This is a genomic window from Streptomyces tateyamensis, from assembly GCF_003205575.1.
Lineage (GTDB): Bacteria > Actinomycetota > Actinomycetes > Streptomycetales > Streptomycetaceae > Kitasatospora > Kitasatospora tateyamensis.
Genome location: NZ_PYBW01000068.1, coordinates 1 through 57,225 on the forward strand (window position 1 = coordinate 1; position 57,225 = coordinate 57,225).

The 57,225-nt window shown below is 69.2% G+C and carries 42 protein-coding genes and 2 pseudogenes; 17 read left to right on the top strand and 27 right to left on the bottom strand.

Translation table 11 applies throughout. The features are described from left to right. From C7C46_RS37735 to C7C46_RS35115, 3 genes are all read right to left on the bottom strand, one after another. The coding region (locus C7C46_RS37735; RefSeq protein WP_146259135.1) for a transposase at positions 1-156 on the bottom strand (156 nt) is incomplete at its 3' end. A 287-nt stretch (positions 157-443) separates the two neighbouring features. Then, complete coding sequence (locus C7C46_RS34350; RefSeq protein ID WP_181442416.1) at positions 444-776, bottom strand: PCC domain-containing protein; 333 nt, start codon at positions 774-776, stop codon at positions 444-446. Then, positions 767-1,615, bottom strand: a complete 849-nt coding sequence (locus C7C46_RS35115; RefSeq protein ID WP_181442417.1) for a helix-turn-helix domain-containing protein — start codon at positions 1,613-1,615, stop codon at positions 767-769. Before C7C46_RS35115 ends, C7C46_RS34350 begins: the two co-directional genes overlap by 10 nt. A gap of 158 nt (positions 1,616-1,773) precedes the next feature. Here C7C46_RS35115 and C7C46_RS18980 point away from each other — a divergent pair, with 158 nt between their 5' ends. Together C7C46_RS18980 and C7C46_RS18985 are read left to right on the top strand one after the other, a co-directional pair. Beyond that, positions 1,774-1,974 (top strand): hypothetical protein, encoded by a 201-nt coding sequence (locus C7C46_RS18980; protein ID WP_110671054.1) that lies wholly within the window; start codon positions 1,774-1,776, stop codon positions 1,972-1,974. Further along, on the top strand, positions 1,971-2,219 hold the full coding sequence (locus C7C46_RS18985) for a hypothetical protein (RefSeq protein ID WP_110671055.1): 249 nt from the start codon (positions 1,971-1,973) through the stop codon (positions 2,217-2,219). The genes C7C46_RS18980 and C7C46_RS18985 overlap by 4 nt, the downstream gene beginning before the upstream one ends. A gap of 107 nt (positions 2,220-2,326) precedes the next feature. Here C7C46_RS18985 and C7C46_RS18990 read toward each other — a convergent pair whose 3' ends face one another. Beyond that, positions 2,327-2,995 carry a hypothetical protein gene (locus C7C46_RS18990; RefSeq protein ID WP_245984517.1) on the bottom strand — a complete coding sequence of 223 codons (669 nt, stop codon included), beginning with the start codon at positions 2,993-2,995 and terminating at the stop codon, positions 2,327-2,329. 113 nt (positions 2,996-3,108) lie between these two features. Here C7C46_RS18990 and C7C46_RS18995 point away from each other — a divergent pair, with 113 nt between their 5' ends. Then, positions 3,109-4,929, top strand: coding sequence for an NHL domain-containing thioredoxin family protein (locus C7C46_RS18995; RefSeq protein ID WP_110671056.1), 1,821 nt, complete (start codon positions 3,109-3,111; stop codon positions 4,927-4,929). A gap of 54 nt (positions 4,930-4,983) precedes the next feature. Here C7C46_RS18995 and C7C46_RS19000 read toward each other — a convergent pair whose 3' ends face one another. Then, positions 4,984-6,288: a M18 family aminopeptidase gene (locus C7C46_RS19000; protein WP_110671057.1), complete on the bottom strand. Its 1,305-nt coding sequence runs from the start codon at positions 6,286-6,288 to the stop codon at positions 4,984-4,986. Between the two features lie 189 nt (positions 6,289-6,477). Next, entirely contained in the window at positions 6,478-8,307 is a 1,830-nt protein-coding gene (locus C7C46_RS19005; protein ID WP_110671058.1) for an acyl-CoA dehydrogenase, read from the bottom strand. 207 nt (positions 8,308-8,514) lie between these two features. On the opposite strand from C7C46_RS19005, the gene C7C46_RS19010 reads away from it, so the two are divergent. From C7C46_RS19010 to C7C46_RS19025, 4 genes and pseudogenes are all read left to right on the top strand, one after another. Beyond that, positions 8,515-9,054: an SseB family protein gene (locus C7C46_RS19010; protein WP_425470096.1), complete on the top strand. Its 540-nt coding sequence runs from the start codon at positions 8,515-8,517 to the stop codon at positions 9,052-9,054. 147 nt (positions 9,055-9,201) lie between these two features. Next, positions 9,202-9,429, top strand: a pseudogene (locus C7C46_RS19015) (pirin family protein); the annotation flags it as partial. A 93-nt stretch (positions 9,430-9,522) separates the two neighbouring features. Continuing rightward, complete coding sequence (locus tag C7C46_RS19020) at positions 9,523-10,488, top strand: pirin family protein (RefSeq protein WP_110671059.1); 966 nt, start codon at positions 9,523-9,525, stop codon at positions 10,486-10,488. Between the two features lie 146 nt (positions 10,489-10,634). Beyond that, entirely contained in the window at positions 10,635-11,480 is an 846-nt protein-coding gene (locus tag C7C46_RS19025; protein WP_110671060.1) for a PE-PGRS family protein, read from the top strand. On the opposite strand, the gene C7C46_RS19030 is transcribed toward C7C46_RS19025, so the two are convergent. Together C7C46_RS19030 and C7C46_RS19035 are read right to left on the bottom strand one after the other, a co-directional pair. Next, positions 11,410-12,690 carry a hypothetical protein gene (locus C7C46_RS19030; protein WP_245984519.1) on the bottom strand — a complete coding sequence of 427 codons (1,281 nt, stop codon included), beginning with the start codon at positions 12,688-12,690 and terminating at the stop codon, positions 11,410-11,412. The genes C7C46_RS19025 and C7C46_RS19030 overlap by 71 nt on opposite strands. A 447-nt stretch (positions 12,691-13,137) precedes the next feature. Continuing rightward, on the bottom strand, positions 13,138-13,626 hold the full coding sequence (locus tag C7C46_RS19035; protein WP_245984521.1) for a FliH/SctL family protein: 489 nt from the start codon (positions 13,624-13,626) through the stop codon (positions 13,138-13,140). A gap of 198 nt (positions 13,627-13,824) precedes the next feature. Between C7C46_RS19035 and C7C46_RS19040 the strand changes: the two genes are divergently transcribed. The 4 genes from C7C46_RS19040 to C7C46_RS35120 are packed head-to-tail and all read left to right on the top strand — an operon-like array spanning position 13,825 to position 22,599. Continuing rightward, positions 13,825-15,084, top strand: coding sequence for a helix-turn-helix domain-containing protein (locus tag C7C46_RS19040; RefSeq protein WP_110671062.1), 1,260 nt, complete (start codon positions 13,825-13,827; stop codon positions 15,082-15,084). 60 nt (positions 15,085-15,144) lie between these two features. Further along, on the top strand, positions 15,145-16,392 hold the full coding sequence (locus C7C46_RS19045) for a restriction endonuclease-related protein (RefSeq protein ID WP_110671063.1): 1,248 nt from the start codon (positions 15,145-15,147) through the stop codon (positions 16,390-16,392). Then, positions 16,389-19,697, top strand: a complete 3,309-nt coding sequence (locus C7C46_RS19050; RefSeq protein WP_110671064.1) for a hypothetical protein — start codon at positions 16,389-16,391, stop codon at positions 19,695-19,697. The genes C7C46_RS19045 and C7C46_RS19050 overlap by 4 nt, the downstream gene beginning before the upstream one ends. 52 nt (positions 19,698-19,749) lie before the next feature. Beyond that, complete coding sequence (locus tag C7C46_RS35120) at positions 19,750-22,599, top strand: RNaseH domain-containing protein (protein WP_181442418.1); 2,850 nt, start codon at positions 19,750-19,752, stop codon at positions 22,597-22,599. Between the two features lie 64 nt (positions 22,600-22,663). On the opposite strand, the gene C7C46_RS19060 is transcribed toward C7C46_RS35120, so the two are convergent. Continuing rightward, the gene (locus C7C46_RS19060; protein ID WP_220040645.1) at positions 22,664-27,547 is read right to left on the bottom strand and encodes a DEAD/DEAH box helicase; all 4,884 of its coding nucleotides are present in this window, start codon (positions 27,545-27,547) and stop codon (positions 22,664-22,666) included. 228 nt (positions 27,548-27,775) lie between these two features. Then, positions 27,776-28,642, bottom strand: a complete 867-nt coding sequence (locus tag C7C46_RS19065) for a class I SAM-dependent methyltransferase (protein ID WP_220040646.1) — start codon at positions 28,640-28,642, stop codon at positions 27,776-27,778. A gap of 180 nt (positions 28,643-28,822) precedes the next feature. On the opposite strand from C7C46_RS19065, the gene C7C46_RS19070 reads away from it, so the two are divergent. Beyond that, entirely contained in the window at positions 28,823-30,529 is a 1,707-nt protein-coding gene (locus C7C46_RS19070; protein ID WP_110671065.1) for a proline--tRNA ligase, read from the top strand. A gap of 62 nt (positions 30,530-30,591) precedes the next feature. On the opposite strand, the gene tyrS is transcribed toward C7C46_RS19070, so the two are convergent. The 9 genes from tyrS to C7C46_RS19115 form a co-directional block, all read right to left on the bottom strand. After that, complete coding sequence (gene tyrS, locus C7C46_RS19075; RefSeq protein WP_110671066.1) at positions 30,592-31,998, bottom strand: tyrosine--tRNA ligase; 1,407 nt, start codon at positions 31,996-31,998, stop codon at positions 30,592-30,594. A 96-nt stretch (positions 31,999-32,094) separates the two neighbouring features. Continuing rightward, positions 32,095-33,048: a glycosyltransferase family 2 protein gene (locus C7C46_RS19080; protein ID WP_110671067.1), complete on the bottom strand. Its 954-nt coding sequence runs from the start codon at positions 33,046-33,048 to the stop codon at positions 32,095-32,097. Next, entirely contained in the window at positions 33,045-34,175 is a 1,131-nt protein-coding gene (locus C7C46_RS19085) for a hypothetical protein (protein WP_110671068.1), read from the bottom strand. Before C7C46_RS19085 ends, C7C46_RS19080 begins: the two co-directional genes overlap by 4 nt. Next, positions 34,172-34,897, bottom strand: coding sequence for a methyltransferase domain-containing protein (locus tag C7C46_RS19090; RefSeq protein WP_245984522.1), 726 nt, complete (start codon positions 34,895-34,897; stop codon positions 34,172-34,174). The genes C7C46_RS19085 and C7C46_RS19090 overlap by 4 nt, the downstream gene beginning before the upstream one ends. Positions 34,898-34,917: 20 nt before the next feature. Then, positions 34,918-36,000 (bottom strand): nucleotidyl transferase family protein, encoded by a 1,083-nt coding sequence (locus tag C7C46_RS19095; protein WP_110671069.1) that lies wholly within the window; start codon positions 35,998-36,000, stop codon positions 34,918-34,920. Then, positions 35,997-36,923, bottom strand: a complete 927-nt coding sequence (locus C7C46_RS19100) for a radical SAM protein (protein ID WP_110671070.1) — start codon at positions 36,921-36,923, stop codon at positions 35,997-35,999. The genes C7C46_RS19095 and C7C46_RS19100 overlap by 4 nt, the downstream gene beginning before the upstream one ends. After that, positions 36,917-38,041: a hypothetical protein gene (locus C7C46_RS19105; protein ID WP_146259137.1), complete on the bottom strand. Its 1,125-nt coding sequence runs from the start codon at positions 38,039-38,041 to the stop codon at positions 36,917-36,919. Before C7C46_RS19105 ends, C7C46_RS19100 begins: the two co-directional genes overlap by 7 nt. A gap of 54 nt (positions 38,042-38,095) precedes the next feature. Further along, positions 38,096-39,154, bottom strand: a complete 1,059-nt coding sequence (locus tag C7C46_RS19110) for a zinc-dependent alcohol dehydrogenase (RefSeq protein WP_181442419.1) — start codon at positions 39,152-39,154, stop codon at positions 38,096-38,098. After that, a complete protein-coding gene (locus C7C46_RS19115; protein WP_110671072.1) occupies positions 39,151-39,924 on the bottom strand; it encodes an HAD family hydrolase in 774 nt (257 codons plus the stop codon). The genes C7C46_RS19110 and C7C46_RS19115 overlap by 4 nt, the downstream gene beginning before the upstream one ends. Before the next feature lie 392 nt (positions 39,925-40,316). Between C7C46_RS19115 and C7C46_RS19120 the strand changes: the two genes are divergently transcribed. Next, complete coding sequence (locus C7C46_RS19120; RefSeq protein ID WP_245984524.1) at positions 40,317-43,814, top strand: WD40 domain-containing protein; 3,498 nt, start codon at positions 40,317-40,319, stop codon at positions 43,812-43,814. 2 nt (positions 43,815-43,816) lie between these two features. Further along, positions 43,817-44,983, top strand: coding sequence for a damage-control phosphatase ARMT1 family protein (locus C7C46_RS19125; protein WP_110671074.1), 1,167 nt, complete (start codon positions 43,817-43,819; stop codon positions 44,981-44,983). A gap of 88 nt (positions 44,984-45,071) precedes the next feature. Here C7C46_RS19125 and C7C46_RS19130 read toward each other — a convergent pair whose 3' ends face one another. The 6 genes from C7C46_RS19130 to C7C46_RS19155 form a co-directional block, all read right to left on the bottom strand. Next, positions 45,072-45,407 (bottom strand): hypothetical protein, encoded by a 336-nt coding sequence (locus tag C7C46_RS19130; protein WP_110671075.1) that lies wholly within the window; start codon positions 45,405-45,407, stop codon positions 45,072-45,074. A gap of 270 nt (positions 45,408-45,677) precedes the next feature. Continuing rightward, a complete protein-coding gene (locus C7C46_RS37360; RefSeq protein WP_110671076.1) occupies positions 45,678-47,429 on the bottom strand; it encodes a relaxase/mobilization nuclease domain-containing protein in 1,752 nt (583 codons plus the stop codon). Then, positions 47,426-47,998, bottom strand: a complete 573-nt coding sequence (locus C7C46_RS19140; RefSeq protein ID WP_110671077.1) for a plasmid mobilization protein — start codon at positions 47,996-47,998, stop codon at positions 47,426-47,428. The genes C7C46_RS37360 and C7C46_RS19140 overlap by 4 nt, the downstream gene beginning before the upstream one ends. A 461-nt stretch (positions 47,999-48,459) precedes the next feature. Then, positions 48,460-49,395 carry a DUF2637 domain-containing protein gene (locus C7C46_RS19145; protein WP_245984526.1) on the bottom strand — a complete coding sequence of 312 codons (936 nt, stop codon included), beginning with the start codon at positions 49,393-49,395 and terminating at the stop codon, positions 48,460-48,462. Positions 49,396-49,507: 112 nt separating this feature from the next. Continuing rightward, positions 49,508-50,137 (bottom strand): ATP-binding protein, encoded by a 630-nt coding sequence (locus C7C46_RS19150; protein ID WP_110671092.1) that lies wholly within the window; start codon positions 50,135-50,137, stop codon positions 49,508-49,510. Between the two features lie 80 nt (positions 50,138-50,217). After that, positions 50,218-51,264, bottom strand: coding sequence for a hypothetical protein (locus tag C7C46_RS19155; RefSeq protein WP_110671078.1), 1,047 nt, complete (start codon positions 51,262-51,264; stop codon positions 50,218-50,220). Positions 51,265-51,683: 419 nt separating this feature from the next. On the opposite strand from C7C46_RS19155, the gene C7C46_RS19160 reads away from it, so the two are divergent. Together C7C46_RS19160 and C7C46_RS19165 are read left to right on the top strand one after the other, a co-directional pair. Then, positions 51,684-52,178: a helix-turn-helix domain-containing protein gene (locus tag C7C46_RS19160; protein ID WP_245984534.1), complete on the top strand. Its 495-nt coding sequence runs from the start codon at positions 51,684-51,686 to the stop codon at positions 52,176-52,178. A 725-nt stretch (positions 52,179-52,903) separates the two neighbouring features. Further along, the gene (locus C7C46_RS19165; protein WP_146259138.1) at positions 52,904-53,611 is read left to right on the top strand and encodes a recombination directionality factor; all 708 of its coding nucleotides are present in this window, start codon (positions 52,904-52,906) and stop codon (positions 53,609-53,611) included. Between the two features lie 285 nt (positions 53,612-53,896). On the opposite strand, the gene C7C46_RS19170 is transcribed toward C7C46_RS19165, so the two are convergent. After that, on the bottom strand, positions 53,897-54,895 hold the full coding sequence (locus tag C7C46_RS19170; RefSeq protein ID WP_146259139.1) for a DUF8094 domain-containing protein: 999 nt from the start codon (positions 54,893-54,895) through the stop codon (positions 53,897-53,899). Between the two features lie 279 nt (positions 54,896-55,174). Then, the gene (locus tag C7C46_RS19175; protein WP_245984528.1) at positions 55,175-56,917 is read right to left on the bottom strand and encodes a recombinase family protein; all 1,743 of its coding nucleotides are present in this window, start codon (positions 56,915-56,917) and stop codon (positions 55,175-55,177) included. A gap of 35 nt (positions 56,918-56,952) precedes the next feature. On the opposite strand from C7C46_RS19175, the pseudogene C7C46_RS36635 reads away from it, so the two are divergent. Then, positions 56,953-57,225: pseudogene (locus tag C7C46_RS36635) on the top strand (pirin family protein); the annotation flags it as partial.

The window sequence follows — 57,225 nt, forward strand, 5'->3', positions numbered from 1 at the left end:
GCGCTCAGGGACGTCCCGCCGTGGACTCCCGGTCCGGAAACGCCACATCACCGCATCGAGCTGTCGGCGCAGGTCGGGGATCGGCCCACGCTCGCCCAGCGGCAGGAGCGGCTCCACCAACTCCCATTCGGCATCACTCAGATCACCACGCGTCACACCGCAGTTCTACCGGGCCGCGACCGCCCGGCGTCAGCGAACCACTAAACCGTGATCTGAACTCGGAACAGGCCCTAGGGGGCACGGGGGGCGTATGTATCTCTGGTCGCTCACGCAAGGGGGACCCGGCCCCCATGCCCGCGCACGTCGCCGCGAATTAGAGGGTGGGGGGTATCGCCCGCCCTGCCCGCCGCCCCTGCCCGAGCACACCACGGCCCCCTCGCCAGAGCCCAGTGATCGGGGTGGCGACGGGGGCCGTCCCCTGCACAAAGGGTTGTGTGCGACGCTCAAAGCTGTTGGACGTACACATGAAGGCTGTACGGCCCGCCGACCTCTGCCGCGTTCAGGTGGCCCGCCACGGCCTGTCCACCGTCTAGGCCGCACGTCACGTGGATATTCACCACGCCGTCGCGGATCTCGCCGTTCCCGGCCACCTCGGCCAGGCGGCCGGAGGTCAGTACTGCCTCCCTGGGGTTGTCGGCCTTCATGTTCGAGACCGTGAACGACCGTGCCGCGCCGACGACCGAGACGACGGCGGCGTTCGTGATGCCACGTTCATTGGCGATGGCCGTCAGCGCCTCTATCGCGTCGCCCTTGTCACCAAGGATGATCAGCTCCACGGTCGTTCTCCGTTCAGTCCCAAGCCGATGGCCCGCAGGTTCTCCCTGCTGGACTCCGTACGCAGGGCCCCAACGAGCAGGGCCCTGGCAGCCCCTGAGCCGCCCTCGACAGCCTCTCCCAGGAACACCGCCGCACACCAGCGGTTCGATGGGTCGTGGGGGTCGTGGAGCAGCTGACCGAGGCTGCGGATCTCAGCCGGCGGAGCGGCGAGCGCCGTGTACTGCGATGCGTCGGGCCAGGAGAGCCCGAAGGCTCGCCGAGTGAAGCAACGCATGCAGCGCCGACGGGTTTCCTCGTCACGCCCCATGGACTGCTCGGCCCGCTCGACCAGGTCCGATTGGTGGGTCTTGAACAGCGTGCTCTGGGCGTTGCCACGGAGCATCGAGGTGGAGCCGTCGTCCAGCCAGCGGACCAGCCGGCGCTTCGTTCCCTGATCCCGGTCAGCCAGGTTCGCCATCGCGACCGAGAAGTCGTACGGGCCGATGCTGCGGGACAGCCACGATTCGTCCCCTCCCGCCACCGAGGCCAGCATGTCCAGCAGTTCTGCCCTTCGCGGGCCGGGAACGGCAACTCCGTGCGCGGACCGGGCGGTTCGGCGCTGCTCCCGTGTGGCGTGCGCTTCCTTTTCGAGATCAGCCCGGGGGACTCCGAGCGCCAGGGCCAGCAGCCCGACCCAGTACTTCCCCGGGATCACCCGCCCTGTCTCCCAGCGCTTCACCTGGTCACGGCCGGGCGTCCCCTCGGGATTGCCCGACAGCTCGCAGAGCAGGGCGGCGAGTTGCGCTTGGGTGCGCTTCTGCGCCAGCCGGAGATCACGAATCACGTCACCGATCACCACCCGCCCAGGATGCCCCCCAACATGCCCCCGCCTGGCCGAAACGGCGCCGGTAGACCAGTAGTCGAACCGATCGACTGACGCGAAGGAGTCTGCCGTGCAGAGCCACGCGAGGCGGGGCATGTCCGCCTTCCTCGATGAGTGCCGGGTGGTGACCCGAGATGGCGCCTAGCGAGTGCCCCGAGTGCGTCAGCCTCGCCCGTGAGCTGCGAGCGGCCGAGGCCACGTTCCGCCCGAAGGTACCCGGCGGCCGGTACACCCCGGACGGGTCGGCGCTGACGGACGCGCGGGTGAAGATCCGGCAGCACGCCCAGGTGTGCCCAACGGCCCCCGTGCCCGCGAAGATCTCGGGGGCACTGTGAGCGCCCCGGAACGCGACGCCTACATGCCTGCCCACCGGCAGTGTGAGCCCGCCCGGGAGCCGTCCGAGGAGCAAGCCGAGCCGGAGGCCGACGGCCCCGAGTTGGAGCCCGCCGAGTCGGAGACCATGCGCCTGCTGCGGGAGCGGACGCGCGAGCTGAACGAGATGCGGCGCTCCAACCGGCTGCGCGGGTCCGTGTTCACCGGTCCTCCCACTCGCTGGAACTGGGTCCCGGGCAGTTCCTGAACCCCCGTGCCGGGCCGTGGAACGGATACCAGCAGGGCCGAGCCCGTCCATGCGTCGTCCCCGTGGCGTGTGGGCGGGGCTCCTGGCTTCTTCAGAAGCTCTGCCCGTCAACCACGAACCTGATGCACCACACGGTGGCGGATGTACTCGTCCGGATGCGATCGCGCGATCACCACTGCCGTCTCAACGAGGTCGTGCAGTCCTGCCGGGTACGCCGACGGCCACAGCGGAAGCCCCGGAAGGATGCAGCGCCGAACGTCCAAGTGCTCGTTGCTCACGAACTCTCGGAGCGCCGCCTCGTTCCACTCGCGAACCAGAACGGACCCGTCCTCGGCCTCCGGCTGGCCTTGGATATCTGAACCCTCTGCCCTGACTTTGGAGAGCCGAAGCGGCAGGGCCGACCAGTACCACGCTCGCGCAGCGCCCGCCCGCTCCGGGTCGGTGCCCGTCCGCAGGTAGTCGAGCAGCGCGGAGCGGACGCGTCGGTACCCGAACGCATTCAACACCGGCTCGACGAACTGACGGTTGAAGCTCGGGTTCGAGTCGTAGACCGCCGCCGCCATGAGCACCCCGAAGGAAGGCTCGGACAACACCAGCTCCTGGCGGCATGCCTCACGCAGAGCACGGCGCACTCGGTGCCCCCACTCCCACGCATCATCAGCGGCCGAGTCGGAGGCAACATCGAGCCCGAGCGTCTGGACCACATCCGCCAGGCACCGCAGGAACAGCTGTTGCCCGTCCTCCGTGCGCCCCGGCAGCGCCATGAACACCTGCACGGCGCTCTCCGCGCCCCCCGCAGTCGTTTCGTTCCCGTCCACAGCCATCTGCCCCTCCCATGTCACAGATCCACTCGGAATGCTTCCACAGCACGATGGGGTTGGATGAGGACATGTCTTCTCGTGCACGCGTACGCGCCCCCGAGCTGGTCGGCGCAGGCGGATGGATCAACACCGGCGGCAAGGAACTAAGTCTGGCGGACCTCCGAGGTCGCATTTTGGTCCTAGACTTCTGGACCTTCTGCTGCATCAACTGCCTCCACGTGCTCGACGAGTTGCGCGAGCTGGAGGAGAAGCACCGGGACACCGTGGTGATCGTCGGGGTGCACTCGCCGAAGTTCGTGCACGAGGCGGAGCACCAGGCCGTGGTGGACGCGGTGGCGCGGTACGAGGTGGCGCACCCGGTGCTGGACGATCCGAAGCTGGTGACCTGGAAGCAGTACGCGGTGCGTGCCTGGCCGACGCTGGTGGTGATCGACCCCGAGGGGTACGTGGTCGCCCAGCACGCAGGCGAGGGGCACGCGCACGCGATCGCGCGGCTGGTCGAGGAGCTGGAGGCGGAGCACGGCGCCAAGGGCACGCTGCGGCGCGGCGACGGGCCGTACGTGCCGCCGGAGCCGGTGGCCGGGGCGTTGAAGTTCCCCGGCAAGGCGGTGCGGCTGCCCGGCGGCGGGTACCTGGTGGCCGACTCGGGCCACCACTCGCTGGTCGAGTTGGCCGAGGACGGCGAGAGCGTGGTGCGCCGGATCGGCGACGGGGAGCGCGGCCTGATGGACGGCGCTGCGCCCCGGTTCAGCGAGCCGCAGGGCCTGGCCCTGGTCCCGGCCGGCCTGGAGCTCGGCTACGACGTGGTGGTGGCCGACACCGTCAACCACGCGCTGCGCGGGGTGCGCCTGGCCGACGGCGTGGTGACCACGCTGGCCGGCACCGGCCGCCAGTGGTGGCAGGGCTCGCCCACCGCGGGGCCGGCCCGCGAGGTGGACCTCTCCTCCCCCTGGGACGTGGCCTTCTTCGACGGCCGGGTGTGGATCGCGATGGCCGGGGTGCACCAGCTGTGGGCCTTCGACCCGGCCACCGGCACGGTGGGGGTGGCGGCCGGCACCACCAACGAGGGCCTGGTCGACGGCCCGGCGGCCGAGGCCTGGTTCGCCCAGCCGTCCGGGCTCGCCGTCTCCGCGGACGGCGAGAAGCTCTGGGTGGCGGACAGCGAGACCTCGGCGGTCCGCTGGGTTTCACGTGAAACCAAGCACGTGCACACCGCGGTCGGCACCGGCCTGTTCGACTTCGGCCACCGGGACGGCGCGGCCGAGCAGGCGCTGCTCCAACACCCGCTGGGCGTGACGGTGCTGCCGGACGGCTCGGTGGCGATCGCCGACACCTACAACCACGCGCTGCGCCGCTTCGACCCGGCGACCGGCCAGGTCAGCACGCTCGCCACCGACCTGCGCGAGCCCAGCGGCGCGGTGCTGGCCGGCGAGGACATCGTGGTGGTGGAGTCGGCCCGGCACCAGCTGACCAGGCTGCGGCTGCCCGAGGAGGCGGTGGCCGTCGAGTCGGTGGCGCACCGCACCCAGCGCGCCGCCACCGAGGTTGCCCCGGGCGCGCTGCAGCTGGACGTGGTCTTCACCGCGCCCGCCGGCCAGAAGCTGGACGAGCGGTACGGCCCGTCCACCCGGCTGCTGGTCAGCTCGACCCCGCCGGAGCTGCTGCTGGCCGGGGCCGGCCCGGACAGTGCGCTCTCGCGCGAGCTGGTGCTCAACCCGGAGCTGACCGAGGGCGTGCTGCACGTCTCGGCGATGGCCGCCTCCTGCGACGACGACCCGGCGATCGAGTACCCGGCCTGCCACGTGCACCAGCAGGACTGGGGCGTGCCGGTGCGGCTGGTGACCGGCGCGGCCAGCCGGCTGCCGCTGGTGCTGGCGGGGATGGAGTAGTGGCGGGGCGTCAGGGCCGGTACCGGTGCGGCTGGTTCCGGCCCTGACGCGGCATCAGCCCTCCAGGAACGACTTGATCGCCGAGGCCAGCAGGTACGGGTCCTCGGCGCCGCACAGCTCGCGCGCCGAGTGCATGGAGAGCGCGGCGATCCCGCAGTCCACCGTGGTGATGCCGAGCCGGGCCGCGGTGATCGGGCCGATCGTGGTGCCGCAGGGCATCGCGTTGTTGGAGACGAAGGCCTGCCACGGCACCCCGGCCCGCTCGCAGGCGGCGGCGAAGACCGCCCGGCCGACCCCGTCGGTGGCGTACCGGTTGTTGACGTTGACCTTGAGGATCGGGCCGCCGTTGGGCACCGGGTGGTGGCCCGGCTCGTGCCGCTCGGAGTAGTTGGGGTGCACCGCGTGGCCCATGTCGGAGGAGAGGCAGATGGTGCCTGCCAGCGCGCGGGCCCGGTCCTCCTCGCTCCCGCCGCGGCTGTGGACGCTGCGCTCCAGCACCCGGCCGAGCAGCGGCCCCTGGGCGCCGGTGTCCGACTCGCTGCCGGTCTCCTCGTGGTCGAAGGCGGCCAGCACCGGGATGTACGGCAGCTGGTCGCCGCCCTCGGTGACGGCGGCGGCCAGCGCCGCGGTGGCGGCGTGCACCGACAGCAGGTTGTCCAGCCGGGGGCCGGCCAGCAGCTCGCGGTCCCGACCCAGGTAGGACGGCGGCTGGACGTCATGGGTCATCAGATCCCAGCCCAGGACGTCGGCCGCGGCTACGCCGGCCCGCTCGGATACGTAGCCGATCAGGCCCCCCTCGTCCACCGGACCCAGACCCCAGATGGGAGTCAGGTGGCGCTGCTTGTCCAGTTTCAGACCGTCGTTCACCTGTCGGTCCAGGTGGATGGCCAGCTGCGGGACCCGCAGCAGCGGCTCGTCGAGCTGGACCAGCCTGGTCGACCCGTCGCGCAGCACCAGCCGACCGGACAGACCCAGGTCCCGGTCCAGCCAGGTGTTCAGCGGCACCCCGCCGTAGATCTCCACCGCCACCTGGCGCCACCCCGCCGAGCCGGTGTCCGGCACCGGCTTGACCCGCAGGTTCGGCGAGTCGGTGTGGGTGCCGACCACCCGGAACGGGGTGGCGGCCACCGCGCCCGCGGGCACGTACCAGGCGATCAGCGCGCCGCCGCGCACGACGTACTTGCCGCCGGTCGTCCCCTCCCAGGCGTCGGCCTCGGCGACCTGCCGGAAGCCCGCCTTCTCCAGCCGCTCCGCCGCCCCGGCGACCGCGTGGTAGGGCGAAGGGGCGGCCGCCAGATAGGCGATCAGATCGTCGGTGTGGGTCCGGTCGAAGAAGACCGGGCGGTCGGCGGTCGACATGCTGCTCCTGGGTCGAGGGATAGCGGAGAGCCGGTGGGGAAGAGGCCTCCCACCCGAGCATATGCCCGTACACCGACAGGACGGTTACTACTTCGTCTCGCTACCGCTGTACCCGAAAAACACCGTGGGGCCCGCGAACTGCGGGCCCCACGGTGCTGAGGGTGGGTCAGGCGGTCAGGGTCGAGCCGCTCAGAACGCGTCCTCGGCGAGCTCCATGACGTCGAGGTCGATGCCCTCGGCGATCAGGCGCTGGCTGGAGACGGCGGGCAGGATGTTGCGGGCGAAGAACCGGGCGCCGGCCACCTTGCCCTGGTAGAAGGCGAGGTCCTTGCCGGTGGCGCCAGCGTCGATCTTGGCCTGCGCGACGACGGCCTGACGCAGCAGCAGCCAGCCGACCACCACGTCGCCGGAGACCATCAGCAGGCGGGTGGCGTTCAGGCCCACCTTGTACATGTTCTTGACGTCCTGCTCGACCGCGGAGAGGTCGGCCAGCATCTTGCCGACGATCGCCTCCAGGTCGCCGGCCGCGGTGGCCAGGAAGTCGCGCTCGGCGGCCAGCGCCTCGCCGCCCTCGCCGGCCGCGAGGAACTTCTGGATCTGCTCGGAGACCGCGGTCAGCGCCTGGCCGCCGTCCTTGACGATCTTGCGGAAGAAGAAGTCCTGGCCCTGGATCGCAGTGGTGCCCTCGTACAGGGTGTCGATCTTGGCGTCACGGATGTACTGCTCGATCGGGTACTCCTGCAGGTACCCGGAGCCGCCGAAGGTCTGCAGCGACTGGGCCAGCTGCTCGTAGGAGCGCTCCGAGCCGTAGCCCTTGACGATCGGCAGCAGCAGGTCGTTGAGGCGCTCGGCGGCCTCGTCCTTCTCGCCGCGCAGGCGGGCCGCGGTCATGTCGTCCTGCACCGAGGCGGTGTAGAGGACCAGCGCGCGCATGCCCTCGGCGTAGGCCTTCTGGGTCAGCAGCGAGCGGCGCACGTCCGGGTGGTGGGTGATGGTGACCCGCGGCGCGGTCTTGTCCAGGAAGTTGGCGATGTCGGCGCCCTGCACGCGCTCCTTGGCGTACTCCAGCGCGTTCAGGTAGCCGGTGGACAGGGTCGCGATGGCCTTCGTGCCGACCATCATCCGGGCGAACTCGATGATCTTGAACATCTGGCGGATGCCGTCGATCTTCTCGCCGACCAGCCAGCCCTTGGCGGGGTGCTTGGCGCCGAAGGTCATCTCGCAGGTGTTCGAGGCCTTCAGGCCCATCTTGTGCTCGACGTTGGTGGCGTAGACGCCGTTGCGCTCGCCCAGCTCGCCGGTCTCCCAGTCGAAGTCGAACTTCGGCACGATGTAGAGGCCGAGGCCCTTGGTGCCCGGCTTGCCGCCCTCGGGGCGGGCCAGCACCAGGTGGATGATGTTCTCGGACATGTCGTGCTCGCCCGAGGTGATGAAGCGCTTGACGCCCTCGATGTGCCAGGAGCCGTCCTCCTGCTTGATCGCCTTGGTGCGGCCGGCGCCCACGTCGGAGCCCGCGTCGGGCTCGGTGAGGACCATGGTCGCGCCCCACAGGCGGTCGGTCATCCGCTGGGCGACCTTGAGCTGCTCCTCGGTGCCCTCCTCGGCGATGACGCCGGCGAAGGCCGGGCCGGAGGAGTACATCCAGATGGCCGGGTTGGAGCCGAGGATCTGCTCGGCGAAGCCCCAGATCAGCGAGTTCGGGGTGACCTGGCCGCCGATCGACTCCGGGATGCCCAGGCGCCACCACTCGGCGTCCATGAAGGTCTGGTAGCTCTTGCGGAAGCTGGCCGGGACCGGGGCGGTGTTGGTCTCCGGGTCGAAGACCGGCGGGTTGCGGTCGGCGTCCACGAAGGAGGCGGCCAGGTCGTTCTCGGCCAGCCGGGAGATCTCGCTGAGGATGTTCTTCGCGGTCTCGACGTCCATGTCGGCGAACGGACCGGTGCCGTACACCTGGTCGCGACCGAACACCTCGAAGAGGTTGAACTCCACGTCCCGCAGGTTGGACTTGTAGTGACCCATGACCGTTTCTCCGGTTCGTCGCTTCCGGGTTGCGCTTCTCACGCCCCTACCCGCCAGTACACATCATGATGCTACCGGTTAGTAACTTCTTCAAGCCTCTCGGCGTTAATCCCGCGTGAACGTAGTCACGTCCGCACAGCGCCACCCGGGCCGCTCTTGTCCGGATCGGCCGCCGCGCAAGCACTCCGGGCCCGCTAGCCTGTCCGTGTGTACGGCTACGAGCAGCAGAGCGCGAGCGGCTACCCGGGCGACCCCTACCAGCAGGCGGGGCCGCAGGGCATGTACGGGCAGCAGCAACAGGCCTACGGCGCCCAGCCGGGCCCCGGCATGGGCGCGGGCTACGCCGAGCAGCAGCCCGGTGCCGGCCAGTCGCTCTACCCCGAGCCCTCGCCGCCCTCGCTGGCGGACGCGGTGCGCGCCTTCACCACCGGCTCGATGCCGGTGGAGGACTTCCAGGCCATCTTCATCACCTCCAAGGTGCACTGCCCGCGCGGCGACCGCCCGGGCTTCCTGGCCCTGCACAACACTCCCACCCCGGTGATCCCGATGTTCAGCTCGCTCAAGGAGCTGCGCCGGTACGCGGGGAAGGAGTCCAAGTACTTCACCGTCTCCGGCGCCGAGGTGCTGGACCTGCTGCCGACCGGCTACGGCTTCGCGCTGGACATGGAGGGCGAGCACCGGATGGTGTTCGACGCCAGGGCGGTGGAGCAGATGGTGGACTTCACCATGCGCCGGATGTACGGCTGACCCCCAGGTCGGCGTGACCGCCCGCGGCCGCGGGAAGGGATCAGCCCCGCCTGCTCCGCCTATTGTTCAATCTTCAACTTGCTTCTGGTTGAAAGTTGGACTAATCTTGCGTTCGTAGGCCACGACCCCACGATCCAGGAGGCCGACATGCCCGCCGTGACCGTTGAGAACCCGCTGATCCTGCCGCGCATCGCGGCTCCCGCCGAAGGCTCCGAGGCGCGCCCGGTGCTGGCCGTCGCCACCGCGCCCGAGGGCTTCGAGGGCGAGGGCTTCCCGGTCCGCCGGGCCTTCGCCAAGGTCAACCAGAAGTTCCTCGACCCGTTCATCATGATGGACCAGATGGGCGAGGTGGACTACGCGGCCGGCGAGCCGAAAAGCTAGTCCAGTTGGGGGACTAGTCGCAAGAGAGCTCTGACCTGCAGAGACGCAGGACGAACATCGCATTCCAACCCAACTGAGGAGGCCGGCATGCCTGCCGTGACCGTTGAGAACCCGCTGATCCTGCCGCGCATCGCGGCCCCCGCCGAGGGCTCCGTCGCCCGCCCCGTTCTGGCCGTCTCGACTGCCCCCGAGGGGTTCGAGGGTGAAGGCTTCCCCGTCCGCCGCGCCTTCGCCAAGATCAACCAGAAGTACCTCGACCCCTTCATCATGATGGACCAGATGGGCGAGGTGGACTATCAGGCTGGTGAGCCGAAGGGGACTCCCTGGCATCCGCACCGGGGCTTCGAGACTGTCACGTACATCATCGACGGCACCTTCATCCACCAGGACTCGCACGGCGGCGGCGGGGTGATCACCGACGGCGACACCCAGTGGATGACCGCCGGCTCTGGGCTGCTGCACATCGAGACCCCGCCGGAGTCCCTGGTGATGTCCGGCGGCCTCTTCCACGGGCTGCAGCTCTGGGTCAACCTGCCCGCCGCCGACAAGATGATCGCGCCCAAGTACCAGGACATCCGCGGCACCAGCGTCAAGCTGCTGGCCTCCTCGGACGGCGGCGCGCTGGTCCGGCTGATTGCCGGCGACATCGACGGCCACCAGGGCCCCGGTGCCACCCACACCCCAATCACGATGATCCACGTGTCGGTGAACCCGGGCGCCCAGGTCACCCTGCCGTGGCGGGCTGACTTCAACGCGCTGGCCTACGGGCTGGCCGGCAGCGGCTCGGCCAGCGAGGAGCGGCGGCCGTTCCACATGGGCCAGGCCGTGGTCTTCGGCGAGGGCGACTCCCTCACCATCCGCGCGGACGAGCGGCAGGACTCCCGCAGCGCCAACTTCGAGCTGGTGCTGCTCGGCGGCCTTCCGATCCGCGAGCCGGTCGCCCACTACGGCCCGTTCGTGATGAACAGCCACCGCGAGCTCCAGCAGGCCTTGGAGGACTTCCAGGCCGGCCGACTCGGCACCATCCCAGCCGACACCAACCTGGGACGCTGACGGGCACAGCGGCGATGGCCCGGACCGGTAACGGTCCGGGCCATCGCATGTCCGGTTCAGAACGTCGGCAGCCGCGCTGCGGCCCAACCACAACGAACACAGGGAAGTGGTAGCGGCGAGCTACCCTGACCTGGCTCAATAGCAGGATGGAGATCGGCGAGAACTGGGCGTACCGCTCCCAGCCCAAGATGCTCGGCAGTGTGATCCGCCGTGTAGAGATCGTCCGGGTCGGCGGCCCGCGCCGGGCCGCTCAGGTGCACATCAGATTCCTCGAAGGCGAGGACGCCGGCCTGCAGGACTGGGTTGCCCCTGCCTCCCTGGTCGCGCTGTGGGACGACGTCGCAGTCTTCCAGAGCGACGATGCTGCTGAACTGGCGCTGGTCGAGGCATCCCGGCACGTGCGGAAGACTGCCGAGTTCGAGACCGCCCGAATGGTTCTCGGCTTCGTCCGTCCCAAGAGCCATCTACGGCTGCGCACGACTGCGGCCGATGCCGGCGTGCTGGAGCTCACGGCTCTCGATGCCACCGCTGACCGACTCGGGCTCGATGCAGCTGAGCTGCGTGCCGACCCGATGGTCCATGAGAACCGCACCGGCCTGATCCTGGCGGGTTGGCCGGTCACCGAGCGAATCGCCCGGCGAGCCGCAGAGGTCCTGGCCGAGGAGATCCTCCCGGAGGTCGAGCGCCGGCAGGAGGCTCTCGACCAGGAACGTACTCAGCCCTCATGGCAGTCGTGGAACCGTCGTCGCGACGAACGGAAGCTGCAGGCGGAGGACGAGCTGCTGCGGACCGTTCGCGAGTGGTGCGGTCAGGAGCGGGTGGAGCGGTTCGACGAGTTGCTCGCGCTGCGGGCCGAGGTCGAGCGGCTCGGCACGATCGTCGAACGGGCGCTGAAGGCGCTGCGCGACCGGGGGCACGGCGTCATCGCCTCCACCATTGAGCGCGACCTTGGGGTCCGTATCTCCAGCCTTGGCCCTGAGGTGCGGCGCTGACGTCGCGCCACGGGTCGGTCTGCTGCCGCGGCTGGACGGGCTCGGCGGGCGGTGCCTCCTTCTCCGGCCGATGCGGGCTCCACCCGTTGAGGAACGGCCGGAGCGCGTCGGCCGTAGGCTCGGTCTCGAAGGCTTCGACACCGAGACCGCTTCCGAGCGCCGTCGGGTCGATCCTGTCCGCCTCCGCTCTGCCCCAAGCGGCCCACTCGCGGAACCTCCGCACCTCGCCCTCGTTGCCGGTCCGGCTTGCGGCTTCGTCCAGTGCCGCACAGAATTCCCGGATTTCCCGCGCCCCCTGCCACCGTTCCAGCGCCGACCCGAACCTCTCAAGGCGTGATGCCTCGACGGCCTTGGCGCCAGCCGCAGCGACTGCAGCCTCCCAGTCCCGCTGCTTGCGTGCCTTCTCCTCGGCCGCCAAGCGCTGCCGCTCGGCCTCCGCCCTCTCCCGCTCCTCCCGCAGCCGACGTTGCTCGGCTTCGCGCTCCAGCTGGAGGCGCTCCTGTTCCTCGGCGCGCGCCTTCAGCTTCCGGAAGAGCGAGCTGATCTGCTCCTCCACCGACCGCTTCGGAGTGTCGGCGCAGTCGGTCTTCCAACCACCGCCGTATCCGTAACCACCCTGGGGCGACTCGACGACCTGGAGGTCGAGTTCACCGGACGGCTCGGACCGGTAAGCAGGAGTCACCCTCTGCCAGTCGTACGTCTTGCGCCGTCCCGTGGCCTGGGGCACGTACTTGACGTGCTTCTGCCGCTCCTTGAAGCTCAACTCCCATGTTCTGCCGTGGACGGAGAGGAGCGGCCGCGGCTGCTTCCGCTTCTTCAAGATCGCCACGTCACCATGGCGCGACAGCGCCTCCTGCGCGATGAGACGGACGATCAACAGCACGCGAGGGAGTACCTCCTCGGAGACCTCGAAGGCGCTGTGATCGGCTTCCAGTGCTGCGACCACAGCGTCCACGTCCGTGATGACCCGGCTGCGTTGCAGTCGAATCCGGTTCCACTCGGTCTCATCCAGGCCGTTGTCGCGGAGCAGGCCAAGGTAGAAGTCGCCCTTCTCCCGGCCGCTGTACTTCAGCTGGTAGCCCTCGGGTGCACACGTGCGCGCCGCGTCGAACGCGCGGCGCAACCTCGCCCGTTCATCCGGCGACGGATCGGGGATCGTCAGGAAGCGCCCCGCCTGCTGGACTCGCTCGATCAGTGCCGGACCGCTCACGGTCCTGGACTCCTTCGGCTGCTGCCGAATCGCTGGTGCTCGGGTGCCGGCCTTGTCGCCCAGCTGGTCTACGGGCCTGCTCTGTGGTACCGGGTCGGCAGGGGAACGGGCCACGGTCTTTGGCTTCGGGGCCGGGCGGTCCGGGTGATGCCCATGCTCCAGGTAGAAGCGGCCAGCATCGGTGATCTCAGCCCGCCATTTCACCCCCACAGCCTTCGGCATGCTGATGAGTCCGCGCTCCTTCAGAGCGCGGGCGCTATGGGCGAGTTCAGACTCGCCCGAGGTGACCGGGCTCCCGTCCCCGCCGATGCGAGTCAGAAGCGAGAGCTGACGCTCATTGAGTGGCGACCAACGAAGCATGCTGCCGTCGTACCCCACCAGAACGAGCTGAGACAAGCGGCGTCGGACCGAACCTCACGTCATGCGCGCAGGACTCGGACCGCTTGCCTACGCCTGGTCGGCCACCGGCGCGCGGCCAATGATCACCGAGAGGTCGCCTCGGTACGTCGTGCCCAACGCGGTAACCACTCCGATCGTCGGGCCTGGTCCGTCCTTCAAGCGGCTCACGTAGTTCTCCGGAATCCGTACGCGGTCTCCGACCTCGAGTGGCTCGCCTCCACGCCAGCGATACGCGTATCGGCCGACCTGCACGACCTGATCGCCATCCAAGTCGTAGATCCGGGTCGCATCGTCGAGTTGCTGCTCCAACTCCTTAACCCGCCGTTCCAGCCACTCGATCTTGAGCTTAGCTGAGGCGGCTCCGGACTTGCTGCCTTGCTCGTAGCCTTCGCGCCATCCTCGTTGATGCGCTTCTGCCACCGCACGATCTTCGGCGGTCGCGTGCGTACCGCACGCCCTGTCGGAGCCGAATATTCGGTTCCGACAGGGCGTGCCAGCGCGAGTCGGCCGACCACAGGTCTGCTCATCGTTGCTCATTGCACTGCCCCTCTCGAGCTGTGTGTACGGCCGCACAGCAGTTGGATCTGTGCTACCACCGCATCCGAGGGTAACCATTGAGGGCGAGTGGCCAACAGCGCATTCGCATCGGCCCTTTCCGGCCTCGCTGACAGACCTGACTGCCCATCACTCGGACGCAGTCTTGCGATGAAGTCTTCATTCGACTTCTATTGATCTATGCCCCTGCCGCTGCGTCCGATCGACCCAGCACGATTGCTAGCCCGACGTGTCGAGATGGGGCTAAGCCGTGCTGCGCTGGCCAAACGGGCTGGGGTATCCCCTCGGATGATCTTCTTCTACGAGGAGGGCTGTCATACGCCGACACCGGCGCGCTTGGAGCAGCTCGCCGCGGCCCTCAGCTGTCAGGTGGATGACCTGACCGGGGCTCAGCGCGGACAGGAGACCCTGATCGATCTGAGGTATGCCGCTGGGCTGACGCTGGAACGGGTCGCCGAGCTTCTGCGGGCGTCGGTGGCAGGCCGTGAATTGTCTGTCTCGGCGCCCAAGATCTCTTCACTGGAGAAGGGGCTGCAGGTCCAGGGGCGGCACTGGCAGGACCCCGAGGTGACCGGGCGGCTTCTTGCACCCCTGGCGAAGGCGTACGGAGTCCCGGTGCGGATGGTCCTGGACGCTTGGATGCGCACGAGACCCGACGAGCCGGCTCCAACCTTGGCCACCAACCGGAAGCAGGAGCCTTCACGGGCGGCCTTGGCAACGTGGGAGTCGCTGAATGAACGCCAGCAGGTATACCTGGGCGAGATCATGCGGGACGACCGCATGACGGAAACCGAGATGTGGATGCGCCGGGTCCAGCGGCTGCCTGTGTCGAAGGCGGCCGAGTGGCGAAAGTTGCCGCTGACGCTCAAGGCGCCGCCTTCTCTTGTCGGGTACACCCGGTTGCAGGAAAGGCTACGCCAGCATGGTGTGCACGACCCGGGGGCCGGGCAGACGGTGCACGCGCTGGAGCGGCGAGGTCTGCTGGTGGTCACTGAGGATTCGGTCGAGCACCCTGCTACCGGAGAGGTCGGCCGGGTACTGGTGGAGATCACCCGACGAGGCCGTGCGGCTGCGCGAGCGGGGCTTGGCGAACCGAGGGAGCCGGACCCTGCGGCCCATCTGCTGTCGGAGTGGCTCTGGGGGGTCCTGGCGCGTGTCGCAGCCGCAGAGCCTGCCGGGCTGGAGGACGACCAGTTGGCCGGCCGCTCACTGTTCTTCATCGGTGTGGGCTATCGAGGCAAGGCCGGAGGACAACCGAGCCGCGGCCTGGTGGACTCGGTGCCCGTTATGGCCCTCGGTGGAACGCATGTCGCTGAGTACCGCTGGCGGCTGACCCAGCTCGGTCGGCGTCACGTGGTGGAGTACCTCAATGTCTACCGGGAGCTCTATCCGCGCGTCGATACCACAGGGCTCGACATGTTTGCGAACGAGATGCCGTAAGTGAGCCCTATTTCTTCTCGGGTGGCGTGTTTGTCATAGGCGCCCCGTACGCTCCGGACCGTGACGAGTCCCATGGACGAAGGTGCGCAGGCGCTCGACGACGACCGGGTCCGCTACCTGGTGACCCGCGCTGCGCTGCGCGCTGCGAAGGCGATGACCGCGCCGGGCCTGGAACCTCAGCAGCGCCTGACCACCTTGATGGAGTGCCACGGCATGCTGCACGCGGCACGCGGCCCGGGTAGGCCCCTTGCCTTCGGAGAGTTCAGACGTGCGCTCAGAGGGGACCTGGCGGTCCTGCTGCCCGAGGGCGTCAGGCCACTGGACCTGGGCGGGATGCTGGTCGTCGACCAGGACGGACAGGTCACCGAGGACGCCTTCGACCTCGATCTTGAGCAGCAGATGCTGCTGCACACGCTGCGCAAGCTCGACACGTTCGCCGGTGTCGTCAGCGACCGGGACCTCCAGTCGGAGATCGACCAGGAGACGGCCTTCACGCTGCTGCGCAAGCAGGGTGAGCAAGCCGTGTACGAGGCCGGTCGCAAGGATCTGATCCGTTACCCCGCAGGACCCGTCGACCAACTATGCGAGCTGCGGCTGCCACCGTTGGTCGCAGACTTCTATCGGGAGATTCCCTTCGACTCCGTCTATCGGGGTTGGTGGTTCCCGTGCCCCGTCTGCAGATGGCCGATGCGGGTCGTCGTCCGGAAGAACGCGGGAACCTCCATAGGAGCCGCGCGCTGCTGGCACACACCCCACGTGGACATGGGGGCCTCCTACCTCTTCCGGCTGCCGGCAGACGGCAGTGCACCAGAGTTACTGCCGGAGCCCGCACCGCCTCGTCCAGAAGGTCGTGAGGCGGTCCTCTATCCGGATCTCGGAGAAGTCCCGCAGGCTCTGCCCGCAGAGGGCCACAAGGCCATCACCCGAGGCATCTGGCGCTACACGACTGTTCCCGGTCTGCCCGAACTGGCCTTGTACGACCGGCTGACGGAGCGCGGGCTGAGGGTCTCGCTGTGGCCGGGCTTGGATGCCTACGACCTGCTGATCGAGGTCGGCCCGAAACGGGGCAAGAAGACGACGTTCAAGGTCGACGTCAAGGACTACACCTCGGCCACAGTCCTGGGGAGCCTCGTCCATGCCCAGGAGGGTGACCGGGGCGGCGCCGATTGGCTGGTGGTGCCGGACTACCGGGCCCGCCAGGTCCCCCTGCTGTCGGGGGTGTGTGCGAAGTACGGGGACATGCAGGTCGCGACCGCCTCCGAGTTCGGCGAGTTGGTCTGCGAGAAGGCTGGGGTGAGCTGGACATGAGTGACCTGCCCATCGAGGAAACCGCGGTATGCGCCGCGCTGGCTCTCGCCAGCCGCTACTTCCCGTTGGCGGTCGACGGCGACTCTCGGACCGCCGCTCCCTTCGCCGAGGCAGCGTTCCTGCTCTCGGGTACGTACCAGGCGTGGGACCGCTGGAAGATGCTGCCTCATGAGGAGAAGCAGCGGATCGCCATGGTCTGCTCCATCGCGCCGGGTGAACTCGCCAACGTTCGGAAGTTCTCGGTAGCAGCGCGTTCCCTGCTGGTGGGGCTGAACGGGGAAGCTCCAGGGGACGCATCGGTCATGGCCCCCTTCGAGACTGTGGGCGACAACCCCTTCACGGCCGATGCCGCGTTCCCACGTCTCGGAGGTGATCCGCTCGGCTATGTCGACCGCTTGACTGCCCGTTTCCGGCGCCCGAGCGCACGGCCGAGACCTCCGGAGTTCGCCGGCCCCGGCACGTGGTTCACCGGGGAGATCTTCGTCAAGGACGTGGGCCAGATCCACGGGCGCCTGACGATCCCCACCTACCCCCAGTTCGCCGAAGCGCTCAGCCACGACAGCCTCCCCCACGTCTCGACCGTCCCGTACCTGGCCGACCTCCGTATCCCCACGTCCGAACTGCTCGACCTCGCCGAGCAGATCGACCAGCGCTACCCCGAAGGCAAGCGCTACCTGCGTCACACCCTCGGGCAGCTCTTCGACGCGCTGCAGACCACGGACACCATGTCCCCCGCCGAAGCCCTCGCGCTGACCGCTGGCGGGATGGAGATCTTCAACGCGCCGACCGGCACCGGCAAGAGCGTGATGGTCCGCGTGATGGCCGCCTGGTTCGCCGCCCGCAACCTGCGCGTCACGATCGTCCTGCCGGACATTAAGGCGTGCCTTGCCATGACCTGGAACGTGCGCGAGGACCTGGTCCACCTTCACCGGTCCAAGGTCATCGAACACGAGGCCACGTGCGCACACTTGATGTCGTCGTCCGGCATGCACGACCGTGCACTCAAGCTCGCCTCTCTGATCAACGAGGACCCGGACGCGCCCGGCGAGTGGGGCCAACGCGCCGAACGCGACGTCGATCCCCTGGCATACGGATGCGCCCTGAAGACGTTCCTGGAAGCCACCGGGGACTATCCGCCTGGGCGCGAGCCGTGCCTGTCGCTGCACCGGCAGGGTGTCGGGGCTGCGGCCTGCCCCTGGATCCCGACCTGCGGCAGGTACGCTCCCGTGTACGAGGCGGCGGACGCCAACGTCGTCATCATGAACCACTACGTGTTCATGCAAGGCAACCTACGGATCGGCGTCAACCTCGACGGTCGGCCCGTACGCGGCATGACCGCAGCCGAGTTCGCACTGCGGACCTGCCACGCTGTTCTCATCGACGAGGTCGACCAGTTCCAGTCCCGGGCCGTCGACAAGTGCGCGAGCGAGATCATCCTTCACTCCCGCCGGCACTGGTCGGCCGCGCCGCAGGAGATGGACACCGACGCCAAGCGGCTACGCATCGACGACGAGCACAACCTATTGCCCGCTGTCAGCCACGTCCGTCTCATGGCCGAGTTCCTCCTGCTCAGCATCTGCAAGAACGCGCTCAGCCTGCACGCCACAGAGGACGACCGGGCCCAGGAGCGCATCCCCGACCAGACCAGTACCCGCTGGCACCTGGCACGCGGGCGTGACCGTACCCTCCTCCGGCTTCTGTGGTCGCCAACAGAGACGGGCGACGGTGCAGACATCCCGGCTGAACTCTTCCATCAGCTCAACGCCCTCATGCCTAACCGCTATCAGCGCCGCGATCCGCTCAGCCGACAGGCGAGTCTGCTCGACGCCGACTGGCATGACGTCAGGGAGGCGCTCAGCGCGCTGGTGGCGCCTCGCGGCGAGCACCTGCTGGACGCCGTCAAGATCGAACTTCACGGCCTGCTCGAGCCCAGCGTCAAGGACCCGCACAGGCGAGCTCAGGCGGTCAACCTGCTCGTCACCCGGACCGCGATGATCGAGTTGGACGAGGCGTTGTCCGCCCTCCAGGAGAAGGCCCACGACTACCGATCCTCCGGTCTGCGTTCAGCCCAGAAGATCGTGGAGAACCTGCAGGCCACTGCCGTCTCCGCCGTTCTCCCGCTCGGCATGCTGGGGCAAGCTATCACCGGCTACCGAGTCACCGGACTCGACGACAAGGAGAAGAACGCGGCCCTGGTCGCCCAGACCATCGCCGGTGACCCACACACCTTCACCGCCGAGCTGGGTGGGATCGTGTCCCTCATCCTGGCAGGCGTCGAACGGCCGGTGATGGGGCTGTCGGCCACCGCCTACTTCCCCCAGGCGGTTCGAGAGCACCTCCACGCCCCGGTGCGCTGGTGGATGACCGACGCCCAGGCCAAGTCCATCCGGGCCAGGAAGCACCGCATCGACTACGGCGAAGGCCACCCCCTGTTCGGCGAACCGATCAAGGTCTCCGGCACCCACCCCAGCCGCAAGAAGGACGCGCTTATCGAGCTCGGCGGCAACCTGTACGACCAGTACATCCACCGCGAACTCGAACGGACCGCCGCCAAGGACCCGGATCGGGCACACGTCCTGGTCGTCGCCAACTCCTACCAGCAGTGCGCGTGGCTCGCCCGCGGCATCGCTCGGGCCGGGCAGTACGACGGCGGACTGTGCCTGGCCGTCCGCGCGGAGAACCGGCACGGTGCCGACCCCGAACTGCCCAGGGAGACCGTGGCCGTACGCCTGACCGCTGAGGAGTTCGAGGACTTCCCCAACCACGGCAAAATCCTCGTTGTACCGCTGTCGCTCATCGCCCGCGGGCTCAACATCGTCAAGGGCACCCGCTCAGCAGTCCGATCCGTCTACCTGTGCGTGCGCCCCCTCGCGCTGCTCAACGAACCCGCCGAGATGTACGGCAGCATCAACGCCGCCGGACTGCGGGCTCTGCCGGCCGGCGGCGCCCCCGACCCGTCGCAGGCCCTGGCCGGCGCCCGCGAGGCGGCATGGGACCGCCTGGCGCTCCTCCTGCGAACCGCCCCACAGTTCACGGCGATGCACAAGTCCCTCCAGGAGGAAGTCGTCGCTGGCATGATCGTCGACCTCATCCAGCTCGCCGGTCGCGCCCGTCGCGGCGGCACTGAAGCCGTGCTGCACATGGTCGACTACGCCTTCCACGAGGACACCTGGAGCGCCGACCTGGAGACCGTCCTCCGGCGTATCCACTCCCAGTGGCCACCCGACGTGCGACGACGCATGAATGACCTGTACGGAGAGGCACTCAACGCCTTCCTCTCCTACGCCGGCATTGAACCCCACTGACCCTGGGCACCCGGGCAACTGACGAGACTCACAAGAGAGAAGAAGAGACCACGTGACCGAGCAGGACCCCGCACCGGGCGACCAGGACCGCGCACCCGGCAAGTACCTCAACGCCCTTGCCTTCCGCTGCACCCCCGAGCTGGTCGGCAACGCCGTTGTCTACGTGCGGCACTTCGACGAAGCGACCTGGAAGCTCTGGGACGACTTCGACCACCTGTGCAAGAAGAAGTTCAACAACGATTCGGCCCAGGCCCCCTACTCCATCGCCACCACCGTCCTGAGCATGATGAGCGGCGGCTACGTCTACTTCGACCCGGACCGCCGCGCCCCGTTCCTCGCCTCACTCCACCCGGTCGACAGCAAGCTGCTCCGCCGCGTCTTCACCCTCACCTACTATCTGGCCCTCGGTCAGGACGTCAGCACGATCGACATCACCGCAGCACCCGAACTGGCCAAGCGGATCGCCGACACCCCGGAGAGCTCGCACCTGCTGGCCGAGTACCTCCAGCCCACCGGCAACACCCAACCCAGTGCTCCCAACTGGCTCTTCAGCACGGTCGCCTGGGAGCTATCCCGCCGCTTCGCCGCTGAGCCCTGGGCACTCTCCGACAGTAAGTCCATCCAACTTCGGGCGGACACCACAGGCGGCCTGGTCGCCTTCGACGAGCCCTGGCAGAACGAACAGGGAGGCCGCTTCGCCCTCTCCCGGACCGCGCTGAAGCTGAAGACCCTGCCCAACGTCGCCAACCCCGTGCTGCTGCTAAGTTCCCGGGTGACCCGCATCTCCTCCTCCCTGGTCTTCTCCACCACCGCCCTCGCGGAACAGCCCGGCCCGGACCACCCGCTGCTGGAGGTCAAGCTCAACGGCCGCGGTGGCGCCCGCACCATCAACCGCCTCGCTCTCCAGGCCCTCGGCCGACTGGAGATGGACTACTCGATCCTGCGCACCATCGACGAACGTTCGAAGCGGGAGCAGAAGCTCCTCGCCGATGCGAAGGAAAAGAAGGAAGTAGCCCGCTTCCCGCGCGAGCACCCCGGGAAGGTCTGGCCCATCCTCCCGAAGAACTTCTCCTTCCCCATCGGCACAGGCACCGGCATGCACCACCTTCGGCTCCTGCATCAGCACTTCACCAACGTCTTCGCCGACCAGGCCGAGCCCTTGGAGATGCGCGAGGTGCGGATGAGCCTGCCGCACCGACCCACCGACCCGGAGAACATCTCCAAGCAGGAGTACGAGCGCCGCAAGGCGGAGCGCGAGCAGCATCCGGATCCGAAGACCCTCGGCCCGATCCGCCAGCGGGGCAGCCTCTTCCCCACGCCGGAGTCCATCTTTGCCTCCGTCGACGCTGGCGGCTTCAAGAAGCTGCGTATCGTCTGTCTGTGGTACCGGAACGAAACCCGGCTGCGGATGCTCGACACCTTCTGCAAGACCTTCGGCCTCGCGCCAGAGGGCCTCGACCCGCACGACGGCGACGAGCTCAGCCTGTACGGAGATCAGATCACCGCCGTGTTCCATCAGGCCGGCGACTTTCTCGAACCTGGGCCCGCCGGCGCCCGCAAGGAGGCGCTGGCGGCCACCGGTGCCGCGCTTCGGTCCCAGGACGGGGTGCTTGTCAGTGCCTGGTGCGAGACCGAGATCCCCGCAGCCGCCCATACCAACGGCGGTGATGAGACGAGCCCCGACGACCTCGACGCCAAGCCCCAGACCAGGAAGATCCTCGCTGATCTCGGAGTCCCGACCCAGTACCTCCGAGGCAAGGACGAGAAGGGTGTCATCAAGCCCAAGGCGAAGGACCACCCCGCCGAGATGGCCCTCCTCGACCTCTATCGCTCGCTCGGCGTCATCGACGACCGCATCGCCAATGCCCTTCAGCCCGAGAAGGCGGGCTATCCGGTCGACCGCATCGCCCACGTCGGCATCCACGTAAGGCAGCAGAACAGGCGCAAGGGAGAGTTCGGCCAGCCCAAGGTGGTCATCACCGCCTCGGCCCTCGTGCCCCCAGAGGTTGCCGGTGGCACCTGGACGATGCTCGGTTGGAGCTCCACCCGGCCTGTGTGGCAGCCCTATCGCCTGGCACAGCCGGCCTTCCACGCCAGCGCCTACCCCGAGGGCACCGGCGACAAGAAGACCTACCGGCAGCGCTGGGACGACGCGGCCGAGACCGTCGAGCGCGCTCTCGCCGACCTGGCCGAGGAACTGGACGGCACCCCGTACGTCGTCACCGTGGACGAGCTTGCCTCCCGACGGATGTGGGACGGGCTGCAAAACATGCGTCTCGGCAGCTCTCCCGAGAAGCGCAACAGCCGCTACTGGCTTCCCGGCAGCACCCTGAGCCGTGACGAGCGGCCCCAGGCCGTCATCCGTATCAACATCAGCGACGAGGAGGTGCCGCAACCGGTCAGCACGACCCGGATTGCCAAGGCCAAGGGCGGCGACCCTGTGGAACAGGACACCGCGACCACGCTCTATCAGGTCACCACGGACTTCGGCACCCCGGTGTGGATCTTCTGCAACGTGCCACGCGCCTTCGATGGGGACGGCGCAGGCCGGCTGGGATCCAAGTACACCCGATGGGACGCGAAGCCCTCCGTCTTCTCCGACAAGAAGGAGGAGCGACGCAAGGGTGAGATGCCCCAGAACTGGTACTCCATGACGGCCAACGAGATCTACCCGCTCGCGTGCGCCGAGGGCGTCTCCGAGGAGGCTCTCGCCATCACCACGGCGAAGCTCTCCCACCAGGCCCAGTTCTGGGACGGACGCTCCCGCTTCCCCCTCCCCCTGCACGCCGCGAAGCAGATGGACCTCGACCACCCGCAGTACCGGCGCACTGCCGCGCCAGAAGAGAAGCCGATCGAGGAACCCGGCGCCGACAACGCATCGGCTGAGGAAGCTGAGGCGTAGGACCAGGTGCAGTGAGCTGTTGGGGGCGGTTTCGCGAAGTCCTGCGATACCGCCCCCACAGCGGCTACTCCAAGATGTCCAGCGGCGGAAGCGCGTCGACGATCTTCATCGTCTCCAGGCTGACCGTGACGATCCGCCTGAGCAGGTCGATGATGTAACGGGGGTCGTCGGACCAGTCGTTGGGGTCGCTGATAATGCCGCTGGCCTTGTCCGCCTTGAGCTGGTAGCGGTCGATGATCCACTCGATTGCCGAACGCGAACCGAGCCGGTAACGGTATGCCTCCACCGGGATATTGGTGAGGGTCACGCGCCTGTTGTAGACGATCGTCGACCGGTCGGGCTCGCCCTTAACCTTCGGAATCTTCATCTTCTCGACCCGATACAGCTCACGCGGATCGGTGTCGGAAGCCCCTGAATCCGTCTCCACGATGCCCGCGTATGGCTTCGCCTTCTCGTAGTCGAGGTGCAGCTCCGCAAGTTTGCGGCCGGCCTCGGCAAACCCTCGGAAGTCGCTCACCTTCGGAATGCGGGGAAGCGACTTCTTGAGGTCAGCAGCAAATCGCTCGCGGTACTCCGGAGAGTGAAGCAGACCGTAGGCGTAGTAAAAGATGTCGCCCTTGCCGATCCCCGCGTCACCGTAGACCTTCCGGTAGTCGCGCAGCGCCGCGTCGGTGATGTTGTCGATGCGCTCGTATGCCTCTCCACCGTCACCGAAGTCGAAGCCACCTTCTGTTGTCAGCTCGCGGTAGCTGTAGCGCGGGAAGAAGTATCCCCCCTTGCCGAAGACATCCAGATTCGGAACGTGCCCCACCATGAGCACCGCAGGTTCGGTGGTCGCGTGAACGCCGTTGCTGTAGAAGCCGAAGTTCTCGTGCTCCGCAGTCGGGAACAGCCTAGGCAGCTGGTACGTCATGTCGTTCAGCCGCGAGTCGAAATACAACTTCTGCTTGGTGAAGGGACGGTAGGAGGACGTGACGATCCGCTCCCTCCCAAAGGTGTAGGTCTCACCCTTCGCAAGCCGCGTCTTGTCCGCCCGGTTCCAGCTGATCTTCTGCGGGTCGGTATCGATCCACTGTTCAGCGTCCTTCGCCGCCGGAGCCACGAGGCCGTTGGCCTTGCAGTGCTCCTTGAATCCTTCCACCTGCTCGTTGTAGAAGTCGATCATCGACTTCATGGTGTCCTGGAGCTTCCCCTCCGAGAAGTTGTAGACCCACGAGTCGCGTGCCGAGTTGAGACCGCTGGAGTAGAGCGCGAACACAGCCTGCTCGCGAAGGGCCTTGTCTTTGTCCCCGATCGCCTGGAACGTCGCGTACCGGCCGTCGCGCTGGTTGATCCAGTCGCCTTCAGCGCTGGGAACGATCCGCTTCCATGGGACGGTGTCGAGGCTCTGGGAACCGATGATCCGGAGCTTGTCCTCACGGCTGAGGTAATCGCCAATGTCCCGGTAGTACAGGGCGCAGCCGTCGCCCGTGCCAGCGTCCTTGCCGCCCTTGACCAAGATCAGGACAGCGACGGTGTTCCGGCTGCCTGAGCCGAAGATCTTGCCGCCTTCCTGACGAGACTGCTCGCCTGCGGTCCGCTGATTACCCCGCAGGTTATAGCAGTAGATCGCGTCGAACTCGTCCACCAGCGACTTGCGCAGGCCATCCGCGCTGGTGCCGTCGATGTAGCCACCGTTGGACACGAACGCGACCACGCCCTCGTCCTTGATCCGGTCCGAGGCCCACCGGATGGCGCGGATGTAGGAGTCATACAGCTTGTTCTTGTTGCCGACCTCCGACCTGGCCACGTAGGTCTCGGCGATGCGGCCGTCCAGAGCCTCGTACTTCTGATTCTGGTTGTTGTCGTTGACGCTGTCCTGCCCCACCGAATAGGGCGGATTTCCGACGACCACCGTGATCTTCTGCGTCTGTTGCTTCTTCGCCCGCTCGCTGTTGCCCTCCAGCACATCCATGCCGTCGAGCTTCGTCGTGCCCTCGGACAGCTGGAAGGTGTCCGTGAGAACGATGCCCTCGAAGGGCCGGTAGTCGCCCCCGGTGAGGTCGTGGAACGCCGCCTCGATGTTGACAGCTGCGATGTAGTACGCGAGAAGTACGATCTCGTTGGCGTGCAGCTCGCTCGTGTACTTGCGCAGCAGGTCTTCCGGCTTGATGAGTCCGGACTGGAGGAGCCGAACGGGGAAGGTCCCGGTGCCGGCGAACGGGTCGACGATCTGCACGCCCTCGTCGGACAGAGACGTGCCGAAGTGCTTGGCGAGGGCTTCTTCGGTCGAGCGCAGGATGAAGTCGACGACCTCGACCGGGGTGTAGACGATGCCAAGCGCATCAGCGGTCTTCGGAAGAGCGGTCTTAAAGAACTTGTCGTACAGCTCGACGATGACGTGCTGGCGGCCCTCGTGGTTGTCGATGTCCGCGACCCGCAGCTTCACCGACTCGTAGAAGCCCTCCAGCGCCTTGGTCTCGGCATCCATGCCCTGGTCGTCGAGGATGTCGAGGATCCGCTGCATAGCCTTGGACACCGGATTGTTTTCGGCGAAGCCGTAGTCCTTGAACAGGGCATCAAAGACCGGCTTGGTCACCATGTGCTGGGAGAGCATGTCGATGGCGTCGGACTCAGTGACGCCAGGGTTTATGTTCCGCTGGAGCTCACCGAGGAACTCATCGAAGGCGGCCCGCTTCTCGGGCAGTTCCACCGCGACCTTGATCCGGGTGATGTGTCGCTCCGCGATCTCGGCGACGTCCTTGGCCCACTGCTCCAGGTACCGGCGCTCGCCGACCTTCTGGACGATGCGCGCGTAGATGGCCTCGCGCCAGTCGCTGACGGAGAACAGGGCGTCCTGGACGTGCTGGGCGCTCTGGGCCTCCTTGCCCTTCACCTCCGCGGTGCCGTCGCCGTCCTGGCCGCCGATCGACTCGTCCTCCGGGCCGATCCAACCAATGCCGATCTTGTTGTCCGGCTTCGTCTTGTTGAGGTCGATCTTGTTGACCATCGCGTTGAAGCGGTCGTCGTGGGCGCGCAGGGCCTGGAGCACCTGCCAGACAACCTTGAAGCGGTCATTGCCGGCCAGGGCCTTCTCCGGCGAGGTGCCCGCCGGGACGGCGACCGGCAGGATGATGTACCCGTAGTTCTTGCCCTCCGCCCGGCGCATTACTCGGCCGACCGACTGCACCACGTCCACGACCGAGTTGCGCGGGTGCAGGAACAGAACAGCATCGAGGCTGGGGACGTCCACGCCCTCAGAGAGGCAGCGGGCGTTGGACAGGATGCGGGCGTTGTTGGGGCCCGGGTCCTGCTTGAGCCAGTCCAGCTTCTGGTTTCGCTTGAGGGTGTTGAAGGTGCCGTCGACGTGGTCGACCTCGCAGCTCAGCACCTCGTCATCGGCACCGTCGTACGCGTTAACGACCTCGTTGAAGCGGTCCTTGATCGTCTGCGAGTCCGCGATGGACCGGGCGAAGGCCACGGCCCGCTTCATCGGCGCCTCACCCTCGGTGAAGCCCGTGCCGTCAGCGAAGGTGCCGGCACGCTTGGCCAGCGCGTTCCAGCACCCGATGATCTTAGCGGCATCGTCGATACCCAGCTCGGAGGAGCCGCCCGCTAGGCCCTCCTGGATGGTCCTGGCCACCATGGTCTCGTCCACGGCGAGGATAAGGACCTTGTAGTCCGTGAGCAGCCCCTGCTCCACCGCTTGGCCGAAGCCGAGGCGATGGAACTCCGGGCCGAACTTCGACTCGTCGTCCATCGAGGTCAGAACGGCGTCTGCGTTCTTCGCGTCGGCCTTGGTGTCCTCGTTGTAGATGCGCGGCGTGGCCGTCATGTAGAGGCGGCGATCGGCGCGGATGTACTCGCCGTCGTGGACCTTGACGAAGTTGGACTCGTTGGTGCCCGCCAGCTGCACGCCCGTCGTGCGGTGAGCCTCGTCGCACAGCACCAGATCGAAGCGGGGCAGGCCGGCCTTCTGCGCCTGGTTGATGGTGGGGATCGACTGGTAGGTGGAGAAGACGACGGTGAGACGGGCCTCACCCTTCGCGCCGGCCATCTGCTTGATGAGCGTGGGGGCGTCGGTGGTCGCGGGCAGGGCCAGGTCATGCGTTGCCATGTCCTGGTTGTCACCGTGGAAGCCCTGATTCTGCCTTGCAGCGCTCTGCTGCTTGCCGACCTTCACATCGGAGCAGACGGCAAAGGCCCTCATCGGTGTCTCAGTCTCGGCGCTCCACTCCCGCAGGGTCTGCGACAGCAGGGCGATGGACGGCACCAGGAAGAGGACGGTGGTGTGTTCGCCCTCACCCCGCCCGGCGCGCTCTGCGGCCAACCGCTCCACGGTCTTTAGGCCGGTGAAGGTCTTCCCGGTGCCGCAGGCCATGATCAGCTTGCCGCGCTCGCGCGACGCGAAGCCCTCGAAGACCGCGTCGATGGCCTCCCGCTGGTGCGGGAGCGGGGTCTTCTTGCGGCGAAGGCTCGTCGTGACCCGTTCCCCGGAAACCGTCGGTAGGTGCCACTCAACCGGACTGCCCGCAATATCGGCCAGCCCTATCCGGGTCACGGGAATCTGCTGGCCGCCGAGAGCCTCCTCGGCGTGCGGGCCCCACTTTTCCGTGGTGGAAATGATCATCCGACGGGTGAAGCCGCCCTTGCCGGAGGCGGTGAAGAACGAGTCGATGTCGGCCTTCTGCACCGTGTGGTCCGGCTCGTAGAACTTGCACTGGATGGCGCAGTACCCGCCGGTCTCACGATCCTGGGCCACCAAGTCGATGCCCACGTCACGCTTGTCGTCCGCCGCCTCCGGCCAGTCCGACCACATCCACACCTGAGTGAACTGTTCGTTCCACTGAGGGTCCGTGCTCAGGTACTCGACCATGAGCTCCTCGAATCGGGTACCGCGGTCGCGGTTGCCGTCGGAGGTCTCGCGGATCATCTTGAGGACGTCGTGCACCGTCGTGGTCGTGCCCACAGGACTTCGCTTCCCATCGCAGCCAGCGGCGCGCAGGCCGCGCCGAGAATTCCCGTACCAGAACCTCCAGAGCTTACTGGTTCGCACCGGCAGCACACCGAGGCTCCGCAAGATCACCGCATTTGCCGCGTCGGCTCAGGCCGGGGTCACATCGGTGGATCTCGCGCTCGATAACGGACCCGACCTCTGACCAAGGCGCAACCAGCTGCGAGGTGAGGGAAGCGCCATTCAGATCTGGCTACCTCGACGGGCAGAGAAGAGGATGTGGGTGCCGCCGTCGCGGGCGCCGAGATTGGCGCAGGCGGTGGCCTCATAGGCGAGGAACCGCTCCCAGAGAGCTGCGGATCGTTCGATTTCGGCTAGGACGCTCGGCTCCTCAAGACTGGCCCAGTTGCTGGCTGATCCCGCGAGGATCTCGCCGCCACACTCGGTGACGAGGGCGGTGAGCTGTTCCCAGGTGAACATGCGGCAGACGTGGGTCGCGTCAGGGACGTGGCGTAGGTCGCCGGTACGGATCACGGCGTCGGCGACGTCGATGCCGTGGCGGATCGCGACCTGGGTGGCACCGGCGAGGCGGGCCCGCCAGCTCCCCCACAGGGACATCACCGAGGCGACCACAATGCCGCCGGGCTTCAGGATCCGGAGGAGGCCGGTGAGCGCCTGGTGCTCCTGGTCGAAGGCGTAGGAGAGGGGGCCGCCGTATGCGAGGACGAGGTCGAACGCGGCGTCGGGGAGGCGGGTGGTGTCGCGGATGTCTAGGGTATGGCGGACTTCGACTGCGTGTTCGGCCCCCGCGCCGGACACGTTGGCTTCGTTGAGGCGGAGCTGGACGGGCGAGATGTCGGTGACCACCACGCGTGCACCGTGTTCGGCGAGCACCATGGTGAATCGCCCGGGGCCGGCCCCGATCTCAAGCACGCGCTGCCCTTCACGCAGATAGGGCTCCAGGAAGCGTCGGTGGATCTCGAAGGAGACCCTGCCGGCGACGTCCTTGGTGAGCCGGTCCTCTTCACCCTCGCCGAGGGCGTCGTAGTAGCGGCGGATGGCCTCGACGGACCGATCGCTGCTGGGCAGGTCGGCTGTGTTGCTGGCCATCTGCCTCCGTTCGGGCTGTCGCGTGTCGAGGTGCGTTCGTGACTGCCCTCCCACCTGGGCTTCTCAAAATGGGGTGATTCGGGCAGGGCTCCGCCACTAGGATCCGTGGCCCGTCGTGATGTCGGCGCGAGCGCCGCCGCGACACTCCGCAGCTTCACCGAGAGGACGGTCTCCGGTCCTATGCGTTGGTCCCAGCTGTACGTGCCCACTCTCCGGGAGGACCCGGCGGACGCGGATGCGGTGAGTCACCGCCTGCTGGTGAGAGGAGGGTTCGTCCGGCAGCTCATGGCCGGCCACTACTCCCTGCTGCCGCTGGCCGTGCGCGTCCGCGCCAAGATCGTGGACGTCATCCGCGAGGAGATGACCGCGATCGGCGCGCAGGAGTTCGTCCTGCCGGCCATGCACCCGGCGGAGGTCTGGCAGAGGACTGGTCGCTGGGAGGTGATGGGTGAGGAGATGTTCCGGCTCAAGGACCGCAAGGGCGCGGACATGGCCCTCGGCATGACCCACGAGGAGATCTTCACCGTCCTGTCCCAGGAGTTGCGCTCGTACCGGGACCTGCCACAGCTCTGGTACCAGTTCCAGACCAAGTTCCGCGACGAGGCGCGGCCCAAGAGCGGCCTGCTGCGGGTGCGCGAGTTCACCATGAAGGACTCGTACAGCTTCGACGCGGCCGACGAGGGCCTGGACCACTCGTTCGACCTGCACCGGGGCGCGTACGAGCGGATCTTCGAGCGGCTCGGTCTGCCGGCCATTGCGGTGCAGGCGTCCAGCGGGAGCATGGGCGGCAGCGCGTCGGTGGAGTTCATGAGCCCCTCCGACGCCGGCGAGGACCTGGTGGTCCGCTGCCTCGGCTGCGGCTACGCCGCCAACACCGAGAAGGCCACCTCCGCCCTGGCCGCCGTGACGGACGGCCCCGGCCTGGACATGCCCGAGCGGTTCGACACCCCCGACGCCCGCACGATCGACGAGCTGGCGCGCCTGCACTGCGTCCCGGCCGAACGGCAGATCAAGACGCTGGTGTACGTGGTCGACGACCAGCTGACCCTGGTCCTGCTGCGCGGCGACCACAGCCTGGTCGAGCAGAAGCTCATCGACACCCTGGCCGCCACCGCCGTGCGGCCGGCGACCGCCGAGGAGATCCAGGCCGCGCTGGGCGCCTCGCCCGGCAGCCTCGGGGCGGTCGGCGTCACCGGCCTGCCGATCCTCGCGGACGAGGCCCTGCGCGGGCGCACCGACATGACCACCGGCGCCAACACCGACGGCGTCCACCTGCGGGGCCTGTCGGTGGAGAGGGACATCGCGGTGCAGCGGTGGGCGGACCTGCGCGAGGTCGTCTCCGGCGAGCCCTGCCCCGCCTGCGGCGAGCCCCTGGAAGTGGTGGTCACCATCGAGGTCGGCCACATCTTCAAGCTCGGCCGCAAGTACACCGAGACCCTCGGCGTCACCGTGCTCGGCCCCGACGGCGACCGGGTCGTCCCGACCATGGGCAGCTACGGCATCGGCGTCGAGCGGGCGATGGCGTCGATCGTGGAGACGCACCACGACGAGAAGGGCATCGTCTGGCCGGTCTCTGTGGCACCGTTCGAAGTCGCGGTGGTGGCCCTGGGGGTCACCGACGCGACGGTGGCCGAGGCCGCCGAAGACCTGTACCGGCAGCTGCGGGCCGAACGGGTGGACGTGCTGCTGGACGACCGCAACGAGCGGCCCGGGGTGAAGTTCAGTGACGTCGAGCTGGTCGGCATCCCGTACCGGATCACGGTCGGCGCCCGCGGCCTCGCCGAGGGGACCGTCGAGGTCACCACCCGGGCCACCGGCGAGACGCAACTGGTGCCGGTAGCCCAGGCGGTGGAGCACGTCCGCAAGCTGCTGACTGCCGCCGCCTGAAGCTCGACTCGACAGTGTGTGGGGTGGTGGGGCCGGTTAGGCCCCACCACCCCACACACTGGTCAGACGTCGATACGGGCGATCTTCCGGCCTGCCTTGAGGTAGAAGGTCGCCTCGCCGGTGAGTTCGGCTTCGCCGACGAGCGCGGACAGCGCCTGCTGGGTGCTGCCCTCGTCGAGCTGGGTGGTGTGCTGCTCGCCGTCGACGCCCTCGGCGATCAAGCGAAGGCCGTTCTGAGCAGCGACTCGGCGGGCGGCCGAGTTGCTGGCGGCGAAGCCCAGGACCTGAGTCAGCAGGGTGACCAGCGGGGTCTCGGCGTGCTCCTGGAACGAGACGGCCGGGAGGTTCTGCGCCTCGCCGAAGGTCCGCTTGGAGAAGCGGGCGGTGAACTCGGCACGGGCGGCCTCGGCAGCCTTCAGGCCGTGCAGGGCTGCGGTGACCTCGCCGGCCAGGATGCGCTTGACGGCCATGGGGTGCGCGGTGCCGTCCGCTACCCGGCCAGTGACGGTCGTGATCTCCTCGTCGGTCCACTCGGTGAGCTGCTTGAGGTAGGGCTCGATGAGGTGGTCCGGGATGGACATCACACGGCCGAAGATCTCGTCCGGGGAGGACGAGAGCCCGACGTAGTTGCCCTTGGACTTGCTCATCTTGGCGCCGGTGCCGTCGGTGCCCTCGATGAGCGGGGTGGTGATGATGATCTCGGGGGTCTGCTCGCGGATCTCCATGACCTTGCGGCACATCTGGAGGTTCAGGAGCTGGTCCACGCCGCCGAGTTCGACGTCCGCGGTGATGGCCACGGAGTCCAGGGCCATCACGACGGAGTACACGAACTCGGCGACTGACAGGCCGTCACCCGCAGCGAGGCGGTTGCGGAAGTCGTCGCGCTGGAGCGTCATCGAGACCGGGACATGGGCCAGGATGCCCACCAACTCGGGCAGGCTGACCTTGTTCAGCCACTCGCCGTTGAAGCGCAGGTCCGCACGCGTGAAGTCGATGAACGGAGTGACCTGCTGCTGGTAGCCGCTGAGGTTGTGGGCGATGTCGGCGTCGGTCAGCGGCGGCCGTTCCGAGGAACGGCCGGACGGGTCACCGATCTTGGCCGTGACGTCACCGATGATGAAGACGACGTGGTGCCCCATGCGCTGGAACCGAGACGCGATGATGATCGGCACCGAGTGGCCCAGGTGCACGTCCGGGGACGTCGGGTCGATCCCGTACTTGACCACGAGCGACCGCCCCTCCGCCTGGGCAGCGGTGATCTTCTCCGCGAGCCCGGATGCGGACGGGATGACGTTGATCGCACGGCCCTCGACCAGCGCAGCCTGCTCGGCCGGCGAGAGGTCGGACAGGTCCAGCGAGCGGCGGCGATAGGTCTCTTCCAAGAGCCGGGCGACCGTATAGTCCGCGGCCAGGTCCGACCCCTTGAGGATCTCCATGGCGCGGACTACGGACTCGCTGAGACGGCTCATGGCGTCGTTACGCTCCTGGATCTGTTGGCTGGCGTGGCCAGCGGGCATGGGAGAAGCACGTGATTTTAGCACCGGCGTATCCGGAATCGCATTCATTTAGTTACCGTGCGCCTCGGTGGCGATATGGAGAACCGCCGAGGCCGGAGCGGTAGTTGAGGTCGGCGGCGGCGGGGCGAGTGGGCGGTCACGGGCGACGCTCCAGAGACTGCGTAGCCATGCCGAGAGCGGTGCCCGGCTGCGGAGGGAGTGGTGAAGCATCGCAACGAGCGGGCGCAGGGTGCGGAGGCGCTGGCCCTGCTGAAGGTGGGCTTCCACGCGGTGCCCGGCGGCGCGGGCGCGGTAGCGGCGGGAGATGCGGCGCAGTGCGGCGGCGGTGGCCCAGGTGGGTGGGCTGGCCGTCAGGGCGATGAGGCGGTCGGCGAGGTCCACGCAGACGTCGGCGCGGTAGTGCTGGGAGGAGCCGTTGAGGGTCCGGTCGGTCATGCTCGCCGGGTGGAGCCGGTAGTTCACCAGCGGCTCGGTGAGGGTGTGCCCGTGGCCGGCCTCGCGCAGCGCGTGGAAGTGGATCTCGTTCGTCACGGGGAGGAGGCTGCGAGCGGCGTCACGGTGGACGAGGAGGGTGCTGGTGTTGCCGCCGGGGTGGGGCTCGGGCAGCAGGGGGCGGCCGTCGACGCCGACGACGGTCTCCCAGTGGTCGATCAGGAGGCGGTCGGGGGCTATGGCGTCGGCGCAGGTGCGGAGTTTGGCGGGGTGGAACCAGTCGTCGGCGTCGAGTGGGGCGATCCAGTCGCCCTCGGCGAGGAGCACGGCGTCGGTGAGGGTCTGGGCGAACCCTCGTTGGGGGCGGCGCACGATGCGGACGTGGTCCTGGTGGCGGCGGCAGATCTCGGGGGTGTCGTCGGTGGAGCCGTCGTCGATGACGAGGATCTCGTGGAGGGTGTAGTTACCGGGCTCCTGCTCCAGGCAACTGGTGATGGCACGGTCGAGGTAGCGGCCGTAGTTGTGGCAGAGGATCACGCAGGAGATCCGGGGCAGCGGGGCGTTCGTCATCGGTGACCGCCTTCGTAGAGCGCGAGGTGGGCGGTGACGATGTCCTTGTGCTCCTGGGCGCGGTAGTCGAGGAAGTCGTGGTCGAGGCGGCGCGGGGTGCCGGCCGTGCGGGCTGTCGCGGACTCCAGGGCGGTCAGGAAGCGTTCGCCGAAGAGGTTGGGGTGGCCGGTGGTCCAGTCGAACCATTCGGGTTCGGGGACGGCCTGGTCGTGCCGCTGGTGGAGGTGGTGTTGTTCGGGGAGATGGCCGACGCGGGCACAGACCGGGGTGAGGCCGAGGTCGAAGGCGAGTTCCAGCTGGCCGGAGTGGGTGCCCCAGAGGTAGGGGAGCAGTAGCAGGTCGCTGGCGAGCGCGGCGTCAAGGACGTCGGCGTCGGTGGGGTATGGGCGCATCGTGATCCGGATGCGGGGGTCGTGGCGGGCGGTGTCCAGGATCACGGGGAGCGAGTTGGGGGTGGCGCGGGTGAAGTCGGCGGGGCTGGCGGCGCGCAGGAGAAGGTGCAGGGTGTGGGCGGGGTCGCTGGTGGCAAGTGACCAGTTGACGACGGGTGAGATCTGGTCGCGGTTGGCGCGGGTGGCCCCGTAGAGGAGGGTGCGGACGCCGGTGCCGGAGAGGCGTTCGCGGTGGCGGAGGGTGTCGGGCGGTACGACGTAACCGTGCGGGATGACCGTGGCGGGAGGCTCGGTGCCCAGCAGGGCGGCGAGGTCGGCGCGAGAGCCTTCGGTGAGGCAGATCCAGGGGACGTCGGCGGCGAGGAGCAGGCGCAGGCGCGTGATGAAGGCGTCGGCCCCGTCGCTGTCGCCGCCGAACATGGGGCGGGTGTCGTGGGCGGTGAAGACCACGCGGACGCCGGCGGTGGCGCAGGCGTCGAGGAGGCGCTCCAGGACGGCGGGGGTTTCGAGGTCGATGTGGTGGAGGTGGAGGACGTCGAGCCAGTCCAGCGGGGTGTGGTCGAGGATCCAGGAAGCGGTGACGTCGGCGGGGACGACGAGGCCGGGGCGGATCTCGGTGGGCTCGGGGGCGGTGTTCAGGGCGCGGATGCCGGAGCCGTCGAGCTTGCGGGCGTAGGGGGTGCGAGCGGGCAGGTGGACGACCCGAAGGCCGGAGGTCGGGGAAGCGATGGTCATCGGCGGACCTCGGGCAGGCCGACGGTGACGAGCTGGGTGGACAGGCCGTGGGAGGCGTCGTCGCTCCGGGTGACGCCGGCGTAGTGGATCTCGAAGCCGCGGGCGCGCAGGAGGGCCTGGAACTCGTCGCCGGCCCATTCGCGGACGTGGCTGGGATTGCGGGGCGGCCCGGGGGCGTCGTAGCCACTGCGGAACTCGCGGGCGGGGGTGGAGAACACGGCGACGGAGGCGCCGTCCGACAGGAGGTTCCGGGTGAGCGCAAGGAGCGGGAGCGGGTCGAGGAGGTGTTCGATGACGTCGGAGCAGACGACGACGGAGCGTCGCAGGAGATCGGGAGCGAGGGGGAGATATTCGGTCTTCTCCAGATCGGCGTCGATCCACTGGCCGAAGGCGTGGTTCTCGCGGCACCAGGTGAGGTTGTCGCCGAAGTCGACGCCGATGTACATCCAGTCGGGGCGTTCGGAGGCCAGGGCGGCGAGCTTGCCGGCGCGGCCACAGCCGAGGTCGATGAGGGTGTCGAGACCGGAGTGCTCGGCGAGGGTGGCGGCGTACGGGTAGACGTCGGGCTGCCAGGTGACGTCGTCGTCGGTGGTGTCGGTGAAGTACTCCACGGTGGTCCGGTGTCGGTAGCCGGCCCGGATGTGGTGGGTGGTGGCGTCTCCGAGGGGCTGATGGGAGAGGACGGGGTACGGCGCCGGGGGCAGCGCGGGAGTCGTAGGCACAATGAACTCCTTCGGTCGTGTCACAGCTGGGGCCAGAGCGAGAAGATGCCGACCAGGCGCTCGGTGAGCTCTTCGCGGAGTTCGCGCCAGCGGTGGCCGCCGGTGCGGCGTGCTTCGGCGGCCAGGTCGTAGGCGTGGCCGCCGGTCTCGGGCAGGCAGGCGAACATCTGGAGCAGAGCGGAGGTGTCGTCGTCCGGCCCGGAGTCGGTGTCGGCTGCGAGCAGGGCGCGGATGTCGTCGGCCGGCATGGCGGCGGTGATGCCGGAGCCGGGGATGCTCTTGCTCATCTTGGGCAGGCCGCCGAAGCCGGGGATCATCTTGGTGTAGATGCCGGAGAGGCGGTCGGCGGCGGGCAGACCCCAGCGTTCGGCTCCACGCCGGGCGAGTGCCACGTACTTGTGCTCGTCGACGCCGAGGGAGACCAGGACGTGGCGGTCCTGGGCGAGCAGGTGGACGAAGTCGGCGGCCATGAGGAGGGTGGCCTGCTTCATGCCGTAGGTGAGGTGGTCGAAGACACCGTGGTTGCGGTAGAGGCCGGAGAGGTCCTCCTCGGCCCAGGTGAAGTCGGCATCGTCCAGGTGGCGGGAGAGCAGGAAGGCCGTGGCCAGGACGTCGGCGTTGCCCTCCTGGCGACGCAGGACTCCGCGCTGCTCGTCGAAGCCGAGTCGGCGGACGAACTCCTCGTACTGGTCGGCCAGTCGGCGGACCTCGGCCAGCGGGGTGCGGCGGGCGTTGTAGGAGTCGAGGTCGCCGAGCACGATCTGGACGTGCAGGCCGTGCTGCTGGAGCGTGACGGCGCGCAGGAGCTGGAAGACGGTGCCGGCGTGCGGCGGGCCGCCGAGGCCGACGCCGGTGGTCACGGTGGCGGGCTTGCCGTCGGCGACGGCGGTTGCGAAGTCCCGGGCTCCGGTGTGGCACATCCACTTGGTGCGCAGGTCGTTCGGGCTCAGGTCGGCGAGCGGGAAGTCGATGGCGCCGAGGGCGGATTCGGCGTCGGCCTCCGGGGTGGCGCTGCCGCTGGCGGCAGCGGTGCTCTCGGGAGCGATGCGCTCGTAGTTGTGGCGGGCGATGACGTCGTCGTAGTACGCGGAGTCGAACTTCACGGCGTGGTCACTTCCTTCTCCGAGGAGGTCGCGGTGGAGGTGTTGGTGGAGCGCGATGCGAAGGCCCGGCGGACGAGGGGCTCGAAGCCGTCGGTGAGGAGGTTGCCGAGGACGGTGTTGCGGGGCGCGGCGACGCTGCCGAGATCGGCGGTGACAGTGCCGTCGGCCAGGACCCAGACCCGGAAGGGATAGGGGTCCTCCGCAGCGCGGGTCGGCTGGTCGTACACCTGGATGCCGGTGCCGGACAGCAGGTCGCGGACGTGTGCGACCGCCTCGGTGAACGCCTCGCGGTCGTAGGCGTAGAGGTCGGCCTTGCGGGAGTTCGCGCGGCCGATCGGGCGGTACTGGGAGATCAGCCAGTACTCGACCGGAGTGCGGGCGGCCAGACCGGTGATGATCTCGGCGAGGCTGGGGAGGGCGGCCAGCGAAACGGCGGTGGTGAAGGTGTTGAAGGCGAGGCGCCGCCGGTCAGCCGCGAGCAGGGCGGTGTTGGCCCGGAAGGTGGTGAAGTAGCCGTCGCCGCGGAACCAGTCGGCGCTCTGCTCGTCGGGGCCGTCCACGGCCAGGGAGTAGAGGGTGACGTGGTCGCGTAGTCCGGCGTAGCGGTCGGCGAGCAGCAGGCCGTTGGTGTGCAGGTTGGTCTCGAAGCCGGCGGCCTGGGCGTGCTGGAGCGCGGGCTCCAGGTGGTTGTCGTACGGCATGACGGGGTCGCCGCCGGTGAAGACGATCCTCCGCGCCTCCGACTCGGCACGGACGCGGTCGATGACGCGGCGGACGGTGGCCTCGTCGGTGTGCACCCGGTTGCGTTCGCGGTAGCAGAAGCGGCACACACCTGGGGAGCCGGTTGTCTTCGGCAGGTCCCAGGCGTTGCAGTCGGTGTTGAGGACCAGGTGCACGATGGCGAGTTCTTCGTGGGTCAGCATGCGGTCGTCTCCCTGTCGGAGGCCGGACGGTGGTCCGAGGGCAGTCGTAAGAGGGCGTCGACCGTGCGTGGGGCACCGCTCGTGAGGAACACGAAACGGCGAAGGGTGTCCAGGGCGGCGCCGTCGTCCAGGACGGCGAGTGCGGTGGCCAGCCCTGCCGGCAAGGTAGGGACGGCGCCGGCGGTCACCATCAGCACGGCCGCGTTCAGGGCGACGGTGCGACGGGCCACAGCCGGGGCGCGGCCGGCGAGGAGATGCACGATGGCGGCGACGTTGGCGCGCGGATCGGCGCGCTGTGCCAGGGCGCCGAGGCCACCGACCGGGCCCACGACACCGCTGGCCTCGCCGATGGCGCGTGCGAAATCCAGGTCTTCCTGGCCAGCGGTCAGGCGGCAGACGCGGACGGTACCGCCGGGAATCAGCTCGTCGACCTGACTGCCGGGCACGGGGGAGGAGTTGACCACGGTGACGTCACCGAGGCCGAGTCGGTGCAGCAGTCGCGCGGACACCTGGACGGCCGGGTGGGACAGGCCGTAGACGAAGCCGTGGCAGGCCACCGGGCTCAGCAGGGCGGGGAAGCCCAAGCTCAGGGCGTGCACGGCCTGGAATCGGCGGCCGTAGCGTTGGTCGAACTCCGGCACCCGGTGCTCGATGGAGAAGAACCCGAAGCCGCACTCCCCCGCGATGTCCACCATGGCTTGTGGCGAGAGATGCTCGCACCGCGCACCCACCACGTCCATGAAGTCCCGGGAACCGGTCTTGGAGGAGGCGCTGCGCGAACCGAGCTTTGCGATGTGCGCGCCGCCCGCCGCGGCGACCAGCGCGGCGGCCGAGCTGATGTTGATCGTCTTGTACGTCTTCTTCCCGCTGCCGGTGTAGCCGACCAGCCGCATCCCCGACGGCGGCATCAGGGGCTCCCACGCGCTGTGGTCGAGCGTGCGGGCGGCCCGGATCGCGGCTTCCACCTCGGCCGAGCGCGGTCCGCGCAGGAGCAGGGCGGTCAGCACGCTGCCGAGCATCACGTCACGGGGCGGGCCGGCGGGCAGCCCGAGCAGGTGCAGCAGACCGTTGTGGACCTCAGCCGGGGAGATGTCTTCGGGTGAGTTGACCAGGTGCACGAGGTCGGGGATCGGGACGGGGGGCGAGTGCATTGCGGAACTCCTAGGGCGAAGTCAGCTACGGGAAGTGAGCAGTACTTTCAGCGGTCGGCGCGCAACGTCGGGGCGGAGCGCGTTCAGGGCGTCGGGCAGCCAGGCGAGCGGGTAGCGGGTGGAGATGAGGGCCGTGGCCCATGCGCTGCCCGCGTCCTGGTCGAGCAGTTGGAGCGCATCCCGGAAGTCGTCGCGGTCGTTCGCGCGGCAGTAGGAGTACGAGCCCCGGACGGTGAGTGAGCGTCGGAACACCTCGCGCACCGGGGTGGGCAGCTGCACCTGCGGGGCGTAGGCGTTCTGGACGAGGACCGTGCCGCCGTCCCGTACCGCCTCGAGCGCCTGGAGCAGCGGCGCGGGCGAGTGCCCAGAAGCCGCGTCGACCACCGCGTCGCACGCGCCTGCGGGGAGACCTGGAGTCGGGCAGACGGTGACGGAGGTGCCCGCCAGCAGGGCCCGGAGGCGCGCTTCATGCTCCGGCCTGCGAGTGGTGAGGAGGACGTCCCATCCGGCTTGGGCCGCAACGACTGCGGTGCAGATGCCCAGGGTGCCGGCACCGATGACCCCGAGGCGGCTCGTGCCACTGGAGGGTGGTGCTTGCAGGCCGCACCGCACGCCGTGCAGGGCGACCGCCACCGGGTCGGCGAGGACGAACACAACCGGATCAGGTGCTCCAGCGGGCAGCGGCACGGCGTTCCGCACGGGAACGCGAACGGACTCGGCCAGGCCGCCGGGCAGGTCCCAGCCGATGCGCCGCAGGCTGGGGCACAGGTGGATGCGGCCCAGGACGCACTCGGCACATGCATCGCACCCGACCAGCGGATTGACCGCGACCCAGTTCCCGGTGGTGTCGTCGATGCCGACGACCTCGTGGCCGGGCACCCACCCTTCGGGGATCGGTCCGCCCCAGGAGTCCGAGCAGAGCTTGCTGGTGTCGCTCCCGCACAGTGCCGAGAAGCGCACCCGGACGTCCGTCGTCCCTGCGTCTGCCGGCAGTGCGGCGCGGCGCACAGGTGCGAGGCGTAGCGGACCGTCCGCCTCCCCGGGCTGGGCTTCCCAGACGAGCGTGCCAACGCCGGTCACCGGACTTCCTGCCGGTTCGAGTCCGTGACGCCCAACCAGGTCGGCAGGGTCTCGACGGACCGGAGCGTGACGCCCGGCCAGGGCTGTCCCTGGTCGCCGAATGCCAGCGTGTCCGTGCCGCCCCGCCGTTCCACCCGCACCGCCCGCATTCCGCAGCGCAGGGCCCCGAGCAGTTCGTTGCCGCCACCGTCGCCGCAGTACAGCACCGAATCCGCAGAGCTCCCGAGGCGCTCGGCGACCCGCGTGTACAGGTGCCGGGTGGGCTTTACTGCGCCCTCGCGGCAGCTGAACAGCGCCACGTCGAACTGTTCGGAGAGTTCGGAGTGGTGCCACGCTTCGGCGATGTCGGGGGCCGCGTCACTCAGCAGCGCCAGCCGGATGCCGGCCCGCCGCAGCGTGTGGAGGCTCTCCAGCACTGACGGCTCGGCACGCAACCGTCGGGGCGCCAGCTGTCGGAGTACCGACTCCACCTGGGGGACGTACTCAGCCGGTGCCCCGCACTGTTCGGCGAGATGCGCGGCGATCTCGGTGGGCGTGCTCAGGGTGCCGTCGTGCCGAGCCTGCCAACTGCCGCCGAGCACTTGGTCGGCGATGTGGTCCGGCACGTGCAGTTCGGCGGCGATCCTCCGCGCGGCATGGCTGCGCTCGCGATCGTCCGGGGCCGGAACCAGAGTTCCGAAGAGGTCCAGGATCACGGCGGTGGGCCGCCATCCGGCAGGCGTCGCAGCGACGATCGGGCTCTGTTCCGGGCGGGTCAGGGTGCTGTCCATCAGTTCCCTTCCGTCACCGGCGACGGCGATGGGCCGAGGCCGGTGATCGAATTACCAAGTGGGGGCTTCTCCAACGGCTCTGCCGGCCGAAGCCCGGAGGTTGAGGAGCTATTGAAAGCCTGCCCGCCGGAGCCCGTTCCGGTGTAGGTCCGCGCGTCGCACCGCCGTGGAACCGGCACCGAACCGAGTCGGGCGGCACCGGAGTGCGAGTCGATCACCACTCGTCGCGGCTGTGGTACTCGTGCTGAACCCGTGCTGAACCATTGGCCGTACGACTCGGGACGCCTCGGAATAGGCTGCTAGCGTCGTCAGTACCGATTGCGGGGGGTCGAGTGGGCACGGTGCAGCGTTGGTCAGGTCGTGAGGCCAAGGCTCTCCGTGAGGCATTACGGATGACCGTCCGCGGCTTCGCAGCCCACCTCGGTGTCAGCGATCGGACGGTCTCCAAGTGGGAGGCCGGCGGGGAGCACCTGTTCCCCGTGACCGACTCGCAGGCACTGCTCGACACAGTCCTCGACCGGGCGGACCCCGACGCTGTGGACCGCTTCCGACAGCTCCTCGACGGGCACGTCCGTCATCGAGCGACCACTGCGGGAAGTTACGTCCTAGCGCCACCTCCGGAGCCCGGCTTGGTACACAGATCCGAAGACTTCGACAGCGTCATCTCCCTGCTGGCCGAGGCGAACGCATCCGGCAGGAGCCCCGTACTGGCGGTGTGCGGACCCGGCGGCTTCGGCAAGACGACCCTGGTCACTCAGGTGTGCGAGGACCCCGGCGTCCGGGAGACGTTCCCCGAGATCCTCTGGGTGGAGACGGGAGAAGGCTGCACCGCCGCCCGCGTCGTGGAGCTGATCTCCGATCTATGCGTGCACGTCGACGGAACCCGCCCCGCACTCACCGACCCCGAGCAGGCCGGCTTCCACCTGGCCCGCGTGCTGCAGGACAGGCGGGTGCTGCTCGTCATCGACAACGTCTGGTCAGCGGCGGATCTGGCCCCGTTTCTCTTTGGCGCTCCGTCCTGCACCCGCCTCGTGACCACGAGGAACATCCGCACCTGCCCGTCGACGGCGCAGGTTCTGCGGCTCGGCCCGATGTCGGCTCCGGAGATCAGCGAGCTGCTGACCCGATCCGTCTCCCGCTTGACCCGGCCGGCCGCCGACCGGCTGGCGGCCCTGTGCGGTGGGTGGCCGCTACTGGCCACCGTGGTCGGCTCCAACGTCTCCTCCGACCTGGACGCCGGAGCCTCGGCCGAACGGGCCGTCTCCGAGGCCAGGCAGGCACTGCACGCCCACGGACCGCAGGCGTTCGACGTCTGGGACGCGGACCAGCGTTCCAACGCGATCGGCCACGCCATCACCGCCAGTCTGCGTAGTCTCGACGAGGGCGTGAGGATCACCGGGGGTTCGTCGCTGCGCGAGCGCTACCTCTCGCTGGCGGTCTTCCCCGCCACGCTGCCGGTGCCCTTGAGCGTGCTCACCCACTGGTGGGGTACGACCCACGGCTGGTCGGCCAGCGCCGTCCGCCAGTTCTGCCGGATCCTGGCCGACCGCTCGCTGATCAGCGCGTATCTGGCCGACCGGGACGCGGTGGTCCTGCACGACGTGTTCCGCTCCTACCTGAAGCACATGGTGGGCAGTCAGTGGGAAGCCCTGCACGCCTCGTTGATCGATTCCTACCGCGATGCCGGTGCGGCGGACTGGTCGCAGCTGCCGGCGGCCCACCCTTACATGTGGCAGCAACTGCCGTACCACCTGCACGAGGCCGGACTCGATGACGAGCTGGTGGACCTGCTGTCGTCCACCTCGTACGTCGCGCGCAAGGCGGCCACGATCGGCAGCCAGTCCCTGGCGGCCGACGCCATTGTCCTCGGGGCCGTCGAACCCTTCCGGGCCGACTCCCATCCCCGGCACCGGGACTGGCACCGGGCGGGCACGCTGACCGGAGCCGGATACCTGCTGCACGGGCTCCGGACGCCGCAGGACATGGCATCGACGCTGACCCTCGCCCTCGTGCGGGCGGGCGACCTGCCGTCCGGCAGCACCACGGAGACCGCCGATGCAGGCGGCTTCCAGGCATCCTGGGCCCGGGCCGCCGCAGTGGGGCACGGCCACGTGGGCGCTGTCGTCTCGGTCGCGACCGCTGCGGGCCTCATCGTCTCCGGCGGCGAGGACGGCGCTGTCCGGGTTTGGGACCTCGCCTCGCGCACCCTGGTCCACGCCTTCCACGCCCACACCGGCTGGGTGTTCGCCACCGCCCTGACGCATGACGGCGCGCTGCTGGCCTCGGCGGGCGAGGACGGCCTGATCCGCCTCTGGAGCCCCCGCACTGGAAGAGCTCTCGGAGTCCTCGCCGGTCACGATCGCCGGGTCCGCTGCCTCAGCTTCACCCCGGACGGCCGGTACCTCCTGTCGGCGGCCGAAGACGGGAACGTGCGGGTCTGGAACGTCGAGGAACTGAGCCTCAGTCACTCGATGGCGACCTGCGGAACGCCGCTGTGGACGGTCTCCGTCGACGCCGCTGCGCGGGTCGTGGCCGCAGCGGGTGAGGACGAGTTCGTTCGCCTCTACGACCTGGCGACCGGCGCGCTCCTCGACGAGAAGGCGGGTCACCGGGACTGGGTCCGGTCGGTGGCCTTCTCCCGCACCGGCGGGCTCCTCGCCTCGGGCTCGGGTGACCGCTCCGTGGTCCTCTGGGACACCAGCGGCGGCAGGCTCAACCAGGTCCGGCGGGTGGACGGCCTTCCCGCGCGTGTCCGCTCGGTGGTCCTCGACGGCCAGTCGGACCTCCTCCTCGCCGCCACCGAGGACGCCGTCATCCGGGCATTCGACGCCGGCGGCCCGGTCGGCGAGGTGCGGATGCCGCCGGGCGTCGACTGGGTCCGGGCACTGGCCTGCGCGGCCGACGGAACGGTCGTCGCCGGCTGCGAGGACGGCGCCCTGCGGCTGTGGACGAAGTCGGAACCCGACGGGCTCCACACCGTGGCCGAAGGCTCGAACACGGTCTGGTCCACCCACATCACGTCCGACGGTGGCCTCGGCGCCGTCGGCCACGGTGACGGCCACGTCGAACTCCTGGACCTGCCCACCGCCGCGTTGCACCGAGAACTGCTGGGCAGCGCGGGCCGGGTGTGGTCGGTGGCCACCGGTGGCAGGTACGTCGCGGCGGCCTGCGGGGACGGCTCCGTCCACGTCTGGTCCCTCGACGACGAGAGCTGGGCACTGCGGCTCAACGGCGACGTCACCCGGAGCTGGAGCGTCGCGGTGGCCCGGTCCGGCACCCGGCTCGCCGCCAGCACCGGTGACGGGCACATCCGGTGCTGGGACCTCCCCTCCGGAGCGCTTGTGTGGGAGCAGCAGGCCCATGCCGGCCGCGTGCGGTCGCTGGCGTTCGATGCCGAGGGGCACCTGCTCGCGGCCAGCGGCGGCGACGGCTCCGTACACCTCTGGGACTCGCGCACGGGCCGCCACCTCAGCCGGTTCGTGAACCCCGGAGGGTGGGCGCGGTCGATCGCTGTCGATGCCACGGGCGCCCACCTCGCGGTGGGCTCCGGCACCGGGGAGATCCACGTCCGCGACGTCCGGACCGGCCAGTTCACCGCACACCTGTCCGGACACGTCGGCCGGGTCCTCATGATGGCCTTCGGCGACGATCCCGACCGGCTGCTGTCGGCCGCCGCTGACGGAACTGTGCGGGCCTGGTCGCTCGGCCGCCAGCACCAGCTCGCCGAGGTACGTGTCGACGCGACGCTGAACTGCGCCGCCGCCGACCCCGGTACGGGTCGCGTGCTCGTCGGGAGCGCGGCCGGCCCGGCGTCGCTGCAGCTCCATCACGGGCAGACCGTGGATCATGTGGCGGAACCCGCCGACAGCCGAGGAGAAGGACGAATCTGAGCATGCCCAGCGCACCCGTGATCCTGAGCGGCACCCCCGGCTCGTTCGCCCGGGACGTCTTCCACGAGCGGCACCCGAAGCTCGTCCAGCAGGTGCTCGACGCACTGCCGTACGGGCCAGGCGAGCGAGCCGCGATCGAGGAGCTCCTCGCCGAGAGCATCGACGGCGTGCTGCAGCCGCTCAGCATCAGCGCCCACGATCACCAGCAGTGGCTGCAGTGGGGTGAGAGCCTGTTCGGACGGCCGTGGGGCGATGTGCCGTTCCTGTGGGCCGAGAGCTACTTCTACCGCAGGCTGCTCGAAGCCACCGGCTACTTCCGGCCCGGGGTTTGGCAGGGCATCGACCCATTCGCACCGTTCAAGGACGCCGAACTCGCCGGCCCGGCCGTCGACGCCGAGCTGGCGGCCCTCGGCGACCTGCCCTCGGACTTCACCGACAAGCGGGCCGCCGCGCTTCTCTCCTCGGCGCTCTGGGGCAACCGCGCCGACCTGAGCTTCCAGATCACGGCGGAGGCCGGAGGGTCGATCGCGTCCGACCTGGTGGCCGACGACAGCGAGTCGCTCTGGGCCGAGCTGGAGCGGGCCGAATGCGGGCGTGTCTGCATCATCGCGGACAACGCCGGCCGGGAGCTCCTGCCGGACCTGGTGCTGGTCGACCACCTCCTGGCTTCCGGCCTGGCGGCGCAGGTCGTCGTGTACGTGAAGCCGCAGCCGTACTACGTGTCGGACGCGACGATGGCCGATGTCCTCGCCACCGTCGAGCGCCTGCGCACCGCCACCACTGCGGCTGCCGCGACGATCGGCGAACGGCTGTGGCGAGCGATGAACAGCGGCGCGCTCGTGATCCGCACGCACCCGTTCTTCTGCGCGCCGCTGCCGTTCCACGACATGCCCGCCGACCTCCGGTCCGAGTTCGTCGGCGCAGCGATGACGATCCTCAAGGGCGACCTCAACTACCGGCGGCTGGTGGGCGATCAGCTGTGGCCGCCCACCACTGGGTTCGCCGAGGTGGCCAGCCACTTCCCCTCAGCCGTCACGGCCCTGCGGACGCTGAAGTCGGACGTGATCGTCGGCGTGGATGCTGCCGTCGTCGCTCAGCTCGACAGCGCCGGGACGGCGTGGCGTACCAACGGCCGCCACGCCGTCATCCAGGTCGACCTCCGCCGGTAGTCGAAGCGCCGCCCGTCTGCCGCGCTGTCCTCGCTCGTCTGGGCCCGACAACCGTCGGAGGTGAACAGTGGCGGGTGCGGCGTGAACCTCAGTCCAGGTTCCAGGTCGTTCCGGCGAGGAGACCGTCGAAGGCGAGGGCTCTCATGGCGGTGTCGAAGTCGTCCCACTCGTGCTCGGGTTCGGTGTAGTGCTCGTCGAAGTCGGCGCGGGTGAGGTCGGGCTCGCGCCATTCGTGGGCGCAGCGGCAGCGGACGAAGATCTGGTCGTGGACGGCGAGGAGGAGCCAGTCGCGGCGGGCGCCGCAGCCGGTGCAGGTGATGGTGATGCCGCGCGGGTTGAGCTCGGCGGGGTATGGGACGGCGCGGATGACGGCACGCGCGGGTTCGGGGGCGGGGTTGTAGAAGTCGTGGTCGTAGTCGGTCATACGGTCCCTTCGGGTTGGCAGCGGGGCAGCAAGGGACCATACGACGTACGCTGCCGGAATGGATCCCTCCCAGCGCGAAGGACATCGAATCGACACCGTCACCTTGCTGCAGGGTAGTTGTGGCGCTCCGGCCACGCCGGATTCCTCGCGGCGGTCCGCTTCGTTGGCTGGTCCTGCCTTCGCCAGCGGCTGGCGGGTGACGTCCGTGCTGGGCGGGATTGGGGGGGTGGTGGGCGGGTGCGGAGGCTCCGTACCCGCCCACCTGGGTGGTCAGCGCGTTCGGCGCACCTGGTCGGGGGCGACCGGCGTCGGCGGTGTGATGACCGGGGTAGCCGGTGTGCCGGTGGTGCGGCTGGTCGTGCGGGCGCGGGCTGCCCTGGTGCGCAGTTCGTCGGGGGTGGCGGCCGACGCGGGGGCGGGGAGGTTGGCGTCGCGGCGGATGCGCCAGGTGAGGACGGCGGCGGGTGAGTCGGCGGTGGCGAGTTCGCGGCGCCCGGCGGCGTTGGTGAGCAGGGTGGTCGGGTTGTGGCCGGCGGCCTCGGCCTGGGCGAGGGTGGCGGCGAGGGCTGCCCAGTTCTCCTCGGCGAGGAGGCGGGTGGCCTGGTCGGCGGGCAGGGTGCGGCGGACGGCGTCGGCCTGCCGGTCGTGGTCGGGCTTGGGGAGGAGTCGGCCTTCGAGGGTGAGGTGGGCGATCGGCTTGGCCGCGTGCCGGGTGTAGGCGGCGCGCAGGTGGTCGGCCGCCGTGCGGGCGGCATCGGCCTGGTGGCGGTGGCCTTGGGCGGCGTGCCACTTGGCGATCACGATGGCGAGCAGGACGAGGCTGGTCAGGGCCGTGGCGGCGGCCGTGCCGTCCTCGCCCCGGCCGGTGGCGGGCCCGGCGTGGAGGAGTTCGCGGGCGGCGGAGCGCATCGCGCGCAGGTCGGCGCCGGCGGCGCGGATATGGGCGGTGCGGGTGTACTCCAGGGCCCGTGCGGCCTGGTGGAGTTCCTTCCTGCTGAGGGTCGGGCTGGTGGCGGCGAGCGTGTCGAGGACTTCGAGGCCGCCTCGGATCACCGCCTCCGCGCGGGCGGTGTCCTGGTCGTCGTCGAAGGCCGGGTAGGTGCGTTCGATGGTGGTGCTGGCCCGGTGGCGGCCGTCCGCGGGCCAGGTGCGGGGGTCGGGCGTGGGGAAGGCGGGTTCGTCGACGCCGAGGGCGAAGCGTGCCTGGATCTTCGGCTGGGTGAGGTCGGAGGCGAGCTTGCTGCCGGAGAACCAGATCGGTCCGCTCTCGTCGCCGGTGGGGAGGGCGAACTTGTAGCCGGTCACGTCGCCGGAGGGCGCGCGGCGCACGGCGAGGAGCACGCCCTTGGCAGCGAGCCGGGCGGTGAACTCCTCCTCGTCCGCGGCCCCGGCCAGGGCCTGGCGTACGGCGGTGCGCAGGCGGTCGCGGTCGGTGCCTTCCCGGCCGAGGCGCTGGGCCTTGCGCAGTTCGGAGCCCTTGGCGCGCTTGGGGATCGCGTCCCGGTACTCGCGGGTGCGGGTGTCGGAGAGGTCCTTGAGCTTGTACTCGCGTTCGATCTTGGTGAGTTCGGCTTCGACGCGGTACTGGTCGCCGCGCAGGCGGGCCTGGGTGAGGTCGGCCCGCACGACGGTGGCGAGGATGTGGATGTGGTTGTCGGCGTGGCGCACGGCAACCCACCGGCAGGCGTCCTCGTCGCCGTCCGGGGCAATGCCGGCGGCGGCAATGACACGGCGGGCGATGGCGGCCCAGTCCTCGTCGCCGAGGATGCGGTCGTCCGGGTCGGCGCGGATCATGCGGTGGTAGACGTGCTTGTCGATCTTCCTTCCGTACTGGACGACGTGGAGGTCGAGGGCGTCCCTGAGCTGTTCGAGGGTGGCGGACGGGTGTCGGCCAGGATCGGGGACGAAGCCGTCCCAGGAAGCGACAAGGTGAGGGTCGGTGTGCTCGTTCGCCTTGCCGGGACCGAACAAGTAGCGGAGCGCGCCGAGGGTGTCCTTGCCGCGGACGGCCTTGCTGATCAACCGCGCTTCGCCTTCGCCAGCCCCGACGCGGCGGAGTCGACTCGGTCGAGGAGCCGCAGTCCCGCCTCGAAGGCACGGTGGACGGCGGTCGCGGCGTCCTGGACCGCAGCAGGCTGAAGGTCGATGCCGGAGTTGTAGTCGCGGCCGAGCTGGTTGAGGTTGCTCATCGCGCCGGCGTGCTGGCGGCGGGTCGCCCTGAGTTCGTCGACCGCCGCATCCAGGCTCGCGTCCCGTCCGCCGAGGCCGAAACCATCCTCGGAGAAAACCTTGCGCGCGAGGTAGTGCGCCACGGACAGTTTCGCGGCCTTCGCCCGGCTCTCGATATCTGCCTTCTCTTCGGGGGTGACACGAAGGGAGACCTTCGTGTGCTTCGGGTTCTCGTCGTCACGGCGGCGACGCTTGGGCTTACTGCGCGCGTCGGCACGATCGGTGTGGGCGGGCGGTGCGGCGGGCGGCAGCTCGTCGGCGGCGGCGGACGCGGCGACGAGGTGGGTCGGCTTCTCCTGGAGTGCCGCGCCCTCGCGGTGCTCCTGCGGTGTTGCCGCGCGCGCCCTCGCGCTCGGCAACACCGCCTCGCCCGTGCCCTCCTGGGCGGGGGCGTCCGCGTCCGGGCCCCGATCAGGGGGCCGGACGCACTCGCTTGCTCCGCTGTTGTCGTGGGAGTGGTCAACTCCGTTGCGGTCTTGGGAGCTTACAGGCTTCCCGAGCAGGCTGTGCAGGGTTCGTCGGACGGGGTTCACGCGTGTCGTTCCTCGATGGCGGCTGGCGATTCGGGCTGGTGGATGTGCGGGTGGACAGTGTCCGGGAGGTTGTCGGTTTGGCTGTGCCGGAATTCGCAGGTATGGGGGATGTGTCAGGCGCGGCCTTCCCGGGACCGAACGCCGCAGGGGACTGGTGTCCGCGGTTCGAGTCGAGTCCGGCCGGGTGCAGTGACCGGGCGGCGGTGGCCTTCTGCCGAGTGCGGCTGTGGGTCGGCAGAAGTCGGTGTCCGGCTGACCGACCGGGCCGGTCAGCTGGACACCAGGGCCGGTCAGTCGGCCTCGGGGTGAGGAGAGTTCTGTTCGTCGGCTTGCTCCTCGCGGAGCTTTCGCATCAGCTCGGTGAGGCGGGTACTGCCGAGCGGAAGGCCGGCGTCGCGCACGGCCTGTTCGACGATCGCGCGGGTGAGACGGCCCTCGGCGGCGACCGCCGCGCGGCCGACCTCCAGCAGTCGCTCCATCGGCGCGCCCGGCGGACGCCCGATCGGCTTGTTCTCCGCCTCGGCGGCTTCGGCCTGGCGGGCAGGGTCATCGACCGGTTGGCCGTCGGCTTCTGCCGGTTCGGGGTCGGGCAGCGCGTCGCGCCACTCGGTGGGCAGAAGTCCGGCGGCAGACATGAGCGCCAGGAGCGCGTTCTCGTCGCTGCGGTCCTGCGCTCGTTCCGGCCGGAGCTCCGGTTCAGGGGCGGCGGTCACCGGGTCAGCAGAAGTCCCGGTGCGCGGAAGGGCGTTCTGCTCAGGGGGAGCGGTCGCGGTGTCGTGGCCGTGGCGGGCGATCAGGATGTAGAGGTGGACGGCACCGCCGAGGGCGAGCGGGGCAAGGGTGGACAGGGCGCCGACGACGGTGTCGGTGAGCTTCAGCCCGCTGCCGGTGGTAGGCAGTTGGTTGAGGCGGACGGCGTGCAGGGCGTTGGCCCAGACGCTGGTGGCGGTCGCTCCGGCGAAGAGCGTCCAGGCGTAGGCGCGGGCGGGCCAGCGGGCCTCGCGCAGGACGAGCAGGGCTCGCACGCCGTAGGCGATGAAGCCGTCGATGATGATCGGGAACAGGTAGGTGAGCGGGCCGCGGACGTGGGTCGCGGCGGCCATCTGCCGCAGGGCGTCGTAGGACAGGACGAATCCGAGGACGCCGAGCAGGGTGACGGCGAGGCGGTCCCAGAGGGTGACCCGGACGGTCGGAGTGTGGGCAGGGGGTATCGCGATGATGGTCAAGGGTGGTGCTCCAGGGGTGGCCTCGCCGCATGCGGGTATGGCGAAGCGGCGAGGCGGTGGTGGGGTGAAGTTCGGGGAGGTCGGCGCACCGGCCAGGGCGCACCGGCGCCGGTCAGGCGGCGCGTAGCCTGCGGCGGTCGGTGCCGGTGAGGATGGCGCGTTCGCACATCTCCGCCAGGCGGGAGGCGGTGCGGTCGCCGAGGGCGTTCTTGATGTCGCCGGGCGCCAGGTTGGTGGTGAAGATCGTCGGGAGCAGGTGCTCGTAGCGGTGGTCGACCAGCCGCAGGGTGAGCTCCTCGGTCCACTCGGACGCCTTGGCGGCGCCGAGGTCGTCGAGGACCAGCAGCGAGCAGGTCATCAGCTCGCGCATCTCCCGCTCGGTGTCGGTGCCCTGGCGGGGTCGCTGGGAGGCGTACAGCTCGGTGGCGGTGAGCTTGTTCCAGCGCAGACGCACACCGGCCTTCAGCAGGCTGCGGATCGCCCCGTACGCCTGGTGGGTCTTGCCCGAGCCGGTGGGTCCGGCGATCAGGAGCGAGGGCCCTTGGGCGATGCCCGGGGTGCCGCCGGGGCCGGGTCGGCAGGCCAGGGTGACCTGCTGGACCCAGGTGGTGACCTCCGGGTGGTCGGCTTCGGCGAGGCGGTAGCGCGGCGGGATGCGGCGGTCGGCGAGCTCCAGCGCCGTGGAGGGCTGGTCGGTGTCGGGCAGCGGCCGGTCGGGGTCGATGCCCTTGGCGGCCAGCATCCGCTCCAGGCGCAGGACGGCGCCGGAGGCCGTCTGCGGGTCGCGACGCTCGTCCGTGCGGCGGGGGTTGGGCAGGCTGGTCACAGGTCCCCCTCGTAGTAGTCGCGGGCGTCGGTGGGGTTGGCGAAGGGCCGGTACGGTGCACGGGCGGCTCCGTGCCCGGCGCGGGAGGACGCGGCGGGCTGGGCGTTGATCGCCTCGTGGACCATGCTCGGCAGCACGCTCGGGCTCATCGGCTTCGCCGCATACAGCTGCAGCCCGGCGCGGATGTCGTCGTCGCTGGTGCCGCCGTCGAGCAGGTCCTTGATGACCTTGCCGAGGTGCCCCCGCACGTTGGCCGGGACCGGCTTCGGGCAGCCGGCGACGTACTCGGCCACCAGGTCGCCCGCGTTCACCGAGGGCTTGCCGGTGGGCGCGGCGACCAGGACCGGGCCGTCCCGGTCAGGTGCTGCCGACGAGGGTGCCGGGGTGGGCGCGGCGAAGCCGCCCCCTTTAGGGGTAGATCCATGGTCCAAGGTCCATGGTCCAGGCACGACGTTCTCCGGAGCCCTCCGGAGAGACTCCGGAGAAGCCGTCTGACCTGCACTTTCACTCGGAGCTGCCGCATTGGGCACCGGCAGGGCTGCTACGGGGGTGGGATCGGGGTCGGCGGAGAAGGGCCGCTGGGCGGGGACCGTCTCCGCGAGGGCCGCGAGCGGTTCCGGAAGGCTCCGGAAGTTCTCCGGAGCCGGCCGCGCACAGCCCTTGCCCTTCGCCTTGCACTTGCCGCACCAGCCCGCGGGCTCGTGGACGGGGCAGGCGGGCAGGCGCGAAGGGGTCGGGTGGGAGATCTTCTGGTGCTCGTGCCACTTGGTGACATGGAGGTACTGGCGCCCGTCGCAGCCGGTGTACCGGCAGATAAGGCCGGTCTCGGCGAGCTGACGCAGCTCATCCTCGGTGTCGAGTGCCGTGTGCTCGGGCCGCAGCGACCACAGGGCGCCGTTGAGGACCGCCGCGTTGTCGCGGTGGCGTCCCTCGTCGTCGGCCTGGGTGAGCAGGCAGACGAACGTGCGCTCGGCGGTCAGCGACACCGAGGCGAGGTCTTCCGAGACGGGGTACTCGGGCTTGATGGTGCGGATGCGCGCCATGGCCTACCACCCCGCCTTCGGGGCAAACGGGCGTGAGGCAGGTGCGCCGTAAGGGCGCGACGCCGTACGCTGGAGCACGTTGGTCCTTCCCCGGTGCGTATGGGCTGCAACCCTGCACCGTGGTCGATCGTCGTGGATGGGCGGTTTTGGACCTTTCAGGCCCTCGGTGTTGGTAGCACCGGGGGCCTTCGGCCTTTTCGGGGCGAGCGGCAGGCAGCCTCCCGCAATGCGGTTCGGCTTGACAATCCTTTCACCGTGCATCATCATGGCACCCCGGCGGCCGTTATGCAAGTCGCCTCGGAAATGGATGCGAGGTGAATCGAGTGCCTGAGCAGGACAAGGCAGCGGAGGGCTCCTCCGACGAGCCGGTGAAGGAGGAGCCGGGAGGCAGTGCGACTGGCGAGGCCACCGTCGCCGGCTTGAGCGAGGAGAACGCCGCCGAACGGGTCCGGCTGGAGCGCGAGCGCCGCGGCTGGAGCACCGGCGAGCTGGCCAAGCGAATGACCGAGGCCGGCTACCCGATCAACCAGTCCTCGGTCTGGCGCATCGAGAGCGGCGAACCGCGGCGGCGGATCAACCTCAACGAGGCGATCGGCTTCGCCAAGGTCTTCGACCTGTCCTTGGAAGACTTCCTCGGCCCGTCGACCTCTCCCGAAGAGAAGATCATGCAGGAACTCGCCGAACACGTGGTCCAGGGCTACCGCCTGGCCGCGCAGGGTGCCGAGTTCACGACCAAAGCCCTGGCCGCCGCCGAGAAGTACTGCCAGGACTTCCCTCACAACCGCAAGCGGCTGCGCGGGAAGATCGCGATCGGCCTCTCCTTCGAGTACCGCAGATACGCTCCGACGCCGCTGGTCCAGGAGTTCCTCAAGGGCGGCAAGATGCCAGCCGAGCCGGTTCACACGGACGAGTGACCTGGCCGGGCCCGTCGCCCGGGACACTGTCGGCCGTTACGAGGCCGCTCAAGATCTTTTTTGGAAAACGGCCGGGACCGCTCCTACCGTGCTCACAAGCCCGACCAGCCGTTTGGCGCGGCCGGGATCCAGAGCTAACGTCACACCCCACGCGGCCACCAACCGCGCAATGCCCATCCACGACGATCGACCACGGTGCAGGGTTGCAGCCCGCCAGCCACCGGGGAGGGACCCGCATGCCGCCCCAGCAACACGCAGTCGCAGCCCGCGGCTCCTGCCAAGCCGCCGCCGCGCGGTTCGTATCGGGCTCCGCCGCGACCGCCCCCAGCGCCTCCCCCAGACCCATCTGACGGGTCTGTCCCCAGCTGCCCGTCCGCACCCCGCAGGCCACCTGCGCTGGACGCCGACGCAGCTTCTCCGCCGTGCCGCCGCGACAGATCGCGGCCAGTCCGGCTCCCGCGATCTCGATGCTGACGTCCGATCGCCGTCTTCTCGCTCCCAATCGGGAGCCACCCTCTCGCCAACCGCCCATCCACGACGTCGCCATGCGGTAGCCCGGGTTGCAGCCCGCCGGCCACCGCAAGAGGAGCCGTATGCCCCAGCTGTCCCTCAGCACTGCCCAGCCGGACGCCCGCTCTGCAGTCATCCACCTGAAGGCCCTTCAGGCCCCAGCGGTAGTCACTCGGTCTGTACCGACCACTACCAGCCTCCTTCGCTCCAGCCATGTGATCGACGGATCGCTCGCAACGCTCCATGAGCGGAAGTCCTCCGGTGACAAGGGCACCCGCAAGCGGGTTGACCCCTCGGTAGCTCTGGACGTCTGCGCGCCCAACGACGCAGTCGTGGGCCGCTTCCACACCGGCCGCCGGACCGACAACCGCCCTGAGTCGCTGCCCAACTGGCGGGTCTCCAGCACCACCCCGGAGACCGCTGCAGCAGTCTTTCAACTCCTCGGCGGCACACAGGCCGACGACTGGGCCCAGGGGGTAGTGACCGGTTCGCCTGCGGTTCGCATTGTCCTCGACGGCGCGGACTCCGTCGCGACCGAGATGCGGTTGTGGGGACCGAAGGGGCTCGTCCACCACTGCGACGGTGCCCTGTTCCTGTCGCCGACCGAGGTGCGGGGGGCTCCATGCGGTTGCCCAAGCTCCTCCGAGGAGCGGGCCGCGCTGGCCAAGATGCTCAAGGCCCCCCAGCCCGAGACCACCGTGACCTTCCGCCTGGCGGGGCACTACGGCCTCGGACGGTTCGAGTTCAGTTCGCCCTCCCGGATACTCGCCGACGAAACCTCCGAGATCCGTGCCCAGCTCGCCGGCATCGTGGGCGAAGCGCTCTGCGAACTCGCGCTCGAACTCGTCACGGTCACGGTAGCCGGTGGCGTCGAAGTCTCCTTCCGGAAACCGACGTTGAAGGTCATCGGACCGTGGAGCTAAGGCTGGACTGACAAGCTCCGACCGGGGCTGGCTCGCCTGTCTGCCAATTCGCACCCCACGTCGAGCGCCGTCCGGCACCCTGGCGTCACCGCCCGCAGAACGCCCAGGTGCCGGACGGCGCCTCCTTCCGCCTGGTGGTAACCCGTGGGGGCCATGGCCGGGAGCGGTCGGACGACCTCGCCTGCGACGAGGGCATGGACCCCGAGGTGGGCCTCCTGGACTGCTACCTCGGCGGGCTGGCGAGGGCACCCAGACGCTGAGGCCGCGCCCCCTCGATCGGTCCCACTACTTCCACTCCACACCCGTCACCGACAGCTTCGTCGCTCCGTACGCCTCCGAGGAGAGCACCGTTGCGGGACCGCCCCCTTGCGGCACTTCCACGACGGCTGGCACGGACCACACCTCCTCGATGCTGGACCACTTGCGGCCCCGTCCCAGCAGCGCGTCGGTGTCGCCGTCGGGCTCGATCCAGTTGGCCGGCGTCCGGCCCCGGTCCAGGTAGGTGCCCTCCAGCGTGCAGGTGACGAGGGAGCCGCCGTCCTTCAGCCGAAACGTCGGCAGCGCGTTTGTCAGCGAACGGAACGAGAGGCTGCGCTCGAGCACCTTCTGGTCCCATCCGTTGAAGTAGTCCACCAGGCCGCTAGTGAAGTCGCCTCGTTCGAAGTCGGCGCTCTCCGGCTTCCCGGCCGGCACGGTGAAGCTCAGGTACTGGGCATAGCGCCCGCACACACCGGCGTCCGTCTCCGCAGTCGGCGACAGCTCCACACCTCCCGACGCTCCGCGGGCCAGGGCCGGCATTACCGTCGGCCGCACGGAGCGTTGGCCCGGCGCCGGTGTCGAAGAGGGGGCGTCGGTCGGAGCCGTCGTCGACGGCGCCTCGGTCACCACCCAAGTGGCCACGACCGCCTTCCACTCCCCGCCTGCCCGGTCGCGCGTGAAGAAGGTCAGGGTGGAACTGCGGTCCGTTTCCCGTCCCTCCGTCTTGCTCAGGACGGCGAAGCTCTGCGGCTCTCCGGAGCCGGTCCGCGGGATCAGGTACACCGGGCGGACAGGCCGGATCGGCTCGTTCTTGGTCCCGTTGGCCTGATGCAGTTGCGCCTCGGCCCGGTTCTCCTTGAGCAGCTGCCCGTCCTCCACCCGGGCGAGCGCCTCGGTATCGCCCTTCTCGGTGGCCGCCTGCCTCTCCCGGACGTACCGCTCGAAAACCTGCTGAGCCTGCGCCTCGGTGAACGACGGTGTCGCACTGGCCGTGGCGCTGCCCGAGGCGCCGGAGGCGGAAGACACCGGAGCCGTCCCGGACCCGCTCCCGGAAGTACAGCCGGCCACGCCCATCGTGAGGAGAGCGGCGGCCCCCAGTGCGCTCCAGCCCCGCGCCTGCTTCCGTGTGATCACGGCGGTTCCCCCCTCTGGTCCATCAATCCGATCGGAGGGATCGTATTGGGTCCGGCTGGGGCCCTGGCCCTGACACCGGCTCCCTGGGTAGCAGTGGGGCGAATCGACCCGCTCTTGTCGCGCAGGTCCCGGACATCGTTGTCCGGGACCTGCTTCACCTACTGGCAACCGTCACAGCGCGCGCTGCCCGCCGTCTTCCGCCGTTTCCTGCCGCTTGGCGAAGTCGATATTCACCCGCTCATGCACCGGCCCTCGTCCGCCCCGCTCCTTGGACTTGGACACGGTGATCCGGTCCACGAAGAGCTTGACGAACTTTCGGCGCTCATCGAGCGGTGCGCTGTTCCACCACGAACCCGGGCCGATCGGGTCGACCTCCGGGTCCTCGGGCAGCCACTCGGCGATGGGGATCACTGGGGTCGCAGCTTCCTCCAGGACCGCGATCCGCGCCTCGGCGGCCTCCAGGAGATTCAGCAGCGCGGACTCTTCCGCGATGAACCTCCGCCGGCCGATGTCCCCTCGGAAGCCGCCTGCCTTGCGGTCGTCGTACAGCTCTTCCAGTGCCCTCACGGCGTCGGCGCGCTCCGCGACCAAGGTCGCGCGCTCACGGGACCGTTCAGGCGACTCATTGGCGACGCCGAACCTGCGTGTTGCTTCAGCGAGAACCGCCAGAGCCTCGTGGTCATGCTCGACCTCCCGCAGCAGGGCGAAGATGCTTCGTCCCACGTGGTCATCCAGTGCCGCCTGGCTGATGGTGCAGTCTCCGGTGTGCTGACCCGGCAGGACCTTGCGCCGGCGGCAGCGGTACGACCGCTTCACCGGTTTGGCGTCCGCGTGGGAGGTCTTCACGGCTCCGCACTCGCAGAACAGGACTCCCATGGCGGACAGCAGGGATTCACCCCGCGAGAGGCCCTTTCCGCGCCCTCGCCCGTCGAGCCACTCCTGCAGCTCGTGCCAGTCCTCCGGCGGGATGATCGCCTCGTAGATCTGGAGCGGGAGCATCGTCTCGGGGTCCCGGAGGATGCGATAGGTCTCGATCTGGCTTGTCGTCTTGCCGTCTTCCCGGACCTTGTACACGGGCACGGCGGCGAATCCGGCGATCCGCGGGTCCCTGAGAATGCGCTTGACTGTCTTCGTGTCCCATGCGCTGTCCTTCGTCTTCTTGCCGTAGGTCGCGCCGCGCGTAGGGACGATGACCTCGTTGTTCATGCTGTTGACGATCCCGCCCAGCGAACCGGGGTGACGGCGGCGCTTGGGGTCGTACGGCGCGTCCTTGTGCTTCTTGATCGTCGCCCAGATGTCGCGGATGACCTCTGGCTCGTTCACGGTGTGCACGAGGGTCTGGATGACGATCGGCCGACCGTCCGCCGTGAGCCTGGTCTCGGCCTTCAGCTCGAAGCCGTACGGCGCTTTGCCACCGACGTACCCGCCCAGCTCGCGGGCCGTGGCCTTGGCGCCCCGGACGGCCACGCTCTTGTTCTTGCTCTCGTTGTGGGCCTGGTCCAGGCGCATGAACATGTGGATCAGGTCCACGAGGTTGCCCTTGCGGAACTCTCCCTCGGTGACGCTGACAATGGTCACGCCGAGGTTCAGCAGCTCGACGACGACCGGGATCGCGTCGAGCGGATCGAGCCGCGAGAGACGGCTGATGTAGTAGACGATCAGCAGGTTGATCCGGCCTGCCCGGCAGTCCTGCAACAGCTTCTCGAACTCCGGGCGCTCGACCCCGGTGAATGCCGAGATGCCGAGGTCTTCGTAGTACGTGACCGACTTGGCATCCCGTCGCTTGGCCTCCGCCGTACCCAGTTCACGCTGGGTCGTGGTGGACGCCTCGCTCGCGTTCTCCCGCGCGTCGGACTGGCGCGCGTAGACGGCCGCGTGGACGTCCATGCCGGTGATCACTGCTGGTGCGGACATGAAAGCTGATGGTACTAGTCCCCTAACTGACATAACCCAAGGGCACCCCCTGGCACCCGCACCGCGGCTTCGAGACCGTCACCTACATCATCGACGGCACCTTCATCCACCAGGACTCGCACGGCGGCGGCGGCACCATCACCGACGGCGACACCCAGTGGATGACGGCCGGCTCCGGGCTGCTGCACATCGAGACCCCGCCGGAGTCGCTGGTGATGTCCGGCGGCCTCTTCCACGGCCTGCAGCTGTGGGTCAACCTGCCCGCCTCGGACAAGATGATCGCGCCCAAGTACCAGGACATCCGCGGC

What these genes read in the sequence shown, in the direction of transcription:
- C7C46_RS19040 (WP_110671062.1), top strand. Translation starts at nt 13,825, where the DNA reads ATGCCCCTGCCGCTGCGTCCGATCGACCCAGCACGATTGCTAGCCCGA.
- C7C46_RS19125 (WP_110671074.1), top strand. Translation starts at nt 43,817, where the DNA reads ATGCCCAGCGCACCCGTGATCCTGAGCGGCACCCCCGGCTCGTTCGCC.
- C7C46_RS19050 (WP_110671064.1), top strand. Translation starts at nt 16,389, where the DNA reads ATGAGTGACCTGCCCATCGAGGAAACCGCGGTATGCGCCGCGCTGGCT.
- C7C46_RS19005 (WP_110671058.1), bottom strand. Translation starts at nt 8,307, where the DNA reads ATGGGTCACTACAAGTCCAACCTGCGGGACGTGGAGTTCAACCTCTTC.
- C7C46_RS19100 (WP_110671070.1), bottom strand. Translation starts at nt 36,923, where the DNA reads ATGCTGACCCACGAAGAACTCGCCATCGTGCACCTGGTCCTCAACACC.
- C7C46_RS19080 (WP_110671067.1), bottom strand. Translation starts at nt 33,048, where the DNA reads ATGACGAACGCCCCGCTGCCCCGGATCTCCTGCGTGATCCTCTGCCAC.
- C7C46_RS19130 (WP_110671075.1), bottom strand. Translation starts at nt 45,407, where the DNA reads ATGACCGACTACGACCACGACTTCTACAACCCCGCCCCCGAACCCGCG.
- C7C46_RS18995 (WP_110671056.1), top strand. Translation starts at nt 3,109, where the DNA reads ATGTCTTCTCGTGCACGCGTACGCGCCCCCGAGCTGGTCGGCGCAGGC.
- C7C46_RS19020 (WP_110671059.1), top strand. Translation starts at nt 9,523, where the DNA reads ATGCCTGCCGTGACCGTTGAGAACCCGCTGATCCTGCCGCGCATCGCG.
- C7C46_RS19085 (WP_110671068.1), bottom strand. Translation starts at nt 34,175, where the DNA reads ATGACCATCGCTTCCCCGACCTCCGGCCTTCGGGTCGTCCACCTGCCC.
- tyrS (WP_110671066.1), bottom strand. Translation starts at nt 31,998, where the DNA reads ATGAGCCGTCTCAGCGAGTCCGTAGTCCGCGCCATGGAGATCCTCAAG.
- C7C46_RS19120 (WP_245984524.1), top strand. Translation starts at nt 40,317, where the DNA reads ATGACCGTCCGCGGCTTCGCAGCCCACCTCGGTGTCAGCGATCGGACG.
- C7C46_RS19000 (WP_110671057.1), bottom strand. Translation starts at nt 6,288, where the DNA reads ATGTCGACCGCCGACCGCCCGGTCTTCTTCGACCGGACCCACACCGAC.
- C7C46_RS19115 (WP_110671072.1), bottom strand. Translation starts at nt 39,924, where the DNA reads ATGGACAGCACCCTGACCCGCCCGGAACAGAGCCCGATCGTCGCTGCG.
- C7C46_RS19150 (WP_110671092.1), bottom strand. Translation starts at nt 50,137, where the DNA reads ATGCTGGCCGCCAAGGGCATCGACCCCGACCGGCCGCTGCCCGACACC.
- C7C46_RS19070 (WP_110671065.1), top strand. Translation starts at nt 28,823, where the DNA reads ATGCGTTGGTCCCAGCTGTACGTGCCCACTCTCCGGGAGGACCCGGCG.
- C7C46_RS19065 (WP_220040646.1), bottom strand. Translation starts at nt 28,642, where the DNA reads ATGGCCAGCAACACAGCCGACCTGCCCAGCAGCGATCGGTCCGTCGAG.
- C7C46_RS19025 (WP_110671060.1), top strand. Translation starts at nt 10,635, where the DNA reads ATGGAGATCGGCGAGAACTGGGCGTACCGCTCCCAGCCCAAGATGCTC.
- C7C46_RS19155 (WP_110671078.1), bottom strand. Translation starts at nt 51,264, where the DNA reads ATGGCGCGCATCCGCACCATCAAGCCCGAGTACCCCGTCTCGGAAGAC.
- C7C46_RS18980 (WP_110671054.1), top strand. Translation starts at nt 1,774, where the DNA reads ATGGCGCCTAGCGAGTGCCCCGAGTGCGTCAGCCTCGCCCGTGAGCTG.
- C7C46_RS19035 (WP_245984521.1), bottom strand. Translation starts at nt 13,626, where the DNA reads ATGAGCAACGATGAGCAGACCTGTGGTCGGCCGACTCGCGCTGGCACG.
- C7C46_RS19175 (WP_245984528.1), bottom strand. Translation starts at nt 56,917, where the DNA reads ATGTCCGCACCAGCAGTGATCACCGGCATGGACGTCCACGCGGCCGTC.